Below are 47870 nucleotides of genomic sequence, written 5' to 3'. Positions count from 1 at the left end.
CTCCCTGGATCCCCGCCTTCGCGGGGATGACGAGTCAGGGAAGAGTGTTCAATTTTGAGATAGAACTGCTATACCAAACCAAAACAGCGCCCTCTTCAGTCCCATCCCTCTTCGAATCAGTCGATCACTGGACCTCATAGATCTCCAGATTGTCGTAACCAAACACCCCTTCCTTGGCGACGATGGAGAGACCGTCATAGTCCCCCCAGCGGCTATAGTCCTTGGTCTTTAAAATTTCCTCACCATCCATATGGATCACCATCCGCCCTTCATCGTCACGCTGCCAACGAATGGAGTGGGTCAAGCCCCGGTCCAGGTCGGTAGCCCGGGTGGGGGCATCCGCTACCAGATAGGGCTGTCCCCGCACCACCTTGACCAGGCGCAATGTGCCGCCGGTGGCAAAGTCCCAGGGCAGCTCCAACCGGTAGCCACTGGTGCGACTCCGACCCCGGAAAAATCCGATGGTGGTCTCCCCGGAGCGATTCTCCGCCTGGAGTTGAAAACGCAGATCAAAGGCACCGGGCAAATTCGCCTTGGTGTGAATGGCTGCCGGGGTGTTGTCGATGATTTCCGCCTCCACCGCACCGGAATCCTTCTCGGCATTTTGGCCGGAGAGCGCCCCCACCACCCCCAGGATGATCTCCAGTTTACGATCCCCTGAGCTGCTGTTTTGGGAGCGGCGACTGCTGGACTTGAAGCGGGGCACCAAAACACCGGAACGATTGATACGAAAAACCCCTTCGGTCACCTTCCAAACGGGATTTTTGGTATAGTTGCCGTCGGAAAAATCATCAAAAAAGAGCCGTTTGAGAGTCGTTGTCTGATATTTTTGGATGAGTCGCCGCAAATCCTTGAGAAAGGAGGGGTGAGCCGCCTGATCCTCGGTCCCCTCCTCGACAATGGCGGTCAACTCCCGGACCATCTCCTGGGTGCGGTCCACTTGTTCCTCGGCAGGGGTCCAGCGGCCATATTTTTTGCTTTCGGCCTGGATCGATGCAGGGGTCAACCAGAAGCAGGTGACCAACAACAGGAGAAGGAATGAGAAGCGGAAATTCATAAAAAAGGCTCCCTGAATTTTTTTGTGGCGACTGGCCTACCCAACAGTGGACGGGCCGACTTGGGGCGTTTGGATTTTTTTTTGGGGGGGGATTGGAGACAAAAACGCCGCCGACCGAGCCTCCCCATTTTACCAGGATAGCCTGATCGACGGCGTTAAGGGAATTGTTTCTTCTCCTTCACGGTTGACGCCCCTCTCTGACGTCCGCCCCATCACCGGGCACTTCGTTAACCGCAAGGAGAGCCTGTCGGGCAGGATTCCCTTTTCATCGGCGGAAAAATCGACAAAACCTTCCGCTTGATCTTTATAGATAGCCTTCAGCCAGATAAACAGCCTTCAGCCAGCGCTATCACTCCTCTATTCCTTGGCTTGATGATGGCAACGATCCATTTCATTCCTGACCGATCCTTTCCCCAGGCTCTCGAAACGACTTCCAGGAGCCTCTCAGCTCCCTGGTTGCCACGGATATTCCAAACACCCCCTTTCCGCAATTCGAGGACCAACCGATAAAAAAGCATGTTCAGGAAGGGAAAAGAACAATCTGGCGGGGTTGTTACGAAGAGAAACAAAACGGAGAAAACGCCCAATATTTAAGCAAAACGCATCCTATCTAACCTGCCAACCCAAAAAAATGCCTACAAATGATGCAAAAACAGTCTGACAAGCCCCACACCCGGATCTCCTGGAGCTGTCCGAATAAAAAAACCCTCACTCGTTGACTAAATGAGGTGTTAACATGCAATAAAATGTAACCATGCATAAGATCAACTTGTGGAGGCCAGACCATGGACCTTTCCAAACCGTCCCTCCCGTTTCTGCTATTCACGTTGGCACTTCTGACAGCCCTGCCCCTGCCTGCCCAAGGGCGTGACACCCTACAAGGTGCCCCTTTTACCGACCCCGACCTGACCCTGCCCAAATCCGCCGCCTGGAGCAAACGCCCCATTCAATATGCCGACTGGGCCGACAAGGCGGATATGGCTGCGGTACTCGACCAGCATCTCTATCCAGCCCTGCTCCCCATGATCCAAACCTTTGCCCGTGAAAAAAAATGGGACATCGCGGTCAAGGAAGGGACTTGCGGCACTTCCCAGGGCATGTTGAATCAAAAAAAAGTCGATATTGCCGGTTTTTGTTGCCCGCCTGGCTTGGGAGACCGCATGCCGGGCCTGACGTTTCACACCATGGGTATCGCTTCCCTGGCAATCCTGGTCCATCCGGACAACCCTGTGGAGTCACTCACCCGAAGCCAGGTTGAGGATATCTTTCAGGGCCATATCTCCAAATGGTCCGATATCCCCACCCCTTCCGGAAAATCCCTGGGGGAGATCCCCATCAAGCCCGTGGCCCGACTCCACTGCAAAACCCGCCCCGGCCACTGGCGTTTGATTCTGGACAATGAAAACCTCTACGGACCCCAAATATCGGAGGTGGGCACCATTCCGGAAATGATCGCCTCGGTGGGTGATTATAAAGGGGCCATCGGCTATGAAGTGATCTGGGATATGAACCGTTATCGGGATAAGGGTCGCACCAAACCGATCAAAATCGACGGCCTCTCCCCCTTTTCCAGCCTGGATCTGGCAGCGGGCCGCTACCCCTTTTACCGCACTTACAACATCACCTCCTGGTCTGCCTCCGGGATAGCCAATGAACGCGCTACGGAACTGGTGAAACACCTGGAAAAAAACCTCAACCGGATCGATTCCGGATTCCATCTGGTTCCGACACTATCCTTGCGCAAAAATGGCTGGCAGTTTCGGGGCAACGAGCTGATCGGAGAACCTGAATGAAGCAGGGGAAACCCGCTTCTTCCTCCCTGCTCGACCGGTGGCGCAAGGGAGTCCCCATCACCCTGAAGGCGCTGATTTTGACCGCCTTGGGAGGTCTCATGGCTTGGGGCCTCCTGGATCTCTGGGAAGGGGACCGCCTGGAACGGCTTTTCACCCAGCACCGTTTGGCGGAACTGGACGAAAAGGCCAAAGAGGATCGGATCCATCTGGATAATGCCGTACGGGACAGGAGCCAAATGGCCCGGCTGTTGGCTGGACAAAAGGCTTTCGAGGCGTATGTGGCTACCCGGGAAACAGAGGGCTGGGTTGACACGCCCCAGCCTGAAATTGTTTACCACAACCGCAAAACCCGATGGCTCCCCCCCTCCTCCCTGCTGCGGGGAAATGCCCACATCCCCTACATTCTCCTTCTGGATCCCCTGCAACGGGTTCGGGAAGCCTATCAAGTCAGTCGCCCCCCCCTTCCCACCGCCTTTCTCGAAGGGGCGATCTCAGAAGTCGTGGGTATGGATAGTGCCAATGCCATTTTGGAATATGATGACAAGCCCTATCTGATCACGACTGCCGCCCTGAGGGGGGAAAATCAACTCCCCCGTGGGTGGCTTGCGCTGGTCTCTCCCCTGGACAACGACTTTTTAATCTCCTTCGAACACCGCTTTCACACCCAGGGAATCGTGGTCTTCATCAAGAGAGATGCCACGCAAATTTTGGCCAGCAGCCGACCGGATCTCATCCCGAGCGGGACTGAACTGGCCACGTTGGAAAAAGAGTATTATCTCCTCGGCAAGGAGTTTCTCGATTACGGCTTTTACTCGGAAACCATCCTCCATTTTGCCACCCTGATCCCTGCCACCCGTTTGAAAAACCTGGAAGCTTCCATCCGCACCCAGACCCGTACCTGGCGTGCAACCAGCCAGCTGTTTTTAATTTCGGTCTTTTTCATTATCGTATTTTGGATCGCCCACAATATCGAAAAATTTACCCGCTCCATGGTGACCTTTGCCTACGATCATCTGGGCCTCAAGTCCACCGCCTCCCTCCAGGGGGATCAGCTGGCACTCATGGGAGACCAGTTTCAAACCCTGACAAGTGAACTCCTCACCGCCCGACAAAAAGACGCCGATCAGGCCCAACAGCTGAAGGATTCCAATGAGGCCCTGCGCTCCTCCCTGGAGATGGTCAAGCGCACCCAGACCCAACTGGTGCAATCGGAAAAAATGGCAGCTCTTGGGGGGTTGGTAGCTGGCATTTCCCACGAAATCAACACCCCGGTAGGCATCGGCGTGACAGCAGCCTCCCATCTGGAGCGCAAAACCCAGGAGTGTGCCGATCTTTATCAACACGGCACCATGAAGCGCTCGGACCTGGAAAATTATTTTGAAACAGCCACCGAATCCACAGAGATGATTCTCACCAACCTGCAACGGGCAGCCGATCTGATCCGCTCCTTCAAACAGGTCGCTGTGGATCAATCAACCCACGACTGCCGGGATTTCCTGTTGCGGGAATATATCGACAAAATCATGATCAGCCTGGGCCCCCGGCTTAAAAAAACCAGGCACACCTTCGATATTGTTTGTGACGATAAATTGCTGATCAAAAGTCGGCCCGGGGCTTTTTCCCAAATCATCACCAACCTGGTCATCAACTCCCTCAACCACGGCTTTCAATCCAACGAAGGGGGCCACATTAAGCTCGTGGTGATTCCCCAGGGGGAAGAGATCCTGATACGCTACCAGGATAACGGCATGGGTATCCCGAAAGAATTCCAACATCGTATTTTCGAACCTTTTTTTACCACCAAACGGGGCCAGGGAGGGAGCGGCCTGGGGATGCATATCGTCTATAACCTGATCACCCGTAATCTAAAGGGCACCATCCTCTGTCTGGATGCACCGGATGGGGGGGCTCAGTTTGATATTCGAATCCCCTTTTCCAGGGAAGAGTGTGAAGAGTTGACCGAATAAAATCCCAGGGCCGACTTGTAAAAGTGCTGACCAAAACAGACTGAATTGTCAGCCAACAAAGCACTTACTGCCCGGAATCCCACTGAATGAGAGCAGAGGTTTGTGATGAACAGCCACGATGAGACCGACAACATCTCCAACGAAGAACTCCTGTTCGCCGACGAACCCACGACTGATTCCCCCTCAAGCTCCAGTGAGGAAAAAGCTCCCGCCCCCTGGAAAATTCTCATCGCCGACGATCAGCCCGAAGTCCATCTCATGACCCGACTGGTGCTGAAAAATTTTGCCTTCGAGGGGGCAAAACTCAGCTTTTTGAGTGCCCACTCCGGTGAAGAAGCCCAAAAACTGGTCAAGGCCCACCCCGATATCGCAGTCTTGCTGCTGGATGTGGTGATGGAGACCGAAACCGCTGGTCTCGATGTGGTGCGTTATGTCCGGGAAACCCTGAAAAACCGCTTTATCCGTATCGTGCTGCGTACCGGCCAGCCCGGCCAGGCCCCGGAGCCTGAGGTCATCAGCGAGTATGATATCAATGACTACAAGGAAAAGACCGATATCACCGATCAGAAGATGATCACCGTGATTACCGCCTCCCTGCGGGGTTATCGGGATCTGCTCAACATCGAAAAAAATCGCAAGGGTCTGGAAAAGGTGGTTCAGGCCACAGGCAGCCTCTTTGAAATCCGCTCGTTAAAACAGTTGGCGACGGGTGTTCTCACCCAGCTGGCTGCCCTGTTGAATCTGGAGGAGAGTTCCCTCTACGTTCAACCCGCTTCCGGTTTCGCCGCCACCAACGAAGAGGGTAAATATATCCTCTATGCCGCCAACGGCAGCTATGGCAGTCACATCGGCAAGTCCATGGAAGAGGTGGTGGCCAACGGCATTCTGGATCAACTGCAGCAGGTTTCCACCTCCCGCCAGGATCTTTTTTCGGGGGATACCTTCGTGGGTTATTTCCGCACCCATAACGGCTCCGAAAACCTGATTTATCTCAAGGGCCGCCACGCCCTCACCGAAACCGACCAGACCCTGATCCGACTTTTTTCCACCAACGTGGGATTTGCTTTCGACAATCTCTATCTCAACCGGGAAATCCTCCATACCCAGCGGGATGTCTCCTTCACCCTGGGAGAGGTGATCGACATTCGCTCCCAGGAGGGGGGCAACCATGTACGCCGGGTGGCGGAAAGCTCCCGCTGGCTGGCCCGCCTGGCAGGGCTCTCCGAAAATGCCGCCAGAGATCTCTGGCTGGCCTCCCCCATGCACGATCTGGGTAAAATCGGCGTACCCGATCAGATCCTCAACAAGCCCGGCAAATTGACGGACGACGAGTGGCAAGTGATGCAGGGTCATGCGGAAATGGGGCGTAAAATCCTGGAAAAATCCAATCGCAAGGTGTTTCAGGTGGCTGCCGTCATTGCTGAACAGCACCATGAACGCTGGGATGGCAATGGCTACCCCAAGAGACTTTCAGGGGAGGAGATCCACATTCACGCCCGAATCACCACCCTGCTGGATGTTTTCGACACCCTGCTCCACGACCGCTGCTATCGGGAGGCGTGGGATATGGACAAAATCGTCTCCCTGATCAAAGAGGAGCGGGGCCAACGCTTTGATCCCCGCCTGGTGGATCTGCTCATGGACAATCTGGACTCATTCCTTACCATCCAGGAAGAGTATCAGGATACCCAGTCGTCAGAATAACCACTGAGGTATCTTTTTTCTTTCTCATCAAGGTCGAAACAGCTCTCCTGGAGCCGTTTGCCCGCCCGGCCCATCTGTTGTAGCCACTGATGAAAGCAACCATACAACCAAAAACAATCGCCCCCTCCCTCAACCACCAAATTGCGGGATAAATCATCCCAAAACCCAACAGATGAAAAACCACTATTCAAGCCAAACATATTTCTTGATAATCAATGAATTAATTAAATTCAATTGATACAACAGCTGCCATTCAAGGAAACAGCCACATGGAAGGCCTTGCCAGAGAAGCGGGAATTGATAAATGATACGGCCCATGGCTACCTCTGATAAACGGGTATTTCTCGCCCACCCCCCCCCCCATCCCGAAGACGAACTCGCCTTCGCGGATGAAGAGGAGCCGTCTGAAAGAGCCAACCTGCCCACCGACTCTCTTTCCAGAAAAGAACAATCCCCCTGGAAAGTGATGATCATCGACGATGATGTGGATATCCACGCCCTGACCCGGGTTATCCTCCGGGGCATTCACTTTGACGGGCTGGATCTCAACCTGTTGAGCGGCTACTCCGGGGCCGATGCCAAACGGATGCTGGCGGAACACCCGGATACGGCTATCCTGCTCCTGGATGTGGTGATGGAGACCGATGATGCTGGCCTGGAAGTGGCCCGCTACATCCGCCAGGAGCTGAAAAATCCCTTTGTGCGGATCATCCTGAGAACCGGTCAACCGGGTCAGGCGCCGGAAATGTCGGTGATCTCCCAGTACGATATCAACGACTACAAGGAAAAGACCGATCTTTCGGATCAAAAACTGATCTCAACGGTGATGGTCTGCCTGCGGGCTTATCGGGATCTACGGGCGCTGGAAAAGAGTGAGGAACGGTTTCGGGCCTTGGCCCAATCCGCCACCAACGCCATCATCGCCGCCAACGAAGAGGGGCTCGTCACCTTTTGGAATCTGGGGGCTGAGGCGATCTTCGGCTTTCAGGAAAAAGAGATCCTGGGCCAACCCCTGACCCGGCTGATGCCCGAGCGCTATCGGCAGGACCATATCAATGGTTTGAGAGAGGTCAGCCGCGCCAGACACCCCTTCACCCCGAAAAAAACCTTCGAAACCTATGCCCAGCGCCAGGATGGCACTGAATTTCCAGTCTCCATCTCCCTGGGCACCGGTATTTCCGACGGTGCCCGCTTTTTTTCTGCCATCATCCAGGACATCACCGAACGAAAAAAAGCCGAAGCCGCTCTGGAAAACAACCGACAGCGACTGGCCAAGGCCCAAGAAATTGCCCATTTGGGCAACTGGGAGTGGGACATCACGGCGGGCACCAGCCTTTGGTCCGATGAGGTGTTTCGAATCCTTGATCTACCCATCGGTGAGCATCTTCCCAATCAGGGCTCTTTTTTGGATGCCATCCACCCCGAAGACCGGGATCATTTTCAAAGAACCCTGGATGCCGCACTCTTTGAAAAACAGGCGTTCAACCTGGAACACCGCATGGTCCGCCCGGACGGCTCGGTTCGTTTTACCCTCTCCCAGGGCGAGGTGGACCGGGATGCCAAGGGCCGTCCGGTACGCATGCTCTGCACCCTCCTGGACATAACCGAACGCCGGGAAGCGGAAAACAAGCTCAAAATCGCCACCCGGGTCTTCAACGATGCCATGCATCTGGCCGAAGACCACATCCAAATCACCACCCAGGTGTTTGACAACGCCATCGAAGGGGTGATGGTGACCGACAGTGAAGGCATGATCCAATCGGTCAATCCCGCTTTCAGCGCCATTACCGGCTACACCCCCCAGGAGGTGATCGGCAAAAATCCCCGACTGCTCCGATCAGGTCGTCAGGAGAGCGGTTTTTACCGGGAAATGTGGGATCAGATCACCAACCAGGGTCAATGGCAGGGAGAGATCTGGAACCGCCGTAAAGATGGGGAGGCCTTTCCCCAGAGCCTCACCATCACCGCCATTCGGGACAAAAACGGGACCATCACCAACTTTGTCGGGCTGTTTCACGACCTCACCGATATCAAGCGTAGCGAAGAAGAGCTGCGTTACACCATTTTTCACGACACCCTGACCAGCCTGCCCAATCGCAATCTTTTCCAAGACCGCTTGCAACAGGCCATACGTCACGCCCACCGGGACCAGGAAAAAATCATGATTCTGGTCTTCAACCTGGACCGGTTCAAGGATGTCAACAACAGCCTGGGCTTTGCCAGTGGCGATATGCTGCTACAGGAAACCGCCTCCCGACTTCAAGGGGTGCTCAGAGAGGGGGACACCACCGGACGGCTTTCGGGAGACTCCTTTGCTCTGATCATACGGGACATCAAGGAATATACCGATACGGTCCACGTGGTGCGCAAACTGGTCACCGCCCTCTCACGCCCCTACCGATTCGAAGCCCGGGAGCTGTTTCTCACCGCCAGCATCGGCGTCTCCCTGTTTCCGGATGACGGGGACAACGCCCAAACCCTGATCAAAAACGCCGAAATTGCGGTGACCCGCGCCAAAAATGCCGGTCGGGACCAGTGTCAGTTTTATACCCGGATGATGGGGGAGCAGGCAGAAAACCGCCTGGTCCTGGAAGGGGATATGCGTCAGGCCCTGGAGCGTCAGGAATATCTCCTCCACTACCAGCCCAAGGTGGATCTCACCTCTGGTCGTATTGTGGGCATGGAGGCACTGGTCCGCTGGAACAGGCCGAAGGTGGGAACTGTCTCCCCCCTGGATTTCATCCCCCTGGCTGAAGAGACCGGACTGATCGTGCCCTTGGGGCTGTGGATTCTCAAGGAAGCCTGCCAGATGGCCCGCAGTTGCATGGACCTGGGGCTGGGACCCTTACGGGTTGGGGTCAACCTTTCCGCCCGGCAGTTTCAACAGGAGGATCTCCTGGAAACCGTAGAAGCCACCCTGGCCAAAAGCGGTATTCCGGCACAACTGTTAGAGCTGGAAATCACTGAAAGCACCGCCATGGTGGATGTGAAACAAGTGATCGCCACCATGGGGCAGCTCAACGACATGGGGGTTTTCATTTCGGTGGATGATTTTGGCACCGGCTACTCCTCCTTGAGCTATCTGAAACAATTTCCCATCCACACCCTCAAGATCGACCGCTCCTTTGTGATGCACCTGCCCGATGATTCAGAGGATGCCGCCATTGTTTCCGCCACCATCGCCATCGCCAGAGGGCTGCATCTCAAGGTCGTCGCCGAAGGGGTCGAAAATGCGGACCAGCTGGAATTTTTACGGGTAAACGGCTGCGACGAAATCCAGGGATACCATTACAGCCCGCCGTTGACCGAAGAGGATTTTATCCACCTTTTGAAGGAAGAAAAATTTAAATTTTCATCCACCGCTTGATCGGCCAAGACCATCCCACCCCCCTCCCTGTCACTCATCATTCCCCATTTCACCTCAACACTTGCCACTCAAACCAAGGCAATTATCCCGCAATAGGTTCCAAACCCCTTGCCAACAGCGTGTGGCGTTGATACCAAATAGAGTTTGGCTGCACCATTCAGGCAGGATCGATAGCAAAATCTCTTTTTTTCCTGGCCGACACTCCCCGACTTGGGTATCAGAGCACCTTTTCGAATCATGAAAACCTTACGCGGCGATCCCGCACCGATTTTTTTCTCCATCTCACCCCTGACTGTGACGCGTGACGGGATGAACGGGAGATGGGGCTGAAATATGGCGGAGATTTCCACCAAGCACTCTGGCGATGGTCTGATGAGAAACAGACCCGGGCTCCTTTTGGCCGGATGGCTCATCGCATCACTTTGGACCACGCCCATCCCTGCGGCTGAAAAAGCTTGGCAGGAGCGCGCCCAAGAGGCTTTCAGCATCACCCGGGAGATCCCCCTGGAGGAGGCTGAAGAACGGTTTGCGGCGTTGGTTCGGGAAGGGGAAAGGCTGGGCCCGGAAAACCCCCGTCTGGCCTGGAGTCTTTTTCAGATTGCCCGGTTTTATCAAAGCCATCACCAACCCCAAAAGGCCGCATCCCCCCTCACCCGGGCTATTCTGCTACAAGAAAAATCCCTGGGGGAAGATCACCCTCTGCTCGCCAATCCGTTGGTGGAGTTGGGCAAAATCCGCCTGACCCTGGACCAGCCCCAAGAGGCCGCTGAACAGTTTGCCCGGGCACTGTCCATTTTGGAAAAAAGCCATGGCCCTGAACATCTTTTTCTGGAACCGGCTCTTTCAGGACTGGCCAAAGCCGCTGAAGCTGTCGAAGAGCCCCAAAAGGCCCACAGCTATCGGCAAAGAAGCTATCAAATCCAGCAAAAAAAGCAAAAATCCGACAACCCCGCCCTGGCTGTCCATCTGATCCGGGAGGCGGAAATTTTAGCCCACTCCGAAAATCCCAACCAAGCCGCACCGCTCTACGAACAGGCTCAAAAAATCCTCATGGAAACCCCCGGCCCCTACCATCCCCTGCGGGTAGGTGTGCTGGTAGAGATGGCCAAGCTGGAAAATCTGGCGGGAAATCCTGAAAAATCCCTGGAGCAACTCAAGACAGCCCTGGCCATTGCTGAAAACATCAACGGCACACAACACCCCGACCTGATACCGATTCTCTCCCGCCTGGCCACGGCCCACCAGCTACTCAACAATCCTGCCCATGGCCGACCTGTTTTTCAGCGAGCCTTGGCACTTCTGGAAAAAATTTATGGTGCCGAAGATCCTCGCACCATTCTGGCGATGGTGAGCCTGGCAGAAAACCACTATATGGAAAATCAACACACCCCCGCCCAGGAACTTTTCTCCCGGGCAACCTTCCTGTGGCAGCAGGCTGAACATCCCCGGGATGCCCGCTTGGGACGCCTTAAAAGTGGCCTTGGCCGCTGTCTGATCGCTCAGGAAAAAGAGATTTTGGCTGAAGAAAATCTACGCACGGCCCTGGCCATTTTCGTAGCAGACCTGGGAGCGGACAATCCCCGCTCGGTGGCAGCCCGGGAGGAACACGCCCATTTGATCCGACAGCTGGAGGAGCAAAACGGCCTGCACCGCAGCGACATCAACTCCCTGCGAAAGACCGTCAAAGAGGTACAACGCCGCCTAACGCTCCTGGGAATCGATCCCGGCCCGGCAGATGGACTGCCCGGCCCCAACACCCTGATCGCCATCCGCGCCTTTCAAAAAAAAATGGGCCTCAACCCAAGCCACTATGTCACCCAGGAGGCTCTAAATCAGGTCTTAAACCATCTTCCACCTCTGATGCCTGAGGATTTAAACCCATGATCGTGCCAACTCCCAGGAACTTTTCTGGCTAACCGGGGCTCCCTTAAATCAGTGTTTGGAGTTAAATCTCCCCGGGATCCCTCTATTTTGATCACTCAGGAGATCACCACTTCGGTGGATGAGATATCACTTGGAATCACCTCCACCCTATTTGGCATGGGCCTCCTGCTCTTGTTCAAAGGAATTGGACCAACAAAGCATCGAATCAAACAAAACAGATGGAAATCAAGCAGGTGGCAGGGATTAAGTGAAGAAAATGGGCCGGGGCGTTGGATCGGCAGCCCTCCTGGAAACCAGAGGTCATTCACCAAACCATCCAAGCCTCCTTTTGACCTGAAGCCATGGCACCTTTCAGGGGTGCCGAAACAGATCCGGAGGATGGCAGCCCCCGCCTCCACCCATCATGTTGTGATCAAGGGAGAAAAATCATGAGCCAAGCACCAATCGATTATGCCATCGTCAAAGCCGTTGCAGGCAGTTATGAAGAGACCGTGGAAGCCGCACGCAAGGCGTTGGCTGATCAGGGATTTGGTATTTTGAGCGAAATCGATGTGGCAGCCACCCTCAAGAATAAACTGGGAGCGGACACCCCCCGCACCCTGATTCTCGGTGCCTGCAACCCCCCCATGGCCCTTCGAGCCACCACAGCTGTGCCTGACATTGCCGTTTTCCTGCCCTGTAACGTCGTCATCCGGGAGAGCGCCCAGGGGGTGGAAGTGTCCGCGATGGATCCCAAGGCCATGGGCCGGGTGATCGACAATCCGGAAGTAACGGCTGTTGCTGGCGAGGTGGATCAAAAAATTCGCGCCGCTCTGGATGCCCTGCCTGGCCGTTGATTTGATCGGCACGCTATCCAGTCAGGCCTGTGAAAATGGCTTTGGCAGGCAGGGAAAACGCTCTCCCTTTTGGAAGCAGATATGACCAGCAGGAGCTGTCAGAAACAGGGAGGTTCCTGACAGCTCCTCTTTAGCTTTGGACCGGTGAGAGTGTTGGCAGGAAGCAGACTGGAAGAGGCTACAAATTGTGGGTTCGAGCCTCCAGATCGGTGATCAAGCGGGAGATATCCTTGATACGCTGCTCTTTGAGGGCGATGGAGCGCTTGAGGGTCTCTACTGAATCGGAGGAGGGCTCATCCTGGGCCGTCAGCGCCTCCACCTGCCGATAATCCTGGCTCAAAGCAAGACGCAACTGCCTGATCTGACCCTGATGGGCCTGGATTTCGTTGAGTATCTGTTGCTGGTGAACCCGATTGTTATCCTCATAGTGTTTGGCTCTGCGATCCATCAGCCGCTGTCGGGCTGCCTGCAGCCGTTCCAACAGCTGTCTCTCCTCCTGAAGGGCATCGGGTCCAATCCCTTCCTGGCTGACATCCAGCGCCACCTCTTCCCAACTCCTCATCAGCTTGCGCATATTCCGGGTTGCCCCACGCAACTCCCCGGTTTCAGCCAACACTTCCGCCTGGAGTACCAGAGCCTGCCGCTGGGCTTTTTCCTTGGCCAACTGTTCCCAGCGCCACTGGGAGAGTTCGATGATTTCCGCCATACCTCAGTCCTCCGATAGCGTGGGGGGAAGGGAGAGAGTGTAGCGGATCCCCGGGGGATATTTTCGACGTGGTTTCAATTTTTGTCGAAGAGAGGAAAGAAGGCACTCTCCTCATTTTGGATGCGTTCGTTGAGCGCTTCAAAAATCTTTCGGCTCTCCTGGGTAAAGGTCTTGGGATTAAGCCGAATCAACTCCTCACCAGACCATTTTTTTTGATATTGCTCAAAGACAAAACCCAGCTCACTGATATCACAAAAAAAATCCAAGGCAATCCGCCGGATGTTGGTGTCCTTACGGGCCAGGAGCTTGGGATAAAGCTCCATATCCTCGGTAGCCAGATGCCCTTTGACTTCCCGACTCAATTTTTTCAGCAGGGTAAAAATACGCTCCGACTCCCACTCCCCGCCCTCTTTTTCCAGCAGTTCGGAAATCTCACCCACCAAAACCAGCAGCTCTTGATGCTGCTTTCGAAACAATTTGATTTTCTTTTTCATTGGCTCAAACTCGAAATCCAATATCGTGGCGAGGTTTTTTCTTGACGGCAACGCCGTCAATGATCACCACCTGATCCTCCGGCTTCAAACCTTTTCCCGGAAACTCCAAAACCCCATACCGGGTACCGACCCGGACCCGTTTGCCTTTAACGGAAATCACCTCCCCGGACAGGAAAAACCCGGGGGTAAAGCGCTTTGCATACTCCTTCAGCAGGTTCATGGTCTTTGATCCGCTAATCGAAGGTCTCGATCCAGTCCAGCCATATATATTGATTATGACAGATTATTTATAAAAAGGTGCCTGAATCCTCGCCCAGAGAAACTTTTTTTCAAGGCCAAATGATCGACCTCACCCTACCGAACATCCCGCCTCCAGAGAGCCCACCAAACAGACCAAATATTTTTAGCTGTCAAAACCTTACTCGTAATAAAGCGGGATCACCTGAACCGGCAATTTTTCCTGCCTTTTGATCTCCTGGGCCATCCGGTCCGCCATGTTCCGGTCACGATAGTTCAAACGGGCCGAATACCAACGTTTATTGCCCCGCTGGAAGAGATGAACATAGGGATGAAGCCCTTTGGCCATCAACCCCAAAGCCACCTGTTCGGCATTGGCTCGATTGATATATGAACCGATCTGAACCACATAGATGAGCCCCTTGGCACGCAAAGTCTCTTCGGTGGCAAGCACCGGGCTCCCCCTGGGAACCACCGGAAGCGCCTTGGGAATGGCGACACTATTTTGACTGCTTTCCCGGGAATCCCTGGATGGAACGCCTCTGGTTTGGCTTTCGGTTATTTCCAACTCAGAAGGCGCCATGCTCTCTTCAACACTCCCCAGAGAGGAGGCCGGGGTGGACCAGTTTATCCCCTCGTCTTCGGTCTGAGGAATCACCGCGATCGGTTGGCTGACAATGGGGCTTGTCTGGGGGTGCTTTTTAGCTGGTGTGTTGGCTTGCCAGCTCAGGCTGGAGGAGCTGCTCTTCTGGGGTTTGGCGGTAGGGACGCTTTTTTTCCGGGGAGCGATGGTTTTTTTGGCGCTGCTGGATGACCTCAAACTTCCCTTGAGTCGGGGTTTGGCGTTCACTGGCTGTGGGGGAGCCTTAACAGCAGATTTGACTGGTGTGCTCACCTGGGGAGAGGCGGACTCACTGGGGGGGGTGATCTTGTTTTCCCAATTCCACTTCTCTTCCGCTTCCTGGGTCGCCGGTTCGTTCGGTTTCAGAACCTTCCGGGCAGGTTGTATAATCTCGACTGTTTCCATGTTGAGATTTTTTTCACTCTCCAAAAGCGTCTCCGTGGGTGTCGGAGAAGGCTTGTAGGAAAGCACCTGACCAATGAGAAAACCCACGATGGGCAGAGCCAATAGAATGGAGGCCCAGGGGATATTGCGCTTGATGATTTTCTTTTTGGGTTTTTTGGTTTTTTTGGGTTTTCCCAAAATATCGGAAACCACCCGACGCACGGTCCAGCGCCCCACAAACCGGAGATTGCCCTCTTTCACCCGCAACAGCAGCCGCTGCATGAGCAAGTTGATTTCACCGGGAAGCCCACGGCTGAAGCGGTGGATGGCATTCATGCCTGGACGGGTCACCCGCAGGGGCTGGCCCAGGCGTTTTTTCAGATAAAAGCGAACATATTCACGGGTTTCAGAAGATGTCAACGGGGTCAAATCCCCTGAACCAACCACAGCTCCCGCCAAATATCGAAAAGCAGGGGAGGACATATAATCGGTGGGTTCGAAGCGCCCGGTCAGGAGCACCTGTACCGGTCGTTGGCCATCGTCGGCAAACTGGACGGCCATGCTCAAATATTCCAGGTGTTTGGCAGTGAGGGTTTCCGCCTGATCCACAGCGACCAGCTGTTTGCGATTGCCTGCTGCGCGCCTTTCCAGTGCGTCAAACAGATCCTGAGGGGTCAGGTTTTGTTCTTTTTCCGGGTCGGAGGGAGCCACAGGCCCAATCCCCCGAATCAATTCCTGTAAAAATTGATTGGGATCGGAGTCGGGATCGGAAATGAGGGTCATGTCCCGATTGGCCGGAAGAATGCCCTGGAGCCGCACCAGCAGAAGGGATTTTCCCACCCCCGGATGGCCACCGATGACAATCACCCCATCACCACGCACCAGGGAGGTGCGCAACACTTTCCACACCGGCTCATGACTCGGGGCAGAGAAAAACAGTCCCGGGTTGGGCTGAAGCGATCGTGGGGCATCTTGCAGGAAGAAGCCTGTTTTTTTTGATGCTTCCATGATCAGCTCAAAGGTTCACAGGCTCCAGGCGGGGAATCCCTTCCCCGAGGGTCAATGAATCCTAACAATGAGTGATGGGGGTTGCCGTTTGGCGCCACTCCCCCAACCCTCGCCCATTATCGCCACACCGCTGCCATCAAACTCGCCAATAGCCACGATCTGTTCCGTTAAAACACACCCCTAGGCCGCTTCCCGGGATTTTTCCAGGTGTACCTTTTCCATCAGGGTCAGCAGCTGATCCAAAATCGGTTCCAGCGGCGTAGATCTAGCCGTACTCTGCTCAAGATAATCTTCAAAGAAACGCAGGGTGAAGTGGCGTTGCCGCTCCTTGAGCATCACAATCTGACGCTCCCATTCGGCCAACAAACGCATCCAGCCGTTGACCGTCAGGGTGCCTGGTGGAACGTTACCGGTCATGTTGTCATGGGCCAGAGATTTTCGCAGGGACTCCACCAGGGGCACGGCCCATTCCAGACGCTCTTCCCGAGCCAGGCGAATGATATCCTTGAGATGGTCGTTCACCTCTCCCCGGGTCAAAGGCCTGTTTTCCAGCACAACCCGGGGGCTGTCACCCTCTCCTTGACCAAGCTCATTTTGGGAGGATTTTTGATTTTTTTTTATTTTGAACAGCTGGACCATTATGGTAACCCCGAAGGTGTTGATTTGTTGTATGTTCAGGTCGATATTGCGTTAATTTGACGAATTCCGTGACGACTCATCCTCCTCGGATAGGCCCCCACTTCCCGCCACCGATGAGCCGCTGGTGGCTTCAGCAACAGCATAACTTGAGCCACCGGCATAAATCTGAAACCCATGCTGCTGATAAGCGGTTCTGTTACCAGCTGTTCCCGGGGCCTCGCGATTGGCCGTCGGCACCCCGGACCCCACCACCGTATAGTTTTCCCGGGGGGTCGTCGGGGGAGTGACCAGGGCGAGAATGTTTTCACCCACATCCCGACCACTGCTCTCCTTGACCAAAATATCCGCCACAGCCGAAACCGCAGCCATCGGAGCGTTACCGGTCAGGGTGCCTACCAGAGTCCCCCCCAAGAGTTTTGGCAGATTTCCGATATTATCCCCGGTATTTTGGCGATAAAGCTGGGAGACCACCGGTAGGTGCTGGAGGGGGTTGACCGTATCGAGGAGATCCCCGAAGCCCGCCTGCTTGCCTTCCCACAGGATTGACTTTTCCTCTTGTCCCTGGCCCCCGGCCGGAAACTCAAGAATCCCCCCTGTTCTTGGTGTGATGGGATCACTCATGCCCCATATCTCCAAACTTTTACTGATCGGCGGACCCGCTCCCAGGGTCGGTATGGGCCTCTGGACTGGCCTATCGATTTCAAGCCCCAAGCCCGATAGCCTTCTATTCTTCAACCATTTTTCTCAGTCGATACTTTGCAATTATAATACCAACAAAAACAAACCCCCGTCGCTACAGCCGAAAAGCCTGACACTCACGGCCAACCACGTCAAAACCCGAAGTATCCCCCCATGCAACCCATCCCTCTTTGCTTTCCCGCCAAAATTCCGACGAAACCAGCCTCTAATCCGGGAAAACCGCACCCGATGGGCTCTGCCGGTTGCTTCATCTCACTCTCCAGTCACTCATCACGAACCGACCTTCCACGACCTCTACTCACCTATCCTGATGCCACCATCCCCCCCTACTCACCTGAAAAAGAGCGAAAAACGATCAAACCGGGTTGGCTTGGGGGAGGATAATGGTTAAAAATAGGCGGTTTACTGAAAAATCCACAGCTACTATCAAGGGGAAAAGGCCGTGAGCAACGCCATGTGGGACAAGGATGGAAAAATCTGGTTGGACGGAACACTCGTTGATTGGCGGGAAGCCAAGGTCCATGTCTTGACCCATACCCTGCACTACGGCTTTGGCGTATTCGAAGGCATTCGCTGCTATGAAACCGACCAGGGACCGGCGATCTTCCGGTTGGACGAACACATCAAACGTCTCTTCGAATCCGCCCATATTCTGGGCATGAAGATTCCCTATTCCCGTGAGGAGATGGTGGAATCGTGCCTGGAGGTGATTCGGGCCAATGCACTGCAATCCGGCTATATCCGCCCGCTGGTTTTTTTGGGGGCCGAAAGCATGGGCCTCAACCCCGAGCCCTGCAACGTGCATGTGACCGTGGCCGCCTGGGAGTGGGGCACCTATCTGGGGGATGAGGGGCTTATCAACGGTATTCGCATCAAAACCTCCTCCTACACCCGCCACCACCCCAACACCATCATGACCCGTGCCAAGGCGGTAGGGAACTATCCCAATTCCATTTTGGCCAAGACTGAAGCCAAAGCCAGCGGCTTTGATGAGGCCCTGCTGCTGGATCCGGAAGGGTATGTGGCCGAAGGCCCCGGAGAAAACATTTTTCTGGTCAAAGGCAACATGCTCCACACCCCGCCCCTGGATTCCGCCCTCAACGGCATCACCCGGGATACGGTGATGGTGTTGGCCGCTGAAATGGGCATGAAGGTGCTGGAACAGCGATTCCCCCGGGATGAGGTTCTCATTGCCGACGAAGCTTTTTTCACCGGGACCGCTGCGGAAGTCACCCCCATCCGGGAGCTTGATGGCCGCCAGATCGGTGCCGGTGGCCGGGGTCCGGTCACTGAAAAAATTCAGAGCCGGTTTTTCGATGTGGTCAAAGGCAAGGTGTCGGACTATCCCCAGTGGCGCACCCTGGTCAAAGCCTGATCCGACGCAGCTACCCCCTATCCATAATCATCACGCTCTCTGCCCCCTGACGGCAGAGAGCGTGCCCTCCTTGAACAACAGGAACCTCTTCTGATGGCTGATCCACAATTCGTCTATACCATGCATCGGGTGACCAAAGTGGTCCCCCCCAAACGGGTGATCCTCTCCAACATCACCCTGGCCTTTTTTCCAGGAGCCAAGATCGGTGTGCTGGGGCTGAACGGCGCTGGGAAATCCTCCCTGCTGAAAATCATGGCTGGGCTCGATGAAAGCTTTGACGGCGATGCCCGGCCCGCTGACGGCATCCAGGCGGGATATCTCCCCCAGGAGCCCCAGCTCGACCCCAACAAGGATGTGCGGGGCAATGTTGAAGAGGGGGTGGCTGAAGTCAAGAGAGCCCTGGACCGCTTCAACGAAGTCTCCATGAAGTTTGGCGAGGTGACCGACGACGATGAGATGAACGCCCTCATGGAGGAGCAGGGGGAGCTTCAGGAAGAGATCGACCGGTTGGATGGCTGGAACCTGGAAAACCGCCTGGAGATCGCCGCTGATGCCCTGCGCCTGCCCCCCTGGGAGTCGGAGGTCAACCATCTCTCCGGCGGTGAAAAACGACGGGTGGCACTCTGTCGGCTGTTGCTGCAAGCCCCGGACATTCTGCTCCTGGATGAGCCCACCAACCATCTCGATGCCGAATCAGTGGCTTGGCTGGAGCGCTATCTCCATGAATATCCCGGCATGGTGGTGGCGGTCACCCATGATCGCTATTTTCTCGACAATGTCGCCGGGTGGATTTTGGAGCTGGATCGGGGCCACGGCATCCCCTGGAAGGGCAACTATTCCAGCTGGCTGGAGCAGAAGGAAAATCGTCTGGCCCAGGAAAAACGCTCCGATGAAGCCCTGCGCAAGCGGCTGCGAGGGGAGCTGGAGTGGGTGCAGGCCTCCCCATCCGCCCGAAGAGCCAAGAGCAAGGCCCGGGTCAAAGCTTATGAGGAGCTGGCGGCCCAGTCCAAAGAGCAGCGCCGGGAGACCCACTCCCTGTTCATCCCCTCAGGCCCCCGATTGGGGGAGCTGGTGATCGAAGCCGATGGCCTCTCCAAGGGGTTTCCGGGGCGTCTGTTGATGGAAAACCTCTCATTCAAGCTCCCCAGAGGGGCGATTTTGGGGGTGATCGGTGGCAATGGTACGGGTAAATCGACCTTTTTGCGTCTTTTGACCGGAGAGGAAACCCCGGATGGTGGCGCGCTCAAATTGGGGGATTCGGTAAAACTGGCCCACGTGGATCAAAACCGCATCGGCCTCGACCCGGAAAAAAGCGTCTGGGAGACCATCTCCGAAGGTCAGGATAATCTAGAGCTGGGGGGACGGGATGTCAGCTCCCGGGCCTATGTCTCGTGGTTTAACTTCAAGGGAGCGGATCAGCAGAAAAAAATGAACCAGCTTTCCGGCGGGGAGCGCAATCGGGTTCATTTGGCCAGCATCGTCAAGGCCGGAGGCAATCTCCTGCTTTTGGATGAGCCCACCAACGATCTGGATGTCGAAACCCTGCGGGCTTTGGAAGAAGCGCTCCTCTCATTTGCCGGCAGTGCGGTGGTGGTCTCCCATGATCGCTGGTTTTTGGACCGGATCGCCACCCACATTCTGGCGTTTGAGGGAGACTCCCAAGCGGTATTCCGGGAGGGGAACTATCAGGATTATGAAGCGGATCGTCGCCAGCGGTTGGGGGAACAAGCCAATCAACCTCAGCGGGTGCACTACAAAAAATTTACCCGCTAAAATCCTTCGGCATTGACGCCAGACCCTCCAAAAAAACCAAAAAAGCCCTTGGGAGATCTCCCCCCCAAGGGCTTTTTTTTGAATCTTCATCCAAATCTTCACAATCGGAAGTGAGCTGGCATCAAGCCAATCCCCAGCCCCGACCCAAAACCCACGCGTCGGCCAGGCGGACAGCTTTCAACGGTCAACGGCCCCCCTGCCCTTCTTATTTCGTCAGGCTCTTCTCATCCACCCGCTTTGGGCACGGAAGGAATGGAGTCATCTCCCTCCGAAGGCATTTCCACCGGTGCGGGTATGGAAGGAGCGGCTGGAGCAGCCGGAGCTGTTGGAGCAAGGGGAGCTGATGGGGGAGTCGGCATATCATCAGCAGGTTGGCTCTGCTCAACCACCGGCTCGCTCATAATGGAGATGCCCGCACTTTCCTGGGTGGTGAAAAAGGCCAGAGTGAGACTGGTAATCATAAAGATCGTAGCCAAACCGGCAGTCAGCTTGCCCAGAAAGCTTCCAGAGCCCTGAGCGCCAAAAACGGATTGGGAACTCCCGCCGAAAGCGGAGCCCATGTCGGCGCCACTGCCTTTTTGCAGCAAGACCACAAAAACGAGGGCCACGGAAACCATGATGTGTATGACAGTGATGATCAGCGACATTTGCAACCAACTCCAGTGCGTTAAGCCATCGGTGCTTGAGGTGATTCCGATGGATTGAGTGTCTTAGGTTATACCTGGCCCAAGGCTCGGTGTCTTAGCCAAAGGCTGCTCTTTTTTTCAGCTGGGCAGCGCGTCGATGATGGCCAAGAAATCGCTGACCTTCAGGGAAGCCCCACCAATCAGCCCCCCATCCACATCCGGTTGCGTCAGCAAAGCGGCAGCGTTGCCGGGCTTCATGGAGCCGCCATAAAGCAGGCGGATGCGATTACCGACTTTTTCCCCCAGGAGATCCACCAGGCGTTCACGCAAAAAGCCATGCACCTCCTGGGCCTGCTCCGGGGTGGCGTTGCGACCGGTACCGATGGCCCAGACGGGTTCATAGGCCACCACCAGTTTTTGCCGCTGACTGAGGGGTTCCGGCAGGCTTGGTATCACGGCTTCGAGCTGTGCCGCCACCACCTCCAGGGTTTGCCCCCCATCCCGCTCGGCTTCTTTTTCTCCCAGACAGACGATGGGATTTAAACCATCCTGGAAGGCGACGGCTGTTTTTTTAGCCACCAGGGCATCGGTTTCGCCATACATTTCCCGACGTTCGGAATGGCCCAAAAGGACATAGCGACAGCCGACATTGCGCAGCATGAGCCCGGATATTTCACCGGTGTGCGCGCCCATTCCCTCGGCGGACATGTTTTGCCCACCCAGCTTGAGAGAGGAGCCTCCGAGCCGTTCATTCAAGGGGTGCAACGCGATGAACGGCGGGCAGATCACCACCTCGCAGATCACCTTGCGCCCTTCCCGCTCGGCAAGCCCGGCCTGGATGCCTTCTCCAAGCTCCAAAGCTCCTTCCAACAGCCCGTTCATCTTCCAGTTACCGACAATAAGAGCCCGGCGCAGCATGGAGATGCCCCCTCCAATAAACAACGTGGTCGATCAGGATGGATCAGATAGCCCTTTGCGCCGGATGCCTGAAATCTCCGGATGAATTCCCAAAGGAGCCCATGGGGATCAGACAGAAAACCCTGCGCAACGGCATATAACATGCCAAAACGATGTCAAAGTCAATGGCAGCCGAACATTGACCCGACTTTGATGCTCCTGGAGAATACCCCCTGACCCCCGGCTCCAGCCAACCAAAAAAGCCTTTGCAATCCGGATCCGGTGGAAGCCGCCAACCCAAATGATTCAGGAGATGACGATGAACGCAAAGGGATTGCTTTTTTGGGGTGCCGTCGCAGCTGGTCTGGCAGTGATTTTAGGGGCTTACGGAGCCCATGATCTCCATGATCAGATCGACCCTGAGCGCCTGATCACCTTCCGCAAGGGGGTCACCTATCAGATGCACCACGCCCTGGGGCTGATGCTGATTGGTGGATTGCTGTTTCGCTTTCCCGATGCCAAGGGTCTGCTCTGGGCAGGACGTCTGCTCCTGATGGGCATTCTCCTCTTTTCCGGCGGCCTCTATCTGCTGGTTTTTACCGGAGTGAAAGCGTTTGCCTGGCTCACCCCCATCGGCGGTTTTTGCTTTATTTTTGGCTGGGGCACACTGGCCTGGACCGCCAAAAAAGAGCTGGATTGAACTGATTCGCCCTGGATCACTCTGGATTAACAGGGAGTTCACTCTGAAGGATCTGAGCAGCCCCTGCGGAGACTTCTCCCGGAATGACCGTCAGAGCAGACTAGCTGTGCTGAGACTGAAGCGTGCGGAGACGATCCAGGACCTCTTTGACCACCTTGCGAATCTGCTCATAGTAGCCGCCATAACGCTCCCTGAGTGATTCAAAGGCCAGGCTGTCGTCGGTGGCGCTGGCCAGCCCCGGGGCGTTGGGTAGATGATTTTCAAACCAGGGAGTCTCAAGGGCCCGGGCCAGCTCCTGAATATCGGGCAGATGCAGCTTGAATTGCTTGGTGCGGCGGTCGGCCTTGTTAAGCACCAGACCCAACAGCTCCGGATGAATACCATCTCCCCGTTCCCGAGCGTGGCGAATCGTCTCCATGGTGTCGGGCATGGCGTTCAAGCTGATCCGGGAGGGCTCTACCGGCACCAACACCGCATCGCTCATCACCAGACCGTTGATGGCCATCAGATTCCTGGCATCAACATTCCCGGCCTGGTCGATCAGGACAAAGTCAAAATAGGGTTCCAGTGCCGGAATCAGACGATCCCGCAGAAGGGTGAGATGATGGAGGGGGTTGGCTTCAAAGGCGAAAATTTCCCCTCGATCCGGCACCACCACCGACAACTCCGGTAGGGGCTGGGTGCGCCCTTTGGGACGGGAACGGGGGCGTTTGATCAGGTAAGGGGTGATATCCGCCTGAGGCTGTTTGACGGCGTTGGCTAGGCGCGCCAAGGTATGCCCCTGCCTTTTGGCTTCAGAAGAGCGGCTGGAGCCCAGCAGGGAGGTGGCACAGGAGCCCTGGGCATCCATGTCGATGACCAAAACCCGCAGGTGCCGCTCCCGTACCCGCAGAGTAGCCAAAAAGTCGGCCATAAAGACCGTCAAGGTGGACTTGCCGACGCCCCCCTTGTTATTGAAAATGGAAACCGTATACATCCTCACGATTTCTTATCGTATTTTCTGGAATGAGTCTAGAGCCCTCTCCAAAAAAATTCATGAAAAAGGGGGCATAAAGCCCCCCAAATCGTTTCTTTCCATGACTTCGACTCTCTGGTTCCACCCTTCGACATCCCGGCCCGGAGGATCAAACCTGCTGGTATCATACCCGGCAAAAAACCGGAACCTGCCAGCCGCAGTCCATTTTTCCCAAGGGGCGTCAGCCAGCCTCTTCCACCGCCTCGATTTCAGTAGTGGTGACTTCTTCCACAGCTTCCTGGCCAGGCTTGTTCATATAGTTGTAAATGCCTACTCCGACTGCAGCCAACACACCTACCAGAATGACCGGCCCCCAAGCCACACCCATGAATCCCCCTTTGGCGGCAATGGGCAGCATCCCCTTGCTACCGGCGGCTTTCAATGCACCGGGCATGTTCATCTGGGCTTTACGCAAAGCCACTCCCGTCCCCACTTTGCCAGCACCTAAGGCCATATCCCTCTCCCTATCGCTCTACAAGTCATTTTTTGACCCATCCCCCCTCAGGTGGCGCCGTGAGGAGCATAGGTCAGTTTTATCCCCAATATCAAACACCTGGCAGACTCTCCAGCGGCCAGAGCTTCCTATCTAAAAGGGCCAAAGTTTCGGGGTTTGCTGTTTTTTCCAATAATAATATCCTGCGGCAGCGGCAGAGACCACGATGACCGGCCCCCAAGCCCCCAGGCCCAATCCCAGTCCCAGGCTCAAGCCTTTGCCGGTCCAGATGGTGTTGGAAGAAGCGGCGGCAACAGCCATGCCCTTACCGGAACCGGCAACAATGCCGCCCTTGGTAACGGCAGCCTTGCCTACAGCCCCTTGCCCGGCGATGGTTTTGCCCGCAGCACCCTTCATGGCAGGGATCACTTCCGGAGCGGTAAATTCTACAGAACCCGGACCCACGACGCGCATGCTCTCCCCTGCGAGAAGGTCCACAGTCAAACTGGTTGTCGGCATATCAAACTCCCCTAAAGCCGAATGATGGCAACGTTAGGATACTGATGAATAAAAATTATCGAGCGAATGATGCGATAAAGCCACCAAAATCGCAAGCGGGTTAACGCCATTCCCACTGTTTTTTCAAAATCATGCCTCTCTTCGACCATTCCGGACTCACAACTGGGCTTCCACCTCCAGAATGGCGTTTTTGGAGACTTTTTGAATTCGGAAAGTAACCCCCTCACTGCGAATCACCTCCCCAACCTTGGGAATGTCCCGGGCTTTTTCCAGCAAAAATCCCGCCAAAGTTTCATAATTGCCGTCAGCCAGATGGATCCCCAACTCCTCTTCCAGAGCGATCAGATCGATGCGGGGGTTGAGGAGAAAACGTCCCTCCCCCAGCTTGCCGATCACCCGGGAAGGATCCTCCTTGACGTCATATTCATCCTCCATCTCACCGACGATCCGCTCCATGATATCCTCAAGGGTGATCATCCCTTCTGCCGCACCATACTCATCCACCACCATGGCCACCCGCTTGCCCTCCTTGTGAAACTCCAAAAAGAGGGATTCAATGCGCATGGCCCCGGGAACGAATCGTACCGGACGAATGAAGGGCTTGATGGCGGTTTGTTCGTCCTGGTTCATCAGATCCTGGCAGTTGATAAACCCCACCATCTGATAGACCCGCCCCTGATAGACCGGAATCCGGGTGTGGGATTTTTCCCACCCCAGTGACAAGGCCTCCCCACAGCTGGCACTCTCCGATATGGAGACCACATCCACCAAGGGTACCGCGACATCCCGCACCCGGGTCTCGCCGAAATGAAACATGCGGCGAATCATGGCCTTTTCCACAGGCAGAATATCCCCGCCACCATCGTCTTCCTGCAACATCATCTGCAGCTCTTCCCGCAGGGTGAAGGGGTTTTCCCGATTCCCCCCCAGCAATTTGGTAAAAATCTTGGTGATGGTGGCAAAGATGAACAGAAGGGGGAAAAAAAGATAGGAAGCCCCTTTGAGCACATAGATGATCCGGGGCGTGAGATAGTCGGCGTTTTGCTGAAAGATCGATTTGGGAACGATCTCCCCGAAAATCCAAATCAGAGGGGCCGCCAACATGATGGCTATCCAGCTCTGCTCCGGGCCGAAAAGACGAATCGCCAGCAGAGTCGCCAGAGAGGTGTTGGTGACGATGGCGATATTGGTCCCCACCAGAGTGGTTGAGAGCAACCACTCCGGCTTTTTCAACATCTCCATGGCGAGCTTCGCCCCCCGGGAGCCTTTGGCGGCTTCGTGGCGGAGCTTCATCTGATCAGCACTCACCACGCCAATCTCAGAGCCGGAAAAAAAGCCCTCTACCACCAGACACAGAAGCATCAATAATAGAATCGAGGGAATATCCATCACACACCTCCCTCACTCGGTTTATCGGGACTCTTGCCAGGGGCATCATCGCTTTCAAGCACACCATCGGCTGGATCGCCCCCGGTGGCCTCTCTATCCGTTTCATCCCCCTTATCCGTTTCATCCCCCTTATCCGCCAATTTTTCGTCCTCCTGCTCCCCGACAGCCGTCGTGCCGTCAGCCTGGTCAGGCGTTTCGACTGCAAGGGGGACCTCATCAATGTCCGGTTTTTCGATCAACTCACCGGAATCCGTACGCCGATAGAGGCAGCGCACCTGCATGATGCGGTTTTTATCCACCCGCTTCACCGTAAACCGCCAAGAGCCCAGGGTAATTTCGTCCCCCTCTTCCGGCAGCTCGCCAAAGTGGTGCAACACCACCCCGCCGACTGTTTCCGCCTCCCCTTCTGAAAGAAGCGCCTGGGCATCGCTGAACTCCGGCACCACCTGTTCGTTAAACTGAGGCACCGGCATCATCCCCTTCAGGAGAAAAGAGCCGTCCCGTTCGTCCTTGTCAACGATGGCCTGGGAGATTCTTGGCGTGCCCTGGAAAGAGCCGAAAATGGAGTTGAGCAGATCGCCCATGGTGATCAAACCCGTCACCCCGCCATACTCATCGAGCACCATGGCAAAGGTTTTGCGGCGTTTGTGAAACACCTTGAACAGATCAATGGCATCTCGGGTTTCCGAAACAAAAAAGGGCTTGCGCAGAAGTTTTTCCAGGTGACCGGGATTTTCCGCCAGGCTTTTGCGGGCTGCGGGATTGAGGAGGTCGCGCATGTGCAAAATACCGACCACATCATCCCGATCCCGACCATGAATGGGTAGCCGGTTGAAGGTGAGCTTGCTGACCTGCTCGAACAGTTCGGGGATGGGGGTGTTGATCGACAGACTCAAAACATTGGCCCGGGGAACCATCACCTCTCTGACGGTTTGGTTGCCGAAATCAAAAATATTATCGATAAACTGCCGTTCCAGACGATCCAGGTTGCCATCCTGGGTGGCCTCCCAGGCGAGGGTGCGGACCATCTCTTCGGTGACCAGCGCCCCCCGGGGCCGGGCCTTGCCGACGATCAGGGTGGTCAGACGATCCGCTATCAGACGGATGATCCAGCGCAAAGGGGTGATCAGCCAGGCAAAAAAGGCGATGGGCCGACAGATGAGGGCTGAAAAAGCCTCGTTGTTGCGCACGGCGATGGTTTTGGGGGTGATTTCACCAAACAGCAGCAGGATGGGCAACATGACAAAAATGTTGATCCACCATTTTTCCTCTCCCCCCATGATCTGGATGATAAGGCTGGCTGAAAGCACCGAGGCCGCCACATTGACCAGCTCGTTGCCGATCAGGATGGTGACGATCAGGCGCCGGGGTTCCGATAGAAGCCACTGAATCTCCTTATAGCGCTTGTGACCCTCCCGTTTCATCCGGGAAAGCTGGGTGCGCCCCAGGGAAAAAAGTGCGGTTTCGGAGCCGGAAAAAAAACCGGAAAAAGCCAGCAACACCACAAACAAAGTCAGCTTGATAAGAAGGGCAATATCCATAGCGTATCAAAGGTAAAAATAGGGGCTCTCCTTCCCCCCGTGCGCATGATTGGGAACGGTTAGATACATAAAGGTGGGCGACTGCTGGATCACGTCAGGGTGAGCAGCCTGTCCAGTGGTTGTGCGTGTGGGAAGCATGCCATTGATCAGTCAACTGAAATGAACGTATCCCTCTAAAGCAGGAAAATCTTATACCAGGATAACGGAAACCCCCGCTATTCCCAAGTTAAAAGAGTAGAAACACCAAAACTCCCACGCCAGCCAGCCATAAATTGGTAATATTGCTCACCACAATGTTGAGCACGGCGGCCACCGCCAGGTTGCGTCGCAACAGAGCCAGGGTGGATTTAAACTCGGGCCAGCTGGTGAGAGTCGAAAGCACCAAAAAACCGATGATGCCTTTGGGCACCTGGGAGGCATCGGAGGCAAAGTTGACCACCGGATCGAGAAAATAACCCGCCCCCAGCAACACCAACAGCGCCGGCACAAACCACATTTTAGAGACCGCCAGCTCATCCTCCGGCATCTCCTCCTCCTTGGGCCGCTTATAAAACAGCACCCCGGAGACAAGCGCAAGCACCCCGACCCAGAGCCAATACATTTCAGTGGTGATGAGATAAAAGCTGCCGGCCACTGCTGCGGTGAGGGCAATGGAGAGGGTAAAATAGAGGGGGGCTACCCGCCATACTGCCACCAGACGATGGGTCAGAAGGCCTGCACAAAGCAGCAATACCGGGTTCATAAAGTTGGAGCCCAACGGGGTGGAACTGGCAAAAAGGATATCACCGTTGATGAGCCCCACAATCACCACCAGCGCTTCCGGGCCGTTGGTGAGAAAGCCAGTCAGGGTGCCAATCCCCGGGACATTTTTCATGGTCTCGATCAACACTTCCACCGAGGTACCCACCAAAAACATGGTAAAAATAATTCCCCCGGCTCCCAGGAAGGACATCGCCAAATCCCCCTGATAGAGAAAGGCGGAGCCACAGAAAAATATCGCCGTCAGCACCCAGGCTACGGCATCGGTCAAACCGATGGAGTCGAGAATGAAAGCTTTCATGAGCGTTTGACGTAGACCAGGTAGCCGCTACCGACCGAAGATGGAACGGCCATCAGGTAGCGGTTGTTGATTGAATTTGATTTGTTTCAGACCAGATTGCGGCCACCATCCACACGCAACACCTCACCCGTTACATAGGGGGCTGCCAGAAGATAGCGCAACGCCTGCAAAACCGCCTCAGGACTGGCATGGCGTGCCAAAGGGGTCCGGTTCAACATTTGCTGAAATCCTGCCCCGTCCGATGGATCGTCCGGGGGCAATACCGCACCGGGTGCGATGGCGTTGACCGTCACATCAGGAGCCAAATCCCGAGCCAAAGCGCGGGTAGCCATGATCAGGCCCGCCTTGGCGCTGCTGTATACGGCATGATCCTTGAGGGGACGCTCTCCCCAAATATCGCCCACATTGACGATCATACCACCAGCACCGCTCTCACCATCACCCTCGCCAACTCTCTCTACCATTTTGGCGCCAACTTTAAAAGAAAGCCAGAGTGGGCCTTGCAGATTGACTTTGAACATCTGCTCCAGCCCCTCCCAGGAGCCGCCGTCAGGTTGGGTGGGTCGAAACAGAGCGGCATTGTTGACCAACAACGCCGCTGGCCCCAATTTTCGTTCCGATTCATTCAAAAACCGCTCGATCCGGGCAGGATTGGTCAGATCCAACGCCAAACATTCCGCCACCCCCCCCCGCTCCCGAATGCGATCCACCACCTCTTCGGCCAAATCCCGGGAACGATGGTAGGCAATCCCTACCTTAAAACCCATTTGCGCCAGCATCAAAGCCATTTCCGCGCCCAGACGCCGCCCTCCACCCGTCACCAGAGCCACCCGGCCCGTCCCCACCACCGGCAACCCCTGCTCCAGGCTTTTTCCAACAACCCCTTCCCTCTTCTGACCCACACCCTCCTGAAGAGCCCCCGAACCCCGGTCGCTCAATCCTTCCCTCCGTGAATTGGGGTGCCCTCCAGAAGGAGCGTCCTGACCATATTTGTCATCCTGACTGCTCTGGCCGCCCTTCTCTGCCTCTCCCTCATCCAGGTAGCGTAAACGCGAAGATCCCCCAACCCTTTTTCCGCGACCACCCGCTCCCCCCAGATGGGAACTCAACAAAACGCCCCAAGGCGCCTCCGGTTCCGGACGCCCCTCCCGCACCTCGTTCCAGCGATAGACATACCAAAGGGGAAACAAAACCACGATAAAAGGAAATGCAATAAAAAGGGCAATCCCCACCTTGAGAACGGTAAACAGGCTCCCTGCCAAGCTTTTGCCTCCCTTGGATTGCTTTTCCGTCATCATTGCCCATCCCTTGTCATGTTGCCACTGCCAACCTGGCCATCATCCCAACCTTCCCTCTTCCCGAAATGCATTCCAGGCACTCTCCCTTAAGCTCCCCACCTACCCCCGGGGATGGTAGCGACCATGGAGTTTTTTCAGCCGTTCCTGGGCCACATGGGTATAGATTTCGGTGGTGGAAATATCCGCATGTCCCAACATCATCTGAACCGCACGCAAATCCGCCCCGTGATCCAATAGATGAGTAGCGAAGGAGTGGCGCAACAGGTGGGGGGAAAGGGGCTTTAAAATCCCCGCTTCCCGGGCATAATCCCGGATGATATACCAAAAATTTTGCCGGGTCATGGCCCGTCCCCGGTTACTCAGGAACAGCGCATTGGCGTGGCGGCCTTTCAGCAGGAGAGGGCGGGATTCCCGCTGGTATCGGACGACCAACTCCCCGGCCACCTCCCCCATGGGCACCACCCGTTCTTTATCCCCCTTACCGGTCACCCGCAAAAAACCAAACTCCTGATCAATGCCATACGTGGGGATGGAGACCAACTCCGACACGCGCAACCCCGTGGCATAGAGTAACTCCAGCATCGCAGCATTACGCAACCCCCTGACCGCCGTTCGGTCGGGGGAGGCGAGGAGCGAATCCACTTCGGCTTCATTCAAAATCTGGGGCAGGTGACGCCGAGCCTTCGGAGAGTCCAAAAGTCGGGTGGGATCGTCACTGCGCACCTTTTGCAGAGTCAAATATTTGAAAAAACGCCGAACCGCCGACAGCTTTCGGGCCACAGAAGTCGCCGCCAACCCCTCCCCGGCCAAAGCCCCAAGCCACGCAGACAGATCCTCCCGGGCCACCTCAGAGATGGACTTGGCCCGCTTGGCCAAAAAACCGGTCAGCCCTTCCAGGTCGGTTCGATAGGCCACCAGGGTATTTTCCGACAAGCCATGCTCCACCAGCATGTCGTCCAAAAAACGACGGATAAGATAAGCGTCAGTCAATGTTTACTCCTTTTGATCCTGTTTCCTGCCCGATTTTCCGTTACCGTCATCGGCATGGAGCGGCGCCCCAAGGCAGAACTGCTACTGGTCAACGGAGTGGTGGCATAGACCACCTTTTCCGCTTCACACAAAATCACCCCCCCCAAAGGGGCAAACCAACGCTCTCCAGCCCGTTCCCAGGCAGAGGCTGCCTTAATCCAACGCTCCCCGGAAAGGGGTGGCAAAAAAAGGGCATAGCGGGATTGGCGCAGCAAAAAAAAGCCCCCCTGGAGCAACTCCTGAAGCTGCCGGGGAGAAAAAGGCCGTCCCCAGCCAAAGGGGGTCACATCCCGTCTGGCCCAAAATCCACCCCGGTTGGGGGTCACCACCAAAAGCCGCCCCCCGGGACGCAATATCCGCCAGCTCTCCCGCAGGGTCACTTTGGCCGAGTGCGACCCCTCCAGCAGGTGGATCATCACCACCCGATCAAAGCTTTCGTCAGCAAAAGGAAGGGTGTCGGGGCGCACCAGGGCGATGCGGTTTTCGCCAAATCTGGGCCAGGGAGCCACACCCATTTCTGCGGGAGAGGCCCCCACCAACCCTTCGGTCCAATACTGCATCCGGTCGAGATAGGGCTGGGTGTAGCCAAAACCGAAGGTGCGTTCCACCTTTCGCTCCCCCAACCACCCCGCCATGGCATCCCCCAGCAGACGGGATGTTTCCTGCCCCAAAGGGGTGGCATACCAGGTTTGCAATCGAATGGCTTCAAAGGTCATGGTATTTTAAAAACGCGTTGAGGGTTTTTCATGGATAGAGCAATCCCATGGGGAGGCTACCGGTAGCAGCCTTCCAGATCCCGTAAGACACATTAAAGGATCGTGCCAACTTACAGCCCTTGGAGAGGAAAGGGATTCGTCCAGCCCGAATGCGTTAAACCTAAATCCGGCAGTTGGGCGTATGTGGCTGGTGCAGAATATTGGTTCGCATAGTGAATTGGGAGAAATCGCTGTCACCTGATTGGTCACAAGACTTTCTCCCGATTTGCTTGGTGGATCAAGAGGCTGAGGCATGTACGTACGCCCAACTGCCAGATTTAGGTTAAACCACCTCCCTCCAATCGCGCCATCGTTCCATTCATACCAGGAGAGCACCATGTCCCATCCCCGACTCCCCACCACCCCGGTCGATGCCCTGGGCGACAACTATATCTGGCTCTTTCCCACCGGCCCCGGACAAGTCGGGGCAGTCGACCCCGGTGCCGCCCAACCGGTACTGGAACATCTACAGGAGCAAAACCTCACCCTCTCCCATATTTTGCTCACCCATCACCATAACGACCACACCGGGGGCGTGGCCCGGCTCAAGCAGGAGAGCCCAGCACGGATTATCGGCAGCGAAACCGATCGCCACCGCCTCCCCCCCCTGGATCAACCGGTCACCGACGGCCAAAATATCGACCTGGGTCAGCAAACCGCCCAAGTGTTCTCGGTACCGGGTCACACCATCGGTCACGTCGCCTATCTGATCGAAGATTGTCTTTTTGTGGGGGATACCATTTTCAGCCACGGCTGTGGCCGCATGTTTGAGGGAAACCCCAAAATGATGTGGGACAGCCTGAAAAAATTGCGGGATCTAAAGGAAGCCCAGTGGCTCTTTCCAGCCCATGAATATACTGAAACCAATCTGCGTTTTACCTTGGAGCTGGGAGGGGAGACCAGAGAGATAGAGAAACATCTGGCCCAAGTGGAAACCCAATCCCGCAACCTCGAACCCACCCTCCCCACACCCATGGCCCGAGAACGCCGGTCCAATCCGTTTCTCAGATGTGACGATCCCCAATTCGCCCGACATTTAAACCTGGCCGGGCAGCCACCGGAAGCGGTTTTTGCCTTTCTAAGGGAGAAGAGAAACCATTTCTGAGCCTATTCCAACCAGCGAAAAACCGCCAAAATCAGAGGGGCTGTTGGATGAAATAAACTAAAATCAGGCACCAAGAGATGGCCATCGAGAGAAAAATCAGGATCGGCGGAAGGGATCCATCAGAGGTAAGAGGATCAAAATGGCTTGCAGGAACAAAAAACGGCTTTGACAGGGAAGCCCAAGCGGGGGAGCGTCGCTGCCAGAGGGCTGGATTCCCCCTTATGCAGCTGAGGCATCCCGCTTGCCTGCAGCCTGGGAGTCGCAGTGGGCTTTCTGGATGGAGATAATCTCCGGGAAGATTTTTTTAAACACTTCCACCAGGGTTGGATCGAAAAACGTCCCCGAACAGCGTACGATCTCCTCCAGAGCGGCTTCAGGGCTCCAGGCGGATTTGTAGGGGCGTACGCTGGTCAAGGCGTCGAACACATCCGCAATGGCGCAGATTCTCCCTTCAATGGGAATCTCCTCACCACTCAAACCGTGGGGATAGCCTCCACCATCCCAACGTTCGTGATGGGTCAAAGCGATCAGGTAGGCCGTTTCCAGGGGTTCCACATGGAGACCCTGGAGCATTCTGGCGCCAATCACGGGATGTTTTTTGATTTGATTATATTCCCCCTCGGTGAGTCGCCCCGGCTTCAGGAGAACGTGATCGGGGATGCCGATCTTGCCCACGTCGTGCATGGGGGTGGCATTCAGGAGCACCTGGCATCGCTCTGAGGAGAGCCCTGCGGCCTGACCGATGGCCGCCGCAAACTGGCTCATGCGGATGATGTGCATGCCGGTATCGTTATCGCGATATTCAGCAGCCATACCCAGGCGATGAATGATATCCAGTCGGGTTTGCCAAAGCTCCTGGTGGGCCTTCTGGAGTTGCTCCTCGATGCGACGGCTTTCGATGATGGCTGCCAGGGTGTGGCAGATGGTGGTGAGGAAGGCATCCTCTTCGATGTTGCGGCTGTGGTTTTCCACCAGGTAGAGGTTGATCACCCCCAATAATTTATCCCGGGAGATGATCGGCATGCAGTAGTGGCCGTGGGGCTGCATCCCATCAAAGCGGATGGTGTGGTTTTCATCCTCCAGGTTGTGGGAAAAAACGGTCTTTCGGCTCTCGGCGGCCTGACCACAAAGGCACTGCCCGAGGGCAACCAGGGCACACTTTTCAAGTAGTTGAGGAGCGAGATTTTTTTGCGCGGCCATTTTCAGCTTGCCGCTCTCCTCATCCATCAAAAAAATCGCCCCCTTGAACTGTACGGCAAGCCAAGGTACCGATAGAACAATCTCCAGAGAGACCCTCAGCTGCTGGGAAAGGGAGAGGGGTTCCAGAGCGGTTTCCAGAAGGGCGTTGAGAGCGATCTGGGACTGCATGGCCCGCTCATCCCGCTCCCGCACCTGCACCCGTTCGGTGATATCCCGAACGATGGCGGAAAATTGCCGACGCTGACCCAAAAGCCAGGTAGAGAGGGAAATTTCGATGGGGATGGTCCGCCCATCCCGATGCACGCCGATGATCTCCACCGCTTTGCCGGAGAGCCAGGTGCGCCCGGTATCCAGGGCGTGTTGGTAGGCCTTTTCGTGGGCTGCGCGCAGGTTTTCGGGAATCAGGCGTTGGATGGGTTGGCCGACAATCTCTTCGGCTGTATAACCAAAAAGGGACTCGGCACCGGGATTCCAGAAGGTGATGCGGCTCTGCTCGTCCCCGGAGATAATGGCGTCACTGGCGGATTCGGTGATGGCACGAAAACGGGCTTCCCCCTCCCGCCGGGCCATCTCGGCGCGCTTGCGCTCGATAAGCAACCCGACACGTTGGGCCAGCACCGCCCAGTGGATGGGCTTGGTAACATACTCCTCGGCACCGGATTTGAAGGCTTTTTCCACAGAAGCGCTATCGGCCAGCGCCGTCACCATCACCACGGGGACATCCTCCCCCCCAGGCATGGATTTAAGTTCGGCGGTGGCGGTAAAGCCATCCATCACCGGCATGTGGGCGTCCATCAGCACCAGATCGGGGATCTGTTTTTGAAAGGCTTCCTGTGCCTGAACGCCGTCCCCCGCCTCGGCCACCTGATAGCCTCTCCGGGCCAAAAAGTGACGCATGGGAATCCGCATGGCGGGGTCGTCGTCTACTACCAGAATGAGGGTCTTATCCATTACCGAGTCTGGTCTCCATTATTCCCCCCCCCACATTCCTGTTGATCATTCTACCTATCCAGCCTCCCGGGTCTAGCTTTTAACTTGGGGATGACCGATAAATTACATTTTTTGGTCCAAATCGTGGGCTTTTTCCTCCCGTTGCAAACCGGGAACCGCCAATCTCACCGCTTCTACCAAAGCTGGAATAAACCAATCAGTCGATTCGTTAATTTCAGCTATCACTTCGAGGGCCTCCCGAAGTGCCTCCCTCTCTTTAAAAATCGGCTGGTGCAACACCCCGATGGTGCGATAGCGATCCAGATCGATCCGCTCTCCCGGCTCATAAAACTCCTCCAGGGGTTTTTCACCGGTGGTATCACTGGGGGAAAAAAAACAGGGCCACTCACGGCTGGAAGGATCTCTTGTTTCAGCGAAGGCCCGGGCCGCTTCGGCGGATTCAAAATGGCGGGGACGATACCCCTGGCTCTCCAAAAACAGCTCGGCAATTTCTGAAAAAGTCCCCGGGGGCAAAGCCTCTCCCTGGGCGGGAAACAGAATATCCCGGCGCTCCCCCAAAAAACAGGCCAGAAGACACAGCTCTCCCGCTTCCTGGTGGGAAATAAAATAGCGCCGGACATCATTGGGGGCGGCCAATGGCTGCCCCTTTTCCAGGCGATAGCGAAACCCATGGAGCAGGCTGCCATCGGAAAAAGCGACGTTGGCAAAGCGGGCGGTGGTGGTATGAATCCGATCCGAATGGTCCCACAACACCTTTTCCATCAGTGCCTTGCTGGCTCCCATCAGGCTTTGGGGGCGTACGGCTTTGTCTGATGAGACCGAAAAAAACCGCTGGGGGGGATGATCCCGAAGCCCGGCCAGCAGTTGATCCAGAAAGCGGACGTTGACGTTCAACATGCGCATCAGGCTATAGGGATCCCGCTCGGAGCGGACATGCTTTAAAGCCGCAAAGTTAAGGATATGGTCGTAAGGGCCAAAGGCTTTTAAAAAATGGTCAAAAGAGGAAGAACCCAGATCGATGGCTACGGTTTTAAAGGCCTCCGGCACGGACAGCACCGAGGATCTTAGATCCCGCACCAGCTCCACCAGATTGTTTTCACTGGGATCCACCAGATGCAAAAGCGCCGGTTGATAACCCACCACCTGTTTGACGAAAGCTTGACCAATGGAACCCGCCGCCCCAAGAATCAATACCCGGGAGCCAGTGATGATTTCCCGAAGATGGGATTGATGGGTCGCGATATCCTCGGCAAAAAGGGAGGCATCGCGACCCAAAACCCGACTGAGAAGATCTTTGGACATCGATTGGTTTCCTTGGAATCAGACAAACTTGGCCAGCTGCTCGACAAAAAGCCTGGCGGCCTTGTTGTCCGGGTCCTCTTCCAGTATTTCCTTAAACACCGCCATCGCCCCGGAAATATCTTTCATCTCCATCTTCAGCCGCCCGATCTTCAACAGGGTGACGAAATCTTTTTTGACAATTTTGACATAGTCGGAATAGACCGCAAGCGCCCCCTCACGATCCCCGGAAAGGCGCAACAGGTCGGCATAATAGGGGATGAATAAAGGTGATCGGCTGCTCAATCTTTTGGCCACGGCCATGGCAGCAAGCATATCCTTCTGGCGCAGAGAGAGGGAAAAAATGCGCTGCATCGCCTCCTGCATCAGGGAATCCAGGGTAATCTGCCTGAAACAACGAACGGCACGATCCAGATTTCCTTCCAGCTCGGCGATATAGCCCTGGATCAGGTGGCCATAGTGCTCCTTGCCTTCAATGCCGCTTTCAGCAAGCCCCTCCTGATAATCTTTGAGCTTTTGGATGTTTTTCTGACGATAGAGGGTAAGAGCCTTCGACTTGACCGCCCCGGGTTGCGCCTGATCCTGCAGGCAAAACTCCGAATAGGTGTTTTCGGTGGCGGCCATCTGTTCCTCATGGGCCGCCATAATCTCCCTAAAGCGCTCATCCCAAGGGGATGGCAACTGGGCCACCTCACACCCCTGGCGGTCAAAAAAGAGATGTATCCGCCCGGGCTGTTCATCTTTTTGCCACTGCCGAGCCAGGCGCTCATAGTCCGGATCACGCTGCTCCTCCTCCATGCGTGTTTCCACCCGCTCAATCGTCTCCCCCATGAGGTTGATCAGCTCATCGGCACTCTTGGAATAGTTTTCATAATAGCGCCGACCGGTCTCCTCAATCTCCTCATCACTCCACTCCCGGTCCCGGTCCGGGCGGGAGAGCTTTAAAAATTCCCGAACCGACCATTTGCGAACCAATGCTGAAATATCGCCATATTCATTATCGAGAATCTCCTCGATCTCGTCCATACGGGTTTTATATTTAAAATCAGGAAGTTCTCCCTTGCGTCCGAAAAGCCGTGCATTGCAGTCCAGCCCCTCCTCGGTCAATTCCTTGATTTTTTCCACCTCCTCCCGAACCCGCTGCAACTCCCCCACCACCATCTCATAGTGCGCTTGGCGGCTCTCCCGATGATCCTCGGGGAGTTTTTCCCGAAGCACCTCCCGGGGGGGCTGGGGCAGTTTTTCCAGAGCCACCTCTTCCCAGGGTAGATGCTCCACATGGGGAATTTTGGCCGCACCTTGGGCAGGGTTGATCACCCGACAGCCCGCGACCACCGCTTCCTCAGCCATGACCCCCATGCTGGGGATGGCGCTGTAAAAATCGTAGCGGGTTTCCGCCTGCCAGCCACCGTTGGTCTCCACTCTCAGCTCAGTGGACTCGGTAAACGGCCCGATGTCGCGCTCCACACTCCCCTTCAGGTGGGTAAACCCCTCTCGGCTGAAGCAGAGATCAAATCCCCCCAACACCAGCTGGGTAAACCCCATCCTCACCGCCACCCCCAAGGCCTGGTGAGAGACGGTGATACCGCTGAAAACATAGTTGTCCGGATTGAGTTCGGTCTCCCAGGGAAAAAGGCTGCCCATATAGACGCTACGCCCCCGCCACTGCCCCACCAAGGCGGGATGGGCGTGATACATGTTGACGAAGAGGGTCTCTTCGTGGAACGCCAACATATCTTTGGACTGGTGAAAGATCATGGTGTGGGGATCGATGGAAAAAATCAGATCCGGCACCACCCCCTCCCGCAACAGCTGGGGCGCGATACGGGAGACTGCCAGCACCACCAGCTTGTCCCGGTTGGCCTTTACCCAGGGAAAACATTCATCCAGGGAGGGGCCACCCGCCATGAGAACAGCAGTCTGGCCTTTAAAAAGATCTTTCAGAGCGGTGGAGGGGGTGCGATTTTCACTGAGATTTTCCAGCCCCTTCATCATGAATACCTTGGAGCCCACCTCCATGTTGACGGCCATATTATATTGGGTCATGCGCGCTTGAACATCATTGTGCAGAGTCAGATAGGCGTCATAGTGGGCATCCACCACCGCCATCGATTTCAGGCGCTCGATGTGTTGCAGATAAAAATAATCCTTGAGGGAAAATTCCGCAGCCTGCTCTTCCCACTTGTCCGGCGCAACGATAGCGAGATTTTTGGGAAACGATTCAAAATCAAGCCACTCCTGCAACCGCTCGATAATTTCGGGAAATTCGATAAAGAGAAAACGGGTGCCCAGGGGCAGACCTTTGTCCAAAATATATTGCACAAACAAGCCAGAGTCCGTGCCGACAATAAGGTAGAGATGATCCTCCTTGGCCAAAGAGTCGCCAAATTGACGGCGAAAAATGGTGTCGGATCCATCTTTGGAAAAAATTTCCCCATTAATCCTGGGCAAATAGCGTTCCCCATACTGATTGACCAGAAACGGCCCCAGAAGCGTCTCACCACCACTCATGACCCACACATCCCCATTTTCGAATTCAGGTTGAATTCCATAAGGTTGTCGCCTATTTTCGAAGATCGAAGATAACCCTGACGCAAAGCTCAACCTTCGGCCACCATGACCGCTACAGCTACGGATCCAGCCCAAAGAACCCATACGAATCCGCTGCAAAAAAAATTTACTGCGGCTCTAGAACTGCAAAAACAAGGCCGCAACCACCAAGCTCTCAAGATCTATCAGGACGTGCTGGCCCTCTATCCCAACTCCCCCCAGGCGATGTTTTGCTATGGGCTGGCGCTACTGGAGGTGGACAAACCGGCCGCCGCCACCGACTGGATCAGCCGCGCCATCTCCCGGGAACCCCAAACAGCCGGTTTTCACTACCATCTGGGCCGGGCCTTGCTCCTCCAAAAACGAATTCCAGCGGCCAAAGAGCGCTTCCTGGCGACCCTCAAACTCGACCCTCGCCACCCCCAGGCCTATTTTCAGCTGGGAGATCTGGCCATGGACCAGGGAGAGCTGGAAGAGGCCATGACCCACTTTGCCCAAGCGATTTCCCAAGCGCCCAATTTTGGCGCGGCATGGATCAATCTGGGCCTCTGCCACAAGGCACGCATGGATCTCGACCAGGCCCTCGCCTGCCTCGACCAGGGAATCGCTGCTGAGCCGGAAAATGCCGTCGCCCACGTCAACCGGGCCATGACCCTCCTGATGGCTGGCCGCTACCGGGAAGGGTGGCAGGCCTATAAATGGCGTTTTCAGCTGCCGGAATTGCAGAATAAACACCCCTCCCCCAAAACCCTCCCCCCCCTCTGGGACGGCTCCCCGCAGCCCGAAAAAAAACTCCTGCTCCTGGCGGAACAGGGGTATGGAGATAATCTGCAATTTATCCGCTATCTGCCCCTGGTCAAATCCCGGATGGGAAAGATCATACTGGCTCTCCCAGCCCCCCTGATCCCCCTCTACCAGGAGATGGCCGGGATCGATCAGCTGGAAAAAATGGCTGGCATCGCTGACAGCGAGGCCGCCAAAGGGTGCGATTTTCACATCCCCCTCCTAAGCCTGCCCCAACTTTTTGACACCACCCTGGAGACGATCCCCCAAACCGTCCCCTATCTACACGCTCCCAGCAGAGTGGTGGAAAAATGGCAGGAACGACTTGGCGATCCGGACTTTTTCAAGGTGGGTCTGGTGTGGGAAGGAAAGCCTCTGCACAAAAACGACCCCCTGCGGCGGCGCTCCTGTACTCTGGCTGATCTCGCCCCGTTGGGCCAGATCAAAGGGGTGCGTTTTTTCAGTTTGCAAAAGGGAGAGGCCACCCAACAGCTGAAACAGCCGCCCCAAGGCATGGAGATCACAAATCTCGATCAGGAGCTGAGTGATTTTGCCGAAACGGCGGGGGTCATCCACCATCTGGATCTGGTGATCACCATCGACACTTCGGTAGCGCATCTGGCCGGGGGTCTGGGTGCCCGGGTGTGGACCATGCTGCCTCAAGCTGCGGACTGGCGCTGGTATCCCAAAGGGGAAAAAAGCCCCTGGTATCCCACCATGCGCCTCTTTTGGAACGGCTCCCCCCAGGATTGGCAACCTTTAACCCAACACCTGGCCCAGACGCTCCAGGAGCTGGTCAATCAACACCGTTCAGGGGAGTTGTAACGGACTGAAAAATGAACCACCTGCTCCATGAACCGGGAGGATGAAGGGATCTGAACAGGCCCACGAGCTGATTGTCCGTATCGGTTTTGGGCTCATTCGGCACGGGTTTTGGATGAAATTCATTTGACCCCCCACACCCAAGCCGTGGACAGCCCATGAATGACCCTCAAAAACCGACCCCGCAAAAACCCCACAGCCAGGGGGAAACCACGCCGGAAAAGCCTTCAGCACAAGCCAATTGGTTGATAACGGAGGCGATTGATCACTACAACCACAACCGCCTTTCCCAAGCGGGAAAATGTGCCAGCCTCGCACTCAAACACCACCCCGACACCCCGGCTGCCTATCATGTTCTGGGCCTGATCGCGCAAAAATCGGACAAACTGGAACTGGCCGCCCGACTCATGGAAAAAGCCGTAGCGGGCAACCCCGGCAATCCGCAGTTTCTCTTTCACCTGGGAAATGTCGAGATGGCCCGGCAGAGGTATCAGAAGGCGGAGCAGCTCTTCAAAGCCGCCCTCCACCAAAAACCCGATTTTGCCCAAGCGGTGATCAATCTGGGCAATATTCGCTTCACCCTGGATGACCATCCAGGGGCGGTGGCCCACTATCAGACCGCTCTGGAACTCGATCCCAGACAATCAACCCCCTACTATAATCTCGGGGTCATCGCCCAGGAGTATGGCCAGCATCGGGAGGCGGTGCGATTTTTTGATTCCGCCATCACCCTGGCCCCCAACTTTGCCCCGGCCCATACCGGCAAATCCTTCTCCCATCTGATTCAGGAAGAGTTCGCCCCGGGATGGCGGGAATATGAGTGGCGCTTTCATCTGGAACGCCATGCACCCCGCATCTGCCCAGTCCCCCGATGGGATGGAACCCCCCTCAACGGCAAGCGGCTCTATGTCTACACGGAACAGGGGTTTGGGGATGCGCTCATGTTTGCCCGGTTTCTCCCCCTGGTGGAAGCCTTGGGTGGGCGGATATTTTTGGAATGCAAGCCCCAGCTTCTAAGCCTGTTTGAACATTCCGGCTTGGCTGAAAAGGTGACCCCCCGGGACACGGAGGATACCGCCCCCCCGCCCTTCGACTACGACCTGCACATCCCCTTGATGAGCCTGCCGGAAGTGCTCGGTACCACCCTGGAAAATCTCCCAGCCACCATTCCCTATCTCACCCCCAACCCGGAAGTGGTCGCCAAATGGCGAAACAAGCTGGCTGCTATTCCCGGCCTCAAGGTGGGTCTCTCCTGGTCAGGCAATCCCCAAGCCTCGGTCAACCGCCACCGGGCCTGCACCCTGATGGATCTGAAACCCCTTCTGGCGGTGCCGAATGTGACTTTTTTTTCCATCCAGAAGGGAGAGCCCGCCCAGCAGCTCCGAAATCTGCAAGAGCCCCACGCCATCCACGACCTGGACCGGGAGCTGACTGATTTCAGCGAAACCGCCGGACTGCTAAAAAATCTGGATCTTTTGATCTCCACCGATACCGCCGTGGTCCATCTGGCTGGCGCTATCGGCGCCACCACCTGGACCCTCCTCCACACCGCCTCAGAGTGGCGCTGGCTGGAAGATCGCCCCGGCAGCCCCTGGCGAACCAAAAGCCCCTGGTATCCCGGCATGCGCCTGTTCCGCCAGGAGAGCCCCCAGGTGTGGAGCAGTGCCGTCAATCGGGCGGCTCAAGCACTTCGAAATCTGGAAAGCGGCCAATCCTGATCCAGGGAACGCCCTCAAGCCTCTCGTCCCAGGCCAGAAAAGTCCCCCCACAAGCCCACCGCCCCTTCAGATGCCCACACTCACACCTTAAATCGCGTCAGGGTCTCTTTAAGGTCGGCTGCGGTCTTGGCCATTCCCTGGGCACTCTCCTCCACTGAATGGCTCAACCCCTCCATCTCCCCAGCACTACCACTCACCTGGGTCATGGCCTGGGCTACCTCCCCCGCAGCCCCAGCCGCTTCGGTGACGTTGCGGGCGATTTCGTTGTTGCCTTCGGTGGCTTCGACCACGTTACGGGCCACCTCCCCCAATCCTTCATTGGCTTCGGTCACCTGGCTGTTCACCTCCAAAACCTGTTTGAAGGCATCCACCACCTGCTGGGAAATGTTTTCCATAACGGTGGTGGCCTGCAACATTTTATCGTTCACCTCTTCAGTCTCTCGACTCATCCCCCCCATGGCATCGGAAACCTGATCGATGGCATCGGTCTGAAGATCTACTGCCTGCAAAATTTCCGAGTTGGCCTTGCCGATCCCTTCGATGGTGCCCATCACCTCCCGGGCTCCCTGGGTCGCTTCAGCGGAGCGATCCCGAATATCCTGGATCCGCTCCTCGATCATCTTGGTGGCCTCACTGGTTTTTTGAGCCAAGGTCTTGACCTCGTTGGCCACCACGGCAAATCCCTTGCCCGCCTCCCCCGCTCCAGCCGCTTCGATGGAGGCATTCAATGCCAGCATGTTGGTCTGGTCGGCAATTTCATTGATCACCTCCACCACCTGCCCAATCGCCTCGGCGGAACCACTCAACTCTTCCATAACGCCAAAGGTCTCACGGACATGTTTTCCCGCCTCGTGGGAGTGCTTTTCAGCGGAGGCGCACTGTTGACGCACCGCCCCGAAAGAGTCGGTTACCTCACGGATGGCACCGGTGGTGTTTTTCATGTTGTCGTTGGCCTGACCGGTGGCCACATAGACTCCCTGCAACTCCCGACTGCCCATCTCGGCGGTTTCTGACACAATCCCGAAAACACCGCTGATCTCATCCACCCCTTCAGCCACCCCGCTCAAGTTGGTACTCGCCTGCTCGGTGGCGGCAGCAATGGCTTGCATGTTGGCGTTGGACTCTTCCATGGCCGCAGAGATGGCATTCATGTTGGCGCTCATCTCCTCTCCCGAAGCCGCAGTGGTCACCGCCTGCTGGTTGAGATGATCGGCATTGCCGGTCATCTGGGTAGAGGTCGTAGCCAACCCCATGGAGGCCAGATCCAGCTCCATGGCGTTACCGGCAATGGTAGAGAGGAGTGTCCGCAGAGATCGGCCCATATCCTCCAAAGCCCGCCCCAAAGTCCCCACCTCATCCTGGCGATCCGGTCGATCCAACTCCCCGGAAGCGGTCAAATCCCCCTCAGAGAGCCGATTGGCAAAGAGCACCAGTTTGTCGATGGGGCGGGTGATCACCAGGGTGACACCAACGATCAGCCCCACACACAAGGCGATCGCCAAAAAAGCGATTCCCAAAGCAAACCAGGCACTACCCACAGCGGAATCCCGGGTGGCCTCGGCGGATTCAGTCATCCGGATGACTGAATCCTTCACATTGGCCTCCACCAAAGGTTCGATCTTGTGGACCATTTCCCGCATGTGGGCGGTCAGGGAGATGATTTCATCGTTGCGAGCGACAAGAGCCAGAAAAGCCTCTTCATAAATTTTGAGCTTTTCCACAATGGCCTTCTGCTTGACAGGTTCCACGGCACTGGTACCGACACGCTTTCTCATCCCCTCCACCACCAACTGGAGCCTCTCCACATATTTGGCTGATCCCCGCAGGAGATAATCCTTTTCGTGACGGCGGGCCATCAGCAGATCCAGCCAGATGCCGGGGATATAGTGGCTATTGAGGAGCTTTTCCAGAACATGGGCCTTGCTGCTCATGTTGCGGTAGGTTGAACTGGCCGTATCGAGTTCCGCCCCACCCCGGCGGGCAAAAACAAAGGCGGTGACGGCATTTTGATAATCTGAAAGCGCCTGGGTGATTTCCCGTTTGAAGTCATCCGAAAGCCGGGAACCCCGCAAATGGGTCACAAATGCAGCCATCCGGCTTTCAAAACCCCGGAGATATTTATCCAGATTGCGCACCACATAATCCTTCTCCTTGCGGCGCAGCTCCCCCAAATCGATCTTCAGCTGGGAGACATCGAAATCCTTTAAAATCCCTTCCATATCATGAGCGGCCTGGCGAAAACGTCCCTGGAGGCCCGTGTTGTGGTCCAACCCCTTCTCCTGCCAGGCCGCGACAATTTTCTGAAAAGCGTCATGGTAGGCCCCGATCAGACGGATAATCTCCTCGGCTGCCGGCGCTCCCCCAGCCAGGGATTCAATCGCCTGGAGCCTGCCCGCTTCCTGCCGAACCGACTCAACCACACCAGCCACACGGGCCACATATTTTTCCTGTTTGCGGGCCAAAAAATCCTTTTCACTCCGTCGGGCTTCCAACATGTAACGGTGAATATTGAGGGAGTGGGCCTTTTTCGCCTCATGCACCCGCAACAGATGTTCCCCATCCTCAATAGAGCGAAACAGAGCCTGATGGTATTGGACCACCACCCCTACGAACAAAAGCCCCGTCAAGCCCGCTGCAAGGGCAATTTTCATCCAGATTTTCAGGTCAGCCAGCAGATCCAGTAGCTTCATTTTATTTTTTCCACAGAGAAATACATCCCATACCCACCACCCCACACCCCTTCCCCAAGCCTGACCAGCCTGACAGCTCCATCACCCCTCTTCGGACAGGATTTATCTTTTCACCACATCTGATTCGGCCTGAAAAATGGATCACCTTCCCCGACATCTCCCTATAAACCACTGATCACCCGGTTCAATCTTTCCATGTCCAACGGCTTGCTCTCCACAAAATCGATTCCCTCAGCCAGATAGCGCTTCACATTTTCCCGAACCAGGTCAGCAGTGAGAGCAATGATGGGGATGGTCGCCTTCAGAGGATCGTTCAGAAGACGGATCTGCCGGGCCACCTCCATGCCATCCATCCCCGGCATATGGATATCCAACAAAATAATATCGAAACGGTGTTCCTCGATCTGGTCCAGAGCCTCCTGGCCGTTTTCAGCTGTTTGCACCCGATGCCCCTCTGCCAGAAGCAAACTTTCAGCCACCATCCGGCTTACCGGTTCATCCTCCACCAAAAGGATGGAGAGCGGCTTGCCCTTAACCTCCGGCATGGGTGCCATCATGGGTTTGTGTGGCTCAACCATTTGGAAATAAAGACTAAAGCAGAAAAGGCTCCCCTCCCCAACCCGGCTCGATACCTGGATATCCCCTCCCATGGCCCGTACCAATCGCTCACAGATGGCCAGTCCCAATCCAACTCCACCATGGGAGCGGCTGACGGAACCATCCACCTGGGTAAAGGCATTAAAAAGGCGACCAAGCTCACTCTCTGGAATACCAATTCCGGTATCCTTCACAAAAAATTCCAGACACACCCGCCCCTGGTCCCGGTGGATGCGTCGAACCCCGATTTCAATCTCTCCCTGGTCGGTAAATTTGACCGCATTGCTCAGTAGATTGAGCAACACCTGGCGCAGCCGCCCCGCATCCCCCCTCAGATGTGTCGGAAGCCCCTCCTCCAGGGAAACAGTAAAATCAACCCCCTTGCCACGGGCCGGAACGGACATCAGCTCTACCAAATCTGTGATGATCTTGCCGGGAGAAAAATCTACGGCCCGCAACTCCAACCGGCCCGCCTCAATCCGGGAAATATCCAAAATGTCGTTGAGCAAATCCAAAAGCGCCTTGCCCGACTTGGTAATAATTTCCACATACTCCTTTTGGGGCACCGTCAGTTCTGTCTGCTCCAAAAGTTTGGCCATGCCGAGAACCCCGTTCATGGGCGTGCGGATTTCGTGGCTCATGGTGGCAAGAAAATTGGATTTGGCCCGGTTGGCCTCCTCAGCCTCTTCCCGGGCCTGACGCTCCCGCTCCGCCTGGAGGCTCGCAGTCACATCCCGCGCCACCCCTTCCACGGCAATCACCTCCCCACGGCCATCAAACACCGGCACCTCCGCCACCTCCAGCAGATGAACGTTGCCATTTTTATGATAAATCTCAACCTCATACGGTCTCTGCTTGCGACCACGGATGGAATGGTGGGTGTGGCTCACCACCCCCTGGTTGATGGGGTTGTCGGTAAGATAGGTTTCGAAATGACTTAAAAATTCTTCCTGGCCATACCCCAGGGTCGGTGTGATGGAAGGAGAGACATAGGTAAAAATGCCGTCGATACCGTGGGAATAGAGAAAAAAACCGGCCCCCATGTTTTCGATCAGGCGACGATATTTGGCCTCACTCTGGCGAAGGGCGCTTTCAGCTTCCTCCCGCAGCGCCATATCCTCCCGCAGGCCGACGCGCATATCGTTGAGGGCTTGGGCGACCCGCTCCAGTTCATCCGGCTTGGCAGACTCTCCCGAAGAACGTTTCAAAATCAGAGGCTCGTCCAAACGGTCCAGGTTCAGTCGTCGGGCGTAGGCGGCCAGGATATTGAGATGGCGGGTAACCAGATAGTGAAAGATGGCGAGAATAAAAGCGGAAACCATAAAGGTCTTCACCGCCTGGGCTCCCAAAATCACCAACACCCGCTCTTGAAGCCGCTGGTAAACCCCGGCCAAAGTAGCCACCACCCGAAGTTCCCCCAGGGGGGTCCGCACACCGTTCACACGCAGATGGGTCAGAGGAATATGGCTGGTGATGCTGGGGCCCGACACGGGCAGGCCCATGACGAAAAGGGGGGTACCATCCTCCTCAATAATCTCCAGATAGGAGACATCGGGCAGCTCCAAAATCCCCTTGAGCAGGGTGCGGGTTTGATTGTCATTCATATCCCACAGGCTGTTGATGATACCGTGGAGATGGCTGGCCTGAATCTGGTCCATTCTCTCTTTAATGAGAGAGACATCCTTTCGATAGTCAAAACCGATCTGCAGGGCGGTTCCCATCAGCGTAAACAGGGAACTGATCACCAGAATATAAAAAAGCAGCCGATAGGCTGTGGGATGGTTTTGTTTATACCCCGCCACCCGGGCCAAATAGTGCCGGGTCAGGGACCACCATCCACCCGAAGCCAAGAGGGCTGGGGTTCGTTTGGTTTTGGAAGGGGAGTCGCCCATTCCTGGCTCTTTCCTTAAATGGCCGCATCCAGTGCCAAAATCAAACAGAGGGCTACGGTTTCAGGAGGGCGTTTCCCCGTCCCCCCTTACAAACTTCCCTAAGCACGGATGATGCGGCAAACCTATTGATTTATCAGAAAATTATACAGATAATTCCTTACAAAACTTCCCGCTGCCCGAAAGAACCCCAAGGATCTTTTTTTTTCCTACGCCATCTCCCCGGAATCCAAACTTCCCATGCAAAACGCCTTGATATAGGCTCGAATCATAGAATCACTGCACCCTCTTCGCAAATAATCCGTTAAATATCTCCAATATCATCTTGATTCAAATGTTGTTTTTTACTCTCCACAAATATGCATCCATCCCCATTCAGCACTTGGTATAGCAGTTCTATCTCAAAATTGAACACTCTTCCCTGACTCGTCATCCCCGCGAAGGCGGGGATCCAGGGAG

General features: G+C 55.7%; 34 protein-coding genes and 1 pseudogene. 12 read left to right on the top strand and 23 right to left on the bottom strand.

What is annotated here, in order from left to right; all coding sequences use genetic code 11:
* Positions 1–124: 124 nt before the first annotated feature.
* Positions 125–1057, bottom strand: coding sequence for a hypothetical protein (locus tag HQL52_11165; GenBank protein MBF0370003.1), 933 nt, complete (start codon positions 1055–1057; stop codon positions 125–127).
* A gap of 785 nt (positions 1058–1842) precedes the next feature.
* Here HQL52_11165 and HQL52_11160 point away from each other — a divergent pair.
* From HQL52_11160 to HQL52_11135, 6 genes are all read left to right on the top strand, one after another.
* A complete protein-coding gene (locus HQL52_11160) occupies positions 1843–2850 on the top strand; it encodes a substrate-binding domain-containing protein (GenBank protein MBF0370002.1) in 1008 nt (335 codons plus the stop codon).
* Positions 2847–4817, top strand: coding sequence for a HAMP domain-containing histidine kinase (locus HQL52_11155; GenBank protein MBF0370001.1), 1971 nt, complete (start codon positions 2847–2849; stop codon positions 4815–4817). Before HQL52_11160 ends, HQL52_11155 begins: the two co-directional genes overlap by 4 nt.
* 105 nt (positions 4818–4922) lie before the next feature.
* Complete coding sequence (locus HQL52_11150) at positions 4923–6521, top strand: DUF3369 domain-containing protein (GenBank protein ID MBF0370000.1); 1599 nt, start codon at positions 4923–4925, stop codon at positions 6519–6521.
* 316 nt (positions 6522–6837) lie between these two features.
* A complete protein-coding gene (locus HQL52_11145; GenBank protein ID MBF0369999.1) occupies positions 6838–9888 on the top strand; it encodes an EAL domain-containing protein in 3051 nt (1016 codons plus the stop codon).
* Between the two features lie 372 nt (positions 9889–10260).
* Positions 10261–11772: a tetratricopeptide repeat protein gene (locus tag HQL52_11140; GenBank protein ID MBF0369998.1), complete on the top strand. Its 1512-nt coding sequence runs from the start codon at positions 10261–10263 to the stop codon at positions 11770–11772.
* Positions 11773–12200: 428 nt separating this feature from the next.
* Positions 12201–12608 (top strand): DUF302 domain-containing protein, encoded by a 408-nt coding sequence (locus HQL52_11135; GenBank protein MBF0369997.1) that lies wholly within the window; start codon positions 12201–12203, stop codon positions 12606–12608.
* Positions 12609–12786: 178 nt separating this feature from the next.
* On the opposite strand, the gene HQL52_11130 is transcribed toward HQL52_11135, so the two are convergent.
* The 6 genes from HQL52_11130 to HQL52_11105 all read right to left on the bottom strand — a co-directional run bounded on the left by HQL52_11130 (position 12787) and on the right by HQL52_11105 (position 17319).
* The gene (locus HQL52_11130) at positions 12787–13314 is read right to left on the bottom strand and encodes a hypothetical protein (GenBank protein MBF0369996.1); all 528 of its coding nucleotides are present in this window, start codon (positions 13312–13314) and stop codon (positions 12787–12789) included.
* 74 nt (positions 13315–13388) lie between these two features.
* Positions 13389–13808 carry a hemerythrin domain-containing protein gene (locus tag HQL52_11125; protein ID MBF0369995.1) on the bottom strand — a complete coding sequence of 140 codons (420 nt, stop codon included), beginning with the start codon at positions 13806–13808 and terminating at the stop codon, positions 13389–13391.
* A 4-nt stretch (positions 13809–13812) separates the two neighbouring features.
* Positions 13813–14028 carry a hypothetical protein gene (locus tag HQL52_11120; GenBank protein ID MBF0369994.1) on the bottom strand — a complete coding sequence of 72 codons (216 nt, stop codon included), beginning with the start codon at positions 14026–14028 and terminating at the stop codon, positions 13813–13815.
* A gap of 198 nt (positions 14029–14226) precedes the next feature.
* Positions 14227–16059 (bottom strand): AAA family ATPase, encoded by a 1833-nt coding sequence (locus HQL52_11115; protein ID MBF0369993.1) that lies wholly within the window; start codon positions 16057–16059, stop codon positions 14227–14229.
* A 180-nt stretch (positions 16060–16239) separates the two neighbouring features.
* Positions 16240–16698 (bottom strand): hypothetical protein, encoded by a 459-nt coding sequence (locus HQL52_11110; protein MBF0369992.1) that lies wholly within the window; start codon positions 16696–16698, stop codon positions 16240–16242.
* Between the two features lie 51 nt (positions 16699–16749).
* Positions 16750–17319 (bottom strand): hypothetical protein, encoded by a 570-nt coding sequence (locus tag HQL52_11105; GenBank protein ID MBF0369991.1) that lies wholly within the window; start codon positions 17317–17319, stop codon positions 16750–16752.
* A gap of 532 nt (positions 17320–17851) precedes the next feature.
* On the opposite strand from HQL52_11105, the gene ilvE reads away from it, so the two are divergent.
* Positions 17852–18772 carry a branched-chain-amino-acid transaminase gene (gene ilvE / locus HQL52_11100; protein ID MBF0369990.1) on the top strand — a complete coding sequence of 307 codons (921 nt, stop codon included), beginning with the start codon at positions 17852–17854 and terminating at the stop codon, positions 18770–18772.
* Positions 18773–18865: 93 nt separating this feature from the next.
* Positions 18866–20545: an energy-dependent translational throttle protein EttA gene (ettA, locus tag HQL52_11095; GenBank protein ID MBF0369989.1), complete on the top strand. Its 1680-nt coding sequence runs from the start codon at positions 18866–18868 to the stop codon at positions 20543–20545.
* 224 nt (positions 20546–20769) lie between these two features.
* On the opposite strand, the gene secG is transcribed toward ettA, so the two are convergent.
* Positions 20770–21192 (bottom strand): preprotein translocase subunit SecG, encoded by a 423-nt coding sequence (gene secG / locus HQL52_11090; protein MBF0369988.1) that lies wholly within the window; start codon positions 21190–21192, stop codon positions 20770–20772.
* Positions 21193–21309: 117 nt separating this feature from the next.
* Positions 21310–22086, bottom strand: coding sequence for a triose-phosphate isomerase (locus tag HQL52_11085; GenBank protein MBF0369987.1), 777 nt, complete (start codon positions 22084–22086; stop codon positions 21310–21312).
* Between the two features lie 301 nt (positions 22087–22387).
* On the opposite strand from HQL52_11085, the gene HQL52_11080 reads away from it, so the two are divergent.
* Entirely contained in the window at positions 22388–22768 is a 381-nt protein-coding gene (locus HQL52_11080) for a DUF423 domain-containing protein (GenBank protein MBF0369986.1), read from the top strand.
* A 100-nt stretch (positions 22769–22868) separates the two neighbouring features.
* Here the strand turns inward: HQL52_11080 and HQL52_11075 are convergent, their stop codons facing one another.
* From HQL52_11075 to HQL52_11035, 9 genes and pseudogenes are all read right to left on the bottom strand, one after another.
* The gene (locus HQL52_11075) at positions 22869–23744 is read right to left on the bottom strand and encodes a ParA family protein (protein ID MBF0369985.1); all 876 of its coding nucleotides are present in this window, start codon (positions 23742–23744) and stop codon (positions 22869–22871) included.
* Positions 23745–23964: 220 nt separating this feature from the next.
* Entirely contained in the window at positions 23965–24237 is a 273-nt protein-coding gene (locus tag HQL52_11070; protein ID MBF0369984.1) for a hypothetical protein, read from the bottom strand.
* Positions 24238–24438: 201 nt separating this feature from the next.
* Positions 24439–24510 (bottom strand): annotated as a pseudogene (locus HQL52_11065) (magnetic particle specific iron-binding protein).
* Positions 24511–24891: 381 nt separating this feature from the next.
* Positions 24892–26124, bottom strand: coding sequence for an HlyC/CorC family transporter (locus HQL52_11060; protein ID MBF0369983.1), 1233 nt, complete (start codon positions 26122–26124; stop codon positions 24892–24894).
* On the bottom strand, positions 26124–27665 hold the full coding sequence (locus HQL52_11055) for an HlyC/CorC family transporter (protein ID MBF0369982.1): 1542 nt from the start codon (positions 27663–27665) through the stop codon (positions 26124–26126). Before HQL52_11055 ends, HQL52_11060 begins: the two co-directional genes overlap by 1 nt.
* Positions 27666–27891: 226 nt before the next feature.
* Complete coding sequence (locus tag HQL52_11050) at positions 27892–28725, bottom strand: sodium:proton exchanger (GenBank protein ID MBF0369981.1); 834 nt, start codon at positions 28723–28725, stop codon at positions 27892–27894.
* 86 nt (positions 28726–28811) lie between these two features.
* On the bottom strand, positions 28812–30023 hold the full coding sequence (locus HQL52_11045; GenBank protein ID MBF0369980.1) for an SDR family NAD(P)-dependent oxidoreductase: 1212 nt from the start codon (positions 30021–30023) through the stop codon (positions 28812–28814).
* Positions 30024–30122: 99 nt separating this feature from the next.
* Positions 30123–31013 (bottom strand): site-specific tyrosine recombinase XerD, encoded by an 891-nt coding sequence (gene xerD / locus HQL52_11040; GenBank protein ID MBF0369979.1) that lies wholly within the window; start codon positions 31011–31013, stop codon positions 30123–30125.
* Positions 31010–31768: a methyltransferase domain-containing protein gene (locus HQL52_11035; protein MBF0369978.1), complete on the bottom strand. Its 759-nt coding sequence runs from the start codon at positions 31766–31768 to the stop codon at positions 31010–31012. The genes xerD and HQL52_11035 overlap by 4 nt, the downstream gene beginning before the upstream one ends.
* 376 nt (positions 31769–32144) lie before the next feature.
* On the opposite strand from HQL52_11035, the gene gloB reads away from it, so the two are divergent.
* Entirely contained in the window at positions 32145–32912 is a 768-nt protein-coding gene (gene gloB, locus HQL52_11030; protein MBF0369977.1) for a hydroxyacylglutathione hydrolase, read from the top strand.
* A gap of 219 nt (positions 32913–33131) precedes the next feature.
* Here gloB and HQL52_11025 read toward each other — a convergent pair whose 3' ends face one another.
* The 3 genes from HQL52_11025 to HQL52_11015 all read right to left on the bottom strand — a co-directional run bounded on the left by HQL52_11025 (position 33132) and on the right by HQL52_11015 (position 38873).
* The gene (locus HQL52_11025; protein MBF0369976.1) at positions 33132–35063 is read right to left on the bottom strand and encodes a PAS domain S-box protein; all 1932 of its coding nucleotides are present in this window, start codon (positions 35061–35063) and stop codon (positions 33132–33134) included.
* A gap of 102 nt (positions 35064–35165) precedes the next feature.
* Positions 35166–36365, bottom strand: coding sequence for a polysaccharide biosynthesis protein (locus HQL52_11020; GenBank protein MBF0369975.1), 1200 nt, complete (start codon positions 36363–36365; stop codon positions 35166–35168).
* A gap of 18 nt (positions 36366–36383) precedes the next feature.
* Positions 36384–38873, bottom strand: a complete 2490-nt coding sequence (locus HQL52_11015) for a DUF115 domain-containing protein (GenBank protein MBF0369974.1) — start codon at positions 38871–38873, stop codon at positions 36384–36386.
* Positions 38874–38978: 105 nt separating this feature from the next.
* Between HQL52_11015 and HQL52_11010 the strand changes: the two genes are divergently transcribed.
* Entirely contained in the window at positions 38979–40520 is a 1542-nt protein-coding gene (locus HQL52_11010) for a glycosyltransferase family protein (protein MBF0369973.1), read from the top strand.
* Between the two features lie 155 nt (positions 40521–40675).
* Positions 40676–42235: a glycosyltransferase family protein gene (locus HQL52_11005; GenBank protein MBF0369972.1), complete on the top strand. Its 1560-nt coding sequence runs from the start codon at positions 40676–40678 to the stop codon at positions 42233–42235.
* 80 nt (positions 42236–42315) lie between these two features.
* On the opposite strand, the gene HQL52_11000 is transcribed toward HQL52_11005, so the two are convergent.
* Complete coding sequence (locus HQL52_11000; GenBank protein ID MBF0369971.1) at positions 42316–44925, bottom strand: methyl-accepting chemotaxis protein; 2610 nt, start codon at positions 44923–44925, stop codon at positions 42316–42318.
* A gap of 161 nt (positions 44926–45086) precedes the next feature.
* Positions 45087–47414 carry a response regulator gene (locus HQL52_10995; GenBank protein ID MBF0369970.1) on the bottom strand — a complete coding sequence of 776 codons (2328 nt, stop codon included), beginning with the start codon at positions 47412–47414 and terminating at the stop codon, positions 45087–45089.
* Between the last annotated feature and the right edge of the window lie 456 nt (positions 47415–47870).

The organism is Magnetococcales bacterium, from assembly GCA_015232395.1.
Taxonomy (GTDB): domain Bacteria; phylum Pseudomonadota; class Magnetococcia; order Magnetococcales; family JADFZT01; genus JADFZT01.
Note: the sequence above shows the minus strand (reverse complement) of the source record. Positions and strands in the feature narration are given on the sequence as shown.

What these genes read in the sequence shown, in the direction of transcription:
- HQL52_11110 (MBF0369992.1), bottom strand. Translation starts at nt 16,698, where the DNA reads ATGGTCCAGCTGTTCAAAATAAAAAAAAATCAAAAATCCTCCCAAAAT.
- HQL52_11165 (MBF0370003.1), bottom strand. Translation starts at nt 1,057, where the DNA reads ATGAATTTCCGCTTCTCATTCCTTCTCCTGTTGTTGGTCACCTGCTTC.
- HQL52_11005 (MBF0369972.1), top strand. Translation starts at nt 40,676, where the DNA reads ATGAATGACCCTCAAAAACCGACCCCGCAAAAACCCCACAGCCAGGGG.
- HQL52_11115 (MBF0369993.1), bottom strand. Translation starts at nt 16,059, where the DNA reads ATGGAAGCATCAAAAAAAACAGGCTTCTTCCTGCAAGATGCCCCACGA.
- HQL52_11060 (MBF0369983.1), bottom strand. Translation starts at nt 26,124, where the DNA reads ATGGATATTCCCTCGATTCTATTATTGATGCTTCTGTGTCTGGTGGTA.
- HQL52_11020 (MBF0369975.1), bottom strand. Translation starts at nt 36,365, where the DNA reads ATGTCCAAAGATCTTCTCAGTCGGGTTTTGGGTCGCGATGCCTCCCTT.
- HQL52_11045 (MBF0369980.1), bottom strand. Translation starts at nt 30,023, where the DNA reads ATGATGACGGAAAAGCAATCCAAGGGAGGCAAAAGCTTGGCAGGGAGC.
- secG (MBF0369988.1), bottom strand. Translation starts at nt 21,192, where the DNA reads ATGTCGCTGATCATCACTGTCATACACATCATGGTTTCCGTGGCCCTC.
- HQL52_11135 (MBF0369997.1), top strand. Translation starts at nt 12,201, where the DNA reads ATGAGCCAAGCACCAATCGATTATGCCATCGTCAAAGCCGTTGCAGGC.
- HQL52_11055 (MBF0369982.1), bottom strand. Translation starts at nt 27,665, where the DNA reads ATGGATATTGCCCTTCTTATCAAGCTGACTTTGTTTGTGGTGTTGCTG.
- HQL52_11140 (MBF0369998.1), top strand. Translation starts at nt 10,261, where the DNA reads ATGAGAAACAGACCCGGGCTCCTTTTGGCCGGATGGCTCATCGCATCA.
- HQL52_11150 (MBF0370000.1), top strand. Translation starts at nt 4,923, where the DNA reads ATGAACAGCCACGATGAGACCGACAACATCTCCAACGAAGAACTCCTG.
- HQL52_11050 (MBF0369981.1), bottom strand. Translation starts at nt 28,725, where the DNA reads ATGAAAGCTTTCATTCTCGACTCCATCGGTTTGACCGATGCCGTAGCC.
- HQL52_10995 (MBF0369970.1), bottom strand. Translation starts at nt 47,414, where the DNA reads ATGGGCGACTCCCCTTCCAAAACCAAACGAACCCCAGCCCTCTTGGCT.
- HQL52_11105 (MBF0369991.1), bottom strand. Translation starts at nt 17,319, where the DNA reads ATGAGTGATCCCATCACACCAAGAACAGGGGGGATTCTTGAGTTTCCG.
- HQL52_11080 (MBF0369986.1), top strand. Translation starts at nt 22,388, where the DNA reads ATGAACGCAAAGGGATTGCTTTTTTGGGGTGCCGTCGCAGCTGGTCTG.
- HQL52_11070 (MBF0369984.1), bottom strand. Translation starts at nt 24,237, where the DNA reads ATGGCCTTAGGTGCTGGCAAAGTGGGGACGGGAGTGGCTTTGCGTAAA.
- gloB (MBF0369977.1), top strand. Translation starts at nt 32,145, where the DNA reads ATGTCCCATCCCCGACTCCCCACCACCCCGGTCGATGCCCTGGGCGAC.
- HQL52_11145 (MBF0369999.1), top strand. Translation starts at nt 6,838, where the DNA reads ATGGCTACCTCTGATAAACGGGTATTTCTCGCCCACCCCCCCCCCCAT.
- ilvE (MBF0369990.1), top strand. Translation starts at nt 17,852, where the DNA reads ATGTGGGACAAGGATGGAAAAATCTGGTTGGACGGAACACTCGTTGAT.
- HQL52_11155 (MBF0370001.1), top strand. Translation starts at nt 2,847, where the DNA reads ATGAAGCAGGGGAAACCCGCTTCTTCCTCCCTGCTCGACCGGTGGCGC.
- ettA (MBF0369989.1), top strand. Translation starts at nt 18,866, where the DNA reads ATGGCTGATCCACAATTCGTCTATACCATGCATCGGGTGACCAAAGTG.
- HQL52_11035 (MBF0369978.1), bottom strand. Translation starts at nt 31,768, where the DNA reads ATGACCTTTGAAGCCATTCGATTGCAAACCTGGTATGCCACCCCTTTG.
- HQL52_11010 (MBF0369973.1), top strand. Translation starts at nt 38,979, where the DNA reads ATGACCGCTACAGCTACGGATCCAGCCCAAAGAACCCATACGAATCCG.
- HQL52_11125 (MBF0369995.1), bottom strand. Translation starts at nt 13,808, where the DNA reads ATGAAAAAGAAAATCAAATTGTTTCGAAAGCAGCATCAAGAGCTGCTG.
- HQL52_11130 (MBF0369996.1), bottom strand. Translation starts at nt 13,314, where the DNA reads ATGGCGGAAATCATCGAACTCTCCCAGTGGCGCTGGGAACAGTTGGCC.
- HQL52_11000 (MBF0369971.1), bottom strand. Translation starts at nt 44,925, where the DNA reads ATGAAGCTACTGGATCTGCTGGCTGACCTGAAAATCTGGATGAAAATT.
- HQL52_11075 (MBF0369985.1), bottom strand. Translation starts at nt 23,744, where the DNA reads ATGTATACGGTTTCCATTTTCAATAACAAGGGGGGCGTCGGCAAGTCC.
- HQL52_11160 (MBF0370002.1), top strand. Translation starts at nt 1,843, where the DNA reads ATGGACCTTTCCAAACCGTCCCTCCCGTTTCTGCTATTCACGTTGGCA.
- HQL52_11025 (MBF0369976.1), bottom strand. Translation starts at nt 35,063, where the DNA reads ATGGATAAGACCCTCATTCTGGTAGTAGACGACGACCCCGCCATGCGG.
- HQL52_11120 (MBF0369994.1), bottom strand. Translation starts at nt 14,028, where the DNA reads ATGAACCTGCTGAAGGAGTATGCAAAGCGCTTTACCCCCGGGTTTTTC.
- HQL52_11015 (MBF0369974.1), bottom strand. Translation starts at nt 38,873, where the DNA reads ATGAGTGGTGGTGAGACGCTTCTGGGGCCGTTTCTGGTCAATCAGTAT.